The sequence below is a fragment of the Kitasatospora sp. NPDC059160 genome, assembly GCF_042755465.1.
In the GTDB taxonomy this organism is placed as follows: Bacteria; Actinomycetota; Actinomycetes; order Streptomycetales; family Streptomycetaceae; genus Kitasatospora.
On sequence record NZ_JBHZCN010000075.1, the window covers coordinates 1 to 48,371 of the forward strand.

40 protein-coding genes and 4 tRNA genes are annotated in these 48,371 nt (G+C 72.1%); 24 read left to right on the forward strand and 20 right to left on the reverse strand.

The window, feature by feature from the left end:
• Nucleotides 1-42 precede the first annotated feature (42 nt).
• The 9 genes from ACFXOZ_RS28350 to rpmH all read right to left on the reverse strand — a co-directional run bounded on the left by ACFXOZ_RS28350 (nucleotide 43) and on the right by rpmH (nucleotide 6,717).
• Complete coding sequence (locus ACFXOZ_RS28350; RefSeq protein WP_380525519.1) at nucleotides 43-660, reverse strand: GNAT family N-acetyltransferase; 618 nt, start codon at nucleotides 658-660, stop codon at nucleotides 43-45.
• A 133-nt stretch (nucleotides 661-793) separates the two neighbouring features.
• Entirely contained in the window at nucleotides 794-1,870 is a 1,077-nt protein-coding gene (locus ACFXOZ_RS28355; RefSeq protein ID WP_380593197.1) for a ParB/RepB/Spo0J family partition protein, read from the reverse strand.
• Nucleotides 1,867-2,844, reverse strand: coding sequence for a ParA family protein (locus tag ACFXOZ_RS28360; protein WP_360242813.1), 978 nt, complete (start codon nucleotides 2,842-2,844; stop codon nucleotides 1,867-1,869). The genes ACFXOZ_RS28355 and ACFXOZ_RS28360 overlap by 4 nt, the downstream gene beginning before the upstream one ends.
• 237 nt (nucleotides 2,845-3,081) lie before the next feature.
• Nucleotides 3,082-3,909, reverse strand: a complete 828-nt coding sequence (gene rsmG / locus ACFXOZ_RS28365; protein WP_380593198.1) for a 16S rRNA (guanine(527)-N(7))-methyltransferase RsmG — start codon at nucleotides 3,907-3,909, stop codon at nucleotides 3,082-3,084.
• Nucleotides 3,910-4,069: 160 nt separating this feature from the next.
• Nucleotides 4,070-4,600, reverse strand: coding sequence for a protein jag (locus ACFXOZ_RS28370; protein ID WP_375891838.1), 531 nt, complete (start codon nucleotides 4,598-4,600; stop codon nucleotides 4,070-4,072).
• A gap of 65 nt (nucleotides 4,601-4,665) precedes the next feature.
• Nucleotides 4,666-5,817: a membrane protein insertase YidC gene (gene yidC / locus ACFXOZ_RS28375; protein WP_375891839.1), complete on the reverse strand. Its 1,152-nt coding sequence runs from the start codon at nucleotides 5,815-5,817 to the stop codon at nucleotides 4,666-4,668.
• 3 nt (nucleotides 5,818-5,820) lie between these two features.
• Nucleotides 5,821-6,135: a membrane protein insertion efficiency factor YidD gene (gene yidD, locus ACFXOZ_RS28380; protein ID WP_375891840.1), complete on the reverse strand. Its 315-nt coding sequence runs from the start codon at nucleotides 6,133-6,135 to the stop codon at nucleotides 5,821-5,823.
• On the reverse strand, nucleotides 6,132-6,560 hold the full coding sequence (gene rnpA, locus ACFXOZ_RS28385) for a ribonuclease P protein component (RefSeq protein ID WP_375891842.1): 429 nt from the start codon (nucleotides 6,558-6,560) through the stop codon (nucleotides 6,132-6,134). The genes yidD and rnpA overlap by 4 nt, the downstream gene beginning before the upstream one ends.
• Nucleotides 6,561-6,579: 19 nt before the next feature.
• Nucleotides 6,580-6,717, reverse strand: coding sequence for a 50S ribosomal protein L34 (gene rpmH / locus ACFXOZ_RS28390; protein ID WP_030059672.1), 138 nt, complete (start codon nucleotides 6,715-6,717; stop codon nucleotides 6,580-6,582).
• A 354-nt stretch (nucleotides 6,718-7,071) separates the two neighbouring features.
• On the opposite strand from rpmH, the gene dnaA reads away from it, so the two are divergent.
• The 13 genes from dnaA (at nucleotide 7,072) to ACFXOZ_RS28455 (ending at nucleotide 22,361) form a co-directional block, all read left to right on the forward strand.
• A complete protein-coding gene (gene dnaA, locus ACFXOZ_RS28395) occupies nucleotides 7,072-8,871 on the forward strand; it encodes a chromosomal replication initiator protein DnaA (RefSeq protein ID WP_375891844.1) in 1,800 nt (599 codons plus the stop codon).
• Nucleotides 8,872-9,824: 953 nt separating this feature from the next.
• Nucleotides 9,825-10,955 (forward strand): DNA polymerase III subunit beta, encoded by a 1,131-nt coding sequence (gene dnaN / locus ACFXOZ_RS28400; RefSeq protein ID WP_360242831.1) that lies wholly within the window; start codon nucleotides 9,825-9,827, stop codon nucleotides 10,953-10,955.
• A 212-nt stretch (nucleotides 10,956-11,167) separates the two neighbouring features.
• Nucleotides 11,168-12,043 (forward strand): phosphogluconate dehydrogenase (NAD(+)-dependent, decarboxylating), encoded by an 876-nt coding sequence (gene gnd, locus ACFXOZ_RS28405; protein WP_375891846.1) that lies wholly within the window; start codon nucleotides 11,168-11,170, stop codon nucleotides 12,041-12,043.
• A gap of 75 nt (nucleotides 12,044-12,118) precedes the next feature.
• Nucleotides 12,119-13,252 (forward strand): DNA replication/repair protein RecF, encoded by a 1,134-nt coding sequence (recF, locus tag ACFXOZ_RS28410; protein WP_380593199.1) that lies wholly within the window; start codon nucleotides 12,119-12,121, stop codon nucleotides 13,250-13,252.
• 190 nt (nucleotides 13,253-13,442) lie between these two features.
• Nucleotides 13,443-13,982, forward strand: a complete 540-nt coding sequence (locus ACFXOZ_RS28415; RefSeq protein WP_380593200.1) for a DUF721 domain-containing protein — start codon at nucleotides 13,443-13,445, stop codon at nucleotides 13,980-13,982.
• A 259-nt stretch (nucleotides 13,983-14,241) separates the two neighbouring features.
• Nucleotides 14,242-16,266 carry a DNA topoisomerase (ATP-hydrolyzing) subunit B gene (gene gyrB / locus ACFXOZ_RS28420; protein ID WP_375891851.1) on the forward strand — a complete coding sequence of 675 codons (2,025 nt, stop codon included), beginning with the start codon at nucleotides 14,242-14,244 and terminating at the stop codon, nucleotides 16,264-16,266.
• Between the two features lie 137 nt (nucleotides 16,267-16,403).
• Nucleotides 16,404-18,941 carry a DNA gyrase subunit A gene (gene gyrA, locus ACFXOZ_RS28425; protein ID WP_375891972.1) on the forward strand — a complete coding sequence of 846 codons (2,538 nt, stop codon included), beginning with the start codon at nucleotides 16,404-16,406 and terminating at the stop codon, nucleotides 18,939-18,941.
• A gap of 145 nt (nucleotides 18,942-19,086) precedes the next feature.
• On the forward strand, nucleotides 19,087-19,782 hold the full coding sequence (locus ACFXOZ_RS28430; protein WP_375891852.1) for a DUF3566 domain-containing protein: 696 nt from the start codon (nucleotides 19,087-19,089) through the stop codon (nucleotides 19,780-19,782).
• A gap of 257 nt (nucleotides 19,783-20,039) precedes the next feature.
• Entirely contained in the window at nucleotides 20,040-21,413 is a 1,374-nt protein-coding gene (locus ACFXOZ_RS28435; RefSeq protein WP_380525509.1) for a class I SAM-dependent methyltransferase, read from the forward strand.
• Between the two features lie 16 nt (nucleotides 21,414-21,429).
• Nucleotides 21,430-21,506, forward strand: a tRNA-Ile gene (locus ACFXOZ_RS28440).
• Nucleotides 21,507-21,591: 85 nt separating this feature from the next.
• Nucleotides 21,592-21,665 (forward strand) — tRNA-Ile (locus tag ACFXOZ_RS28445).
• A 325-nt stretch (nucleotides 21,666-21,990) separates the two neighbouring features.
• Nucleotides 21,991-22,119 carry a DLW-39 family protein gene (locus ACFXOZ_RS28450; protein WP_014137031.1) on the forward strand — a complete coding sequence of 43 codons (129 nt, stop codon included), beginning with the start codon at nucleotides 21,991-21,993 and terminating at the stop codon, nucleotides 22,117-22,119.
• A 169-nt stretch (nucleotides 22,120-22,288) separates the two neighbouring features.
• A tRNA-Ala gene (locus ACFXOZ_RS28455) sits at nucleotides 22,289-22,361 on the forward strand.
• A gap of 59 nt (nucleotides 22,362-22,420) precedes the next feature.
• Here ACFXOZ_RS28455 and ACFXOZ_RS28460 read toward each other — a convergent pair.
• A complete protein-coding gene (locus ACFXOZ_RS28460) occupies nucleotides 22,421-23,128 on the reverse strand; it encodes a DUF5324 family protein (protein ID WP_375891855.1) in 708 nt (235 codons plus the stop codon).
• A gap of 191 nt (nucleotides 23,129-23,319) precedes the next feature.
• Here ACFXOZ_RS28460 and ACFXOZ_RS28465 point away from each other — a divergent pair, with 191 nt between their 5' ends.
• On the forward strand, nucleotides 23,320-24,213 hold the full coding sequence (locus ACFXOZ_RS28465; protein WP_380525510.1) for a rhomboid family intramembrane serine protease: 894 nt from the start codon (nucleotides 23,320-23,322) through the stop codon (nucleotides 24,211-24,213).
• A gap of 349 nt (nucleotides 24,214-24,562) precedes the next feature.
• On the opposite strand, the gene crgA is transcribed toward ACFXOZ_RS28465, so the two are convergent.
• Nucleotides 24,563-24,811 carry a cell division protein CrgA gene (crgA, locus tag ACFXOZ_RS28470; protein WP_360242861.1) on the reverse strand — a complete coding sequence of 83 codons (249 nt, stop codon included), beginning with the start codon at nucleotides 24,809-24,811 and terminating at the stop codon, nucleotides 24,563-24,565.
• Nucleotides 24,812-24,978: 167 nt separating this feature from the next.
• On the opposite strand from crgA, the gene ACFXOZ_RS28475 reads away from it, so the two are divergent.
• From ACFXOZ_RS28475 to ACFXOZ_RS28495, 5 genes are all read left to right on the forward strand, one after another.
• Complete coding sequence (locus tag ACFXOZ_RS28475) at nucleotides 24,979-25,743, forward strand: DUF881 domain-containing protein (protein WP_375891859.1); 765 nt, start codon at nucleotides 24,979-24,981, stop codon at nucleotides 25,741-25,743.
• Between the two features lie 86 nt (nucleotides 25,744-25,829).
• Nucleotides 25,830-26,009 carry a hypothetical protein gene (locus tag ACFXOZ_RS28480; RefSeq protein WP_375891861.1) on the forward strand — a complete coding sequence of 60 codons (180 nt, stop codon included), beginning with the start codon at nucleotides 25,830-25,832 and terminating at the stop codon, nucleotides 26,007-26,009.
• Between the two features lie 55 nt (nucleotides 26,010-26,064).
• Nucleotides 26,065-26,727 (forward strand): aminodeoxychorismate/anthranilate synthase component II, encoded by a 663-nt coding sequence (locus tag ACFXOZ_RS28485; protein WP_380525511.1) that lies wholly within the window; start codon nucleotides 26,065-26,067, stop codon nucleotides 26,725-26,727.
• Between the two features lie 5 nt (nucleotides 26,728-26,732).
• Nucleotides 26,733-27,860 (forward strand): class E sortase, encoded by a 1,128-nt coding sequence (locus ACFXOZ_RS28490; RefSeq protein ID WP_380593201.1) that lies wholly within the window; start codon nucleotides 26,733-26,735, stop codon nucleotides 27,858-27,860.
• A gap of 36 nt (nucleotides 27,861-27,896) precedes the next feature.
• Nucleotides 27,897-28,688: a class E sortase gene (locus ACFXOZ_RS28495; RefSeq protein ID WP_380400921.1), complete on the forward strand. Its 792-nt coding sequence runs from the start codon at nucleotides 27,897-27,899 to the stop codon at nucleotides 28,686-28,688.
• A 91-nt stretch (nucleotides 28,689-28,779) separates the two neighbouring features.
• Here the strand turns inward: ACFXOZ_RS28495 and pknB are convergent, their stop codons facing one another.
• The 6 genes from pknB to ACFXOZ_RS28525 form a co-directional block, all read right to left on the reverse strand.
• Nucleotides 28,780-30,876 carry a Stk1 family PASTA domain-containing Ser/Thr kinase gene (gene pknB / locus ACFXOZ_RS28500; RefSeq protein WP_380593202.1) on the reverse strand — a complete coding sequence of 699 codons (2,097 nt, stop codon included), beginning with the start codon at nucleotides 30,874-30,876 and terminating at the stop codon, nucleotides 28,780-28,782.
• 252 nt (nucleotides 30,877-31,128) lie between these two features.
• On the reverse strand, nucleotides 31,129-32,586 hold the full coding sequence (locus ACFXOZ_RS28505) for a peptidoglycan D,D-transpeptidase FtsI family protein (RefSeq protein ID WP_375891870.1): 1,458 nt from the start codon (nucleotides 32,584-32,586) through the stop codon (nucleotides 31,129-31,131).
• Nucleotides 32,583-33,986 carry an FtsW/RodA/SpoVE family cell cycle protein gene (locus ACFXOZ_RS28510; RefSeq protein WP_375891974.1) on the reverse strand — a complete coding sequence of 468 codons (1,404 nt, stop codon included), beginning with the start codon at nucleotides 33,984-33,986 and terminating at the stop codon, nucleotides 32,583-32,585. Before ACFXOZ_RS28510 ends, ACFXOZ_RS28505 begins: the two co-directional genes overlap by 4 nt.
• 136 nt (nucleotides 33,987-34,122) lie before the next feature.
• Entirely contained in the window at nucleotides 34,123-35,754 is a 1,632-nt protein-coding gene (locus ACFXOZ_RS28515; RefSeq protein ID WP_380525514.1) for a PP2C family protein-serine/threonine phosphatase, read from the reverse strand.
• A 53-nt stretch (nucleotides 35,755-35,807) separates the two neighbouring features.
• Nucleotides 35,808-36,365 carry an FHA domain-containing protein gene (locus ACFXOZ_RS28520; RefSeq protein ID WP_380525515.1) on the reverse strand — a complete coding sequence of 186 codons (558 nt, stop codon included), beginning with the start codon at nucleotides 36,363-36,365 and terminating at the stop codon, nucleotides 35,808-35,810.
• A gap of 46 nt (nucleotides 36,366-36,411) precedes the next feature.
• Nucleotides 36,412-37,266, reverse strand: a complete 855-nt coding sequence (locus ACFXOZ_RS28525) for an FhaA domain-containing protein (RefSeq protein ID WP_375891876.1) — start codon at nucleotides 37,264-37,266, stop codon at nucleotides 36,412-36,414.
• 433 nt (nucleotides 37,267-37,699) lie between these two features.
• Here ACFXOZ_RS28525 and ACFXOZ_RS28530 point away from each other — a divergent pair.
• Nucleotides 37,700-37,783: transfer RNA gene (locus ACFXOZ_RS28530), tRNA-Leu, on the forward strand.
• 93 nt (nucleotides 37,784-37,876) lie between these two features.
• Here ACFXOZ_RS28530 and ACFXOZ_RS28535 read toward each other — a convergent pair.
• Nucleotides 37,877-39,025, reverse strand: a complete 1,149-nt coding sequence (locus tag ACFXOZ_RS28535; protein WP_380593203.1) for a sensor histidine kinase — start codon at nucleotides 39,023-39,025, stop codon at nucleotides 37,877-37,879.
• A complete protein-coding gene (locus ACFXOZ_RS28540; RefSeq protein WP_229928260.1) occupies nucleotides 39,022-39,672 on the reverse strand; it encodes a response regulator transcription factor in 651 nt (216 codons plus the stop codon). Before ACFXOZ_RS28540 ends, ACFXOZ_RS28535 begins: the two co-directional genes overlap by 4 nt.
• A 341-nt stretch (nucleotides 39,673-40,013) precedes the next feature.
• On the opposite strand from ACFXOZ_RS28540, the gene ACFXOZ_RS28545 reads away from it, so the two are divergent.
• Nucleotides 40,014-41,843, forward strand: coding sequence for a phosphatidylglycerol lysyltransferase domain-containing protein (locus ACFXOZ_RS28545; protein ID WP_380525516.1), 1,830 nt, complete (start codon nucleotides 40,014-40,016; stop codon nucleotides 41,841-41,843).
• A gap of 277 nt (nucleotides 41,844-42,120) precedes the next feature.
• A complete protein-coding gene (locus ACFXOZ_RS28550) occupies nucleotides 42,121-42,837 on the forward strand; it encodes a hypothetical protein (RefSeq protein ID WP_380525517.1) in 717 nt (238 codons plus the stop codon).
• Nucleotides 42,838-42,892: 55 nt separating this feature from the next.
• Here the strand turns inward: ACFXOZ_RS28550 and ACFXOZ_RS28555 are convergent, their stop codons facing one another.
• Nucleotides 42,893-45,739: a SpoIIE family protein phosphatase gene (locus ACFXOZ_RS28555; RefSeq protein ID WP_380593204.1), complete on the reverse strand. Its 2,847-nt coding sequence runs from the start codon at nucleotides 45,737-45,739 to the stop codon at nucleotides 42,893-42,895.
• A 216-nt stretch (nucleotides 45,740-45,955) separates the two neighbouring features.
• On the opposite strand from ACFXOZ_RS28555, the gene ACFXOZ_RS28560 reads away from it, so the two are divergent.
• On the forward strand, nucleotides 45,956-47,176 hold the full coding sequence (locus ACFXOZ_RS28560) for a rhodanese-like domain-containing protein (RefSeq protein ID WP_375891884.1): 1,221 nt from the start codon (nucleotides 45,956-45,958) through the stop codon (nucleotides 47,174-47,176).
• A 277-nt stretch (nucleotides 47,177-47,453) separates the two neighbouring features.
• Nucleotides 47,454-48,113: a DUF5819 family protein gene (locus ACFXOZ_RS28565; RefSeq protein ID WP_380593205.1), complete on the forward strand. Its 660-nt coding sequence runs from the start codon at nucleotides 47,454-47,456 to the stop codon at nucleotides 48,111-48,113.
• The last annotated feature ends 258 nt before the right edge of the window (nucleotides 48,114-48,371 follow it).

The following is a 48,371-nucleotide window of genomic DNA, read 5'->3' on the forward strand; positions in this document are numbered from 1 at the left end:
GGGCTCCCCCTCGGAGGGGAGCCCCGCCGCCGTCGTACCCGCTCAGAACGGCCGCAGGGCCGGCTCCTTCCGCGCGCCGCCGAGCAGCCGCTCCAACGCCCCCTCCACGTCACCGCGCCAGGAGAGCGTGGTGCGCGCCTCCAGCCGCAGCCTCGGGTAGCGCGGGTGCGGCCGTACGGTCTTGAAGCCGACCGCGAGCAGGTGGTCGGCCGGCAGCACGCAGCTGGTGGGCACCCGGCCCGCCGCTCCGAAGGCCTCGATCGCCCGCACCCCGCGCCCCAGCAGGTCCTTGGCGACGGTCTGCACCAGCACCCGGCCCAGCCCCTGGTGCTGGTAGCCCGGCAGCACCCGGCTGACCATCAGCTGAACGGCGTCCGGCGCGACCGGGCTGGTCGGGAAGGACTGCGAGCGGGGGACGTAGGCGGGCGGCGCGTAGAGCACGAAGCCGGCCGGCTGGTCGTCCACGTAGACGATCCGACCGCAGGACCCCCACTCCAGCAGCACCGCGGAGATCCACCCCTCCTTCTCCAGCTCCGGCTTCCCGGACTCCACCGCCTCCTTCGCGCTGACCGGGTCCAGCTCCCAGAACACGCAGGAACGGCAGCCCGTCGGCAGGTCCGCGAGGTTGTCCAGCGTCAGCGGAACGATCCGGCGTCCCATGGCCCGCACCTCCTCCTCCCTCTCACGGTCGAGCATGCCCCCACGAATGCCGATGGGTGCATGTTTCACGTGAAACAGCGCTCACGTGGCACATGCACCCATCGGGTCGTCGCCCCCGGGCCGGCCGACCGGCTCAGCCCTGCGACAGCCGCAGACCGTCCTCGCCCGGGGCCATGCTGTCCAGGATCCGGTTCAGGTCCTCGACCGATCCGAACTCCAGCACCACCTTGCCCTTGCCCAGCTTCCCGCCGCGCTGCGACACCTCGACCTTGACCCGGGTGTCGAAGCGGTCCGACAGCCGGCTCGCCAGGTCGTTGAACGCCGGGGAGATGATCCTGCCCGCCTTCGGGGCCTGGCGCTTCTCCCCCTTCGGCTCCTCCGAGCGCATCAGGACGACGAGTTCCTCGACGTTGCGCACCGTGAGGCCCTCGGCGATGATCCGCGCGGCCAGCTTCTCCTGCGCCTCGGGATCCGTCAGCGGCAGCAGCGCCCGGGCGTGCCCGGCCGTCAGCGTGCCGGCCGCCAGCCGGCGCTGGACGGCCGCCGGGAGCCGCAGCAGCCGCAGGGTGTTGGAGACGTGCGGACGCGAGCGGCCGATCCGGTCGGCCAGCTCCTCGTGGGTGCAGGAGAAGTCCCGCATCAGCTGGTCGTAGGCGGCCGCCTCCTCCAGCGGGTTCAGCTCGGCCCGGTGCAGGTTCTCCAGGAGGGCGTCCAGCAGCAGCTTGTCGTCCTCGGTGGCCCGGACGATCGCCGGGATCCGCTCCAGCCCCGCCTCCCGGGAGGCCCGCCAGCGGCGCTCGCCCATGATCAGCTCGTAGCGCTCGGCGGCGACCTGGCGCACCACGATCGGCTGCAGCAGGCCGACCTCCTTGATGGAGGTCACCAGCTCGACCAGCTTGTCCTCGTCGAACACCTCGCGCGGCTGGCGCGGGTTGGGGGTGATCGCGTCCAGCGGCAGCTCGGCGAAGGAGGCACCGGGCACCGGCGCCGGCGTCGACTGCTCCGCCTGGCGCCCGACGGCCGCGCGGGCCGCCACCGTGGCGCGGCCGCCCGGCAGCACCGGCACCGAGGCCGGTGACGTCGTGCCGGTCGCCACCACCGAGGTCGGCGCGGACGTGGCGGCAGCGGGCTGCGCCGCCCCGCCGTCGGTCGGCACTGCGGGGCCGATCAGCGCCCCGAGCCCTCGTCCCAGACCCCTGCGACCACTCACTGATGACCCTCCGTCGTACCGTGCTGTGCCATCGGGGCGCCGTGCCCCGTACCGCTGCCGTCCCGCTGCTGACCGACCGACGAACCGCCGCCCTGGCCCACCGCGCGCAGCGCGAGCTCGCGGGCGGCCTCCAGGTACGAGAGCGCCCCGGTGGAACCCGGGTCGTAGGTCAGCACCGTCTGCCCGTAGCTGGGCGCCTCCGAGATGCGGACCGAACGCGGGATCGCCGTGCTCAGCACCTCGGCCTGGAAGTGGGTCCGGACCTCCTCGGCCACCTGGGCGGCCAGCCTGGTCCGGGCGTCGTACATGGTGAGCAGGATGGTCGAGACGTGCAGCGTGGGGTTGAGGTGCGCGCGCACCAGCTCGACGTTGCGCAGCAGCTGGCCGAGGCCCTCCAGCGCGTAGTACTCGCACTGGATCGGGATCAGCACCTCCTGACCGGCCACCAGGGCGTTGACCGTCAGCAGGCCCAGCGAGGGCGGACAGTCGATCAGGATGTAGTCCAGCGGCTGCTCGTAGGCGGCGATGGCGCGCTGCAGCCGGCTCTCCCGGGCCACCAGCGAGACCAGCTCGATCTCGGCGCCGGCCAGGTCGATGGTGGCGGGGACGCAGAAGAGCCCCTCGACGTCCACCACCGGCTGGACCACGTCGGCCAGCGGCTTGCCCTCGACCAGGACGTCGTAGATGGACGGCACCTCGGCGTGGTGGTCGATGCCGAGGGCGGTGGAGGCGTTGCCCTGGGGGTCCAGGTCGACCACCAGGACGCGCAGTCCGTGCATGGCCAGCGAGGCGGCCATGTTCACGGTGGTGGTGGTCTTGCCCACCCCGCCCTTCTGGTTGGCGACCACGATCACCCGGGTGGCGGCGGGCCGCGGTAGCCCCTCCCCCGCCCGGCCGATCGCCTGAACCGCAGCCTGGGCAGCCCGTGCGATGGGCGTGTCATCGATCTGGTCGATGGTCTCCGAGTCCTGCATGGGGCTCAGTGTTTCACGTGAAACCGGAGCGGCAACAGTCGCAGCCCGGCCGCGGCTGAGGATTCCGGAGAGCAGAGAGCGACGTTTCACGTGAAACACCATGCCCGCTATGCCGGAAATCTGACGTTGCGACACTCCGGTGTCCCGCCGGAGGCCCACCCGTCACCTGAACGACGACGGGCGGACGGTTCCCCCTCGCAAGGGGAGCCGTCCGCCCGTCGTGGCGAACCGAGGACCTCAGCGGGTGCCGCGACGGCGCCCGCCCCGGGCGCGGTCACCGGTCTTGGCGCCGGCGTTACGACCGGCCCGGGCCGCCTTGGCCCGCTTGGTCGCGGCCTTCACGCCACCGGGGCTCTCCCCCGCCTTGACCTGGACCACCCGGGTGGAGGTCTCCAGGGTGCCCTCGCCGACCGAGATGACGGTCCACTCGACGGCGCCCAGCTTGGCCAGCCCGGCGCGCGAGTCGGCCAGCTCCTGCTCGGCGCTGTCCCCCTTGAGCGCCAGCATCTGCCCGTGCGGACGCAGCAGCGGCATGCCCCAGCCGGCCAGCCGGTCCAGCGGCGCCACGGCCCGGGCGGTCACCACGTCCACCGCGAGCTTGCCGATCATCTCCTCGGCGCGGCCGCGCAGGACCGTGACGTTCTCCAGCCCCAGCTCCCGGACGACCTCCTCCAGGAAGGTGGTCCGGCGCAGCAGCGGCTCCAGCAGGGTCACCGAGACGTCCGCCCGGGCCAGCGCCACCGGGATGCCCGGCAGACCGGCGCCGGAGCCGACGTCGCACAGGGTGGAGCCGGCGGGCAGCAGCTCGGCCAGCACCGCGCAGTTGAGGACGTGCCGGTCCCACAACCGGGGCACCTCGCGGGGCCCGATCAGCCCGCGCCGGACGCCGGCCGTGGCCAGCAGCTCGGTGTAGCGGACGGCGGCGTCGAAGCGGTCGCCGAAGACCTCCCGGGCGGCGGCCGGCGCCTCGGCCAACACGTCCAGCTCGGGCAGCTCGGCCCGCTCCTCCGCGTCAGGGTTCACGTCCGCCCCCGGACGGCCGGTGGCCGCGTTCTCCGTGTCCATCTCGACCTCTCCGATCTCCGGATCCACCGACCCGCTCAACGCACTGTTTCACGTGAAACATCCCAGAAGGAAACAACGACCCCGCCCGCACGAGGCGGACGGGGTCGCGTTCGGCAAGACTCACCGGTCACCGCGGTGACCGGTCATCGTTCCGACGGCCTCAGGCCGGCAGCACGACCACGCACCGCTGGGGCTCCTCGCCCTCCGACTCGCTGCGCAGACCGGCGGCCGCGACCGCGTCGTGGACGACCTTGCGCTCGAACGGCGTCATCGGCCGCAGCTTGACCTGCTCGCCGCTGCTCTTCGCCTGCTCCGCGGCCTCGGCACCGAGGGCGGCCAGCTCCTCGCGCTTGCGGGCGCGGAAGCCGGCGATGTCCAGCATGAGACGGCTGCGCTCGCCGGTCTCCCGGTGGACGGCCAACCGGGTCAGCTCCTGCAGGGCCTCCAGCACCTCGCCGTCCTGGCCGACCAGGCGCTGCAGCGCGCGGTCGTTGCCGTCGCTGACGATGGACACCAGGGCACGGTCACCCTCGACGTCCATGTCGATGTCACCGTCGAGGTCCGCGATGTCGAGCAGACCCTCCAGGTAGTCCGCCGCGATGTCGCCCTCCTGCTCCAGGCGGGTGATGACGCTCTCGTCGGTGCTGGCGACGTCCTCGGCCTCGACGGCGGAGGTGGTGCCTTCCGTCACTGATGGACTCCTTCGGAGATGGGCCCGGCTGGCGGGCGGGGAACGAAGCTCTTCGCAGAAGTCGGTCAGGACTTCTTCTTCGGCCGCTGGCCGCCGCGCTTGGGCTGCTGCCGGGTGCCCTGCTTGGTGCCGCCGGGCTTGGCCGCGGTCTGCTTGGCAGCCGTCGTCTTGGCGGCGGAGTCCGCCGGGACGGCGTCCTCGGCGGGCTGCTCGACCTGGGTGTCCTCGCTCGACTCGACCGCCTGGCCGGCGCCCTGCTGGCGCTGGGCCTTGCTCTGGCGCCGGGGCTGCTGGCGGCTCGCCCGGACCGACTCCTCGACCACGGCGGCGGCGGAGGCCGCCTCGGCGATGGCCGCCTTGGAGGGGGGCAGCATGCCCCAGAGCGCGCCCTTGATCTCCGTACCGTCCGAGCGCAGTCGGCCGGCCTTCTTCAGCCGCGCCTGGCGCTCCGAGAAGGCCTGGCTGCCCGGGGTCGGGTTGTTGTGGATGACGACCAGCTGCTGGCCCATCGACCAGACGTTGGTGGTCAGCCAGTAGACCAGGACACCGACCGGGAAGTTGATGCCCATCACGGCGAACATGACCGGGAAGACGTACATCAGCATCTTCTGCTGCTGCATGAACGGCGTCTTGACCGTGAGGTCGACGTTCTTGGTCATCAGCTGGCGCTGGGTGACGAACTGCGACAGCGACATCATCACGATCATCACTGCGGTGACGATCTTGACGCTGGTCTCCGGGCTGCCGAGGAAGGTCGCGGACAGCGGGGCACCGAAGATGTGCGCCTTGCCGGCGCTCACCAGCAGGGAGCCGTGGATGACGCCGATGTCGTGGCCCTTGGCGACGTTGGACAGCACGCCGTAGAGGGCGGTGAAGAACGGGGCCTGAACGATGATGGGAAGGCAGCTGGAGAACGGGTTGGTACCCGCATCCTTGTACAGCTTCATCATCTCTTCGGACTGGCGCTGCCGGTCGTTCTTGTAGCGCTCCTGGATGGCCTTCATCTTCGGCTGGATCGCCTGCATGGCCCGGGTCGCCTTGATCTGCTTCACGAAGAGCGGGATCAGGCAGATCCGGATGACGACCACCATCGAGGCGATGGCCAGACCCCAGGCCCAGCCACCGTCCGGGTCGAAGACGTTGCTGTACAGCGAGTGGAACTGGACGATGATCCAGGACACCGCTGTGTAGAGGGGACTCAGAAAACCGAAGGTCACCGGTCAGACTCCTTGGGCATCGGGCTTCGCCACCGGCTCCGGCTCGGCGGTCCCGCTCTTGGGGCTCAGCAGATCACGCAGCCGGCGGTGCCACACCGGGTGCTTGCGGGGCGGTACGTGGTCCACCCCGCCAGGTGACCAGGGATTGCAACGGAGGATGCGCCACACGGTCAGTCCGCCGCCCTTGACCGCCCCGTGCACCTTCACGGCTTCGAAGCCGTAGTGCGAGCACGAGGGGTAGTAGCGGCAGACCGGACCGAGCAGTGGGCTGATCGTCCACTGGTAGACCCTGATCAGTCCCATCAGCAGGTACTTCATCGCCCTGCTCCCGTCGGCGCCGTGGCGGCGGGCTCGACCCTCAGCAACCGCTTGAGCGCCGCGTCCAGGTCGCGTTCCAGCTCCTGGTACGAGGCGGTCGCGGCCTGGGGCAGCGCACGCACCACTATCAGGCTACCGGCGGGCAGCCTGGACAGACGATCACGAACGAGATGGCGCAACCGGCGCTTCACCAGGTTGCGGACGACCGCCGGGCCAACGGCCTTGCTCACGACGAAACCCGCACGCGCCGAAGGAGTCCCCTCGGCGACGTGCGGGCGGATGTCGCTGGTCCGGTCGGTCTGCCCCTGCGGGTCGCCTTCTCTGCTGAGATGGACGACCAGAAGGGGCCGACCGGCCCGGCGACCGCGTTTCACCGCGGTCGCGAAGTCCTGGCGCCGCCGCAGCCGATTCTCGGAGGGCAGCACAAGAGACTCTGGGTGCGGATCAGGCGGACAGGCTGGCGCGGCCCTTGCCACGGCGGGCAGCCAGGATGGCGCGGCCGGCGCGGGTACGCATACGCAGCCGGAAGCCGTGGGTCTTCGCGCGACGACGGTTGTTCGGCTGGAAGGTGCGCTTGCTCACTCGGGGGCTCCTGAGGTGAATCGTAGGATGACGGGGAGTCGCTTGGCCGTCACCGTGCGTCCGCGTGATCTCCCTGGAATTCGGAAATCCGGCCCATCGCCCCAGTTCGGCTGGGGTCTGAGGCAATCCACGGCGCCCGTGCTGCGCGCCTTATGGAGCGGGTGGACCCGCGGACATGCGGCAGCGGCCATCGACAACTCGACCTGGTTACGGTACGCGGGACGGGGCACGAGGGTCAAACCAGCCGTCCGGAGGCCGTTTACCCACAGGCTGTGGACAACGACTTGATCCGTCCCTGTTCGCTGACTACCGTTGCAGGACTTGTCTGGTTTTGTTCTTGGAAAGCGTGCACCAGTGGCTGATGTCAACAGCGACCTCGTCCCGGTCTGGGCGAGGGTCGTCGAGCGGCTGGTCAGCGACCCCGATGTCGGGGAGATGGACAAACAGTGGGTGCAGCGCACCCAGCCCATGTGGATGATGCACGACACCGCCCTGCTGGCGACCCCGAACGAGCGGGCCAAGCAGGTGCTGGAGGGCCGGCTGCTGCCCCAGCTGACCGACGCGCTCAGCCGCGAGCTCAGCCGACCCGTCCGGATCGCCGTGATGGTCGACGCCAACGCGGTGCCCACCACCCCCGCACCGGCCGCCCAGGCCCCCGTCGAGCCCTACCCGGGCCCGGCCGAGGAGGACTCCGGCTACGGCGACCAGAACTACCAGCAGCCGTACGAGCAGGACTACGAGCGCCCCCGCTACGACACCGGCGGCTACGAGCAGCGCCCCGCGCCCTACGGCGGCGGCCAGCCCGCCCAGCCGTGGCCCGGCTACCAGGAGCCGCAGGCGCCGTACCACGAGCCCGAGGAGCCCTCGGCCCGCCCCGCGCCGCGGCACCTCCCCGGTCCGCCCTCCACGACCCAGGGCGACCTCTTCGGCGGCGCGTACGGCCCCGGCCCCGGCGAGCAGCCCCGCACCGGCGCCGGGCGCCGCGGACACGGCTCCCGGCCCTCCGGCGGACGCCCGGCCGAGAAGTCGGGCGCGGAGCCGCCGACCGAGCGCCCCGCCGTCCCCGGGGTGCCCGCCCCGCCCGGCGCTCCCCCGGCCGGCGGCTCCCGCAAGGACGAGCCGGCCGCCCGGCTGAACCCCAAGTACCTGTTCGACACCTTCGTCATCGGCGCCAGCAACCGCTTCGCGCACGCCGCGGCGGTGGCCGTCGCCGAGGCCCCGGCCAAGGCGTACAACCCGCTCTTCATCTACGGCGAGTCCGGGCTGGGCAAGACCCACCTGCTGCACGCCATCGGGCACTACTCGCGCAGCCTCTTCCCGGGCACCCGGGTGCGCTACGTGTCCTCGGAGGAGTTCACCAACGAGTTCATCAACTCGATCCGGGACGGCAAGGCGGACACCTTCCGCCGCCGCTACCGGGACATGGACATCCTGCTGGTGGACGACATCCAGTTCCTGGCGAGCAAGGAGTCCACCCAGGAGGAGTTCTTCCACACCTTCAACACCCTCCACAACGCGAACAAGCAGATCGTGCTGTCCTCGGACCGGCCGCCCAAACTGCTGACCACGCTGGAGGACCGGCTGCGCAACCGCTTCGAGTGGGGCCTGATCACCGACGTCACCCCGCCGGAGCTGGAGACCAGGATCGCGATCCTGCGCAAGAAGGCGATCCAGGAACAACTCAACGCCCCTGCCGACGTGTTGGAGTTCATCGCGTCCCGGATCACCCGCAACATCCGGGAGTTGGAGGGCGCGCTGATCCGGGTGACCGCCTTCGCCAACCTCAACCGGGCACCGGTGGACCTGGAGTTGGCGGGGATCGTCCTCAAGGACCTGATCCCCGGCGGGGACGAGGACGCCGGCCCGGAGATCACCGCGCAGGTCATCATGCAGCAGACCGCCGCCTACTTCGGCCTCGGTGTGGACGACCTCTGCGGCTCCTCGCGCAGCCGGGTGCTGGTGACGGCCCGGCAGATCGCCATGTACCTCTGCCGGGAGCTCACCGATCTCTCGCTGCCGAAGATCGGCGCCCAGTTCGGCGGCCGCGACCACACCACGGTGATGCACGCGGACCGGAAGATCCGCTCGCTGATGGCCGAGCGGCGCTCCATCTACAACCAGGTCACCGAACTGACCAACCGCATCAAGAGCTAGCCGTCCCCCGCGAGTTGGGGGCGGACACCGGAGTACCCCGGAAGGGCGTCAGGAGCGATCCTGGCGCCCTTCCGCCGTTTCCACAGGTGTGTACCGGGCCGCCGCCGGGCAGGTATCCGCACGACGGACGTCCCGCCGGTCCGCAGCCCGCGCCGAACAACTGACCGGTGATTCGAAAACCGGGGGCGCGCAGGGCAGTTGTCCACAGGCCGGACCCCTTCCGCGCGGTCCACAGGCCCGGGAGCCCGGAGTTATCCAGAATTCGTCCACAGGCCCGGCGCCGCTACGCTCTTCCGCGCAGGTCAGGTGCCTGTGGACTTGTGCACAACCGTTGTCCACAGGGTGTGGACAATTGACGGGCCACCAGTGGGCCGTCCGGGTTATCCACCGGTTGTCCCCAGGGAGCGGGCGGTTATCCCCAGGTTGTCCACAACGGGGTCCACAGTTCGACAACCTTGGGCAGCTGTTCATACCCTGGTGTGAAAGGCGTCACGTAAAGTTGACCGGGGCCCGTGGATAACCGGGCCCGGATCTGGGGACAGTCCTGGGGATAACCTGTGGATACCCTGCGTGCCCTGTGGGTAACGCTCGGCTGTCCACAGCGCGGCCTGCCCGTCCACAGCCGCCGTCCACACCCGCTGTGGACAAAATCCGGGCGCTGACCTGCGGAAACAGGGTTATCCACGGTTTCCACAGGCCCTACTACTACCGCTACACAGTTAGACCGTGAACCTGCTTTCAAAGTGGGTGGTCCCGAAATCTGTGGACAACCGCGCCCCGACATCTGTTCGGCCTCGCTTCCGCCCGTCTGCCCCGTCTGTCGGCGGAGTACGTCAGACTGTCCTCTGCGACTGGAAGCGGAGTGGTAGAGCTCGGCGGACAGGCGGACCGACGATCAAGATCAGACGAACCAGAGTGCGAGCGGGAGCGCTCGATCCAGGAGGCGGTTACCGGTGAAGTTCCGGGTGGAGCGTGACGTCCTCGCGGAGGCGGTGGCCTGGGCTGCCCGCAGCCTCCCGGCACGGCCGCCGGTGCCGGTGCTGGCCGGCCTGCTGCTGACCGCGCAGGAGGGCAGCCTGGCGCTGTCCGGCTTCGACTACGAGGTCTCGGCCCGGGTCGAGCTCGAGGCGGACGTCGAGGAGGCCGGCACCGTCCTGGTCTCCGGTCGCCTGCTCAACGACATCTCGCGCAACCTTCCCAACAGGCCTGTGGAGATCTCCACCGACGGCCAGCGGGTCAGCGTGGTCTGCGGCAGCTCCCGCTTCACCCTCCCCACCCTCCCGGTGGACGAGTACCCGGCGCTGCCCCAGATGCCGACCGCCACCGGCACCGTCTCCGGGGACGTCTTCGCCTCCGCGGTCAGCCAGGCCGCCGTCGCGGCCGGCCGGGACGACACCCTGCCCGTGCTCACCGGCGTCCGGGTCGAGATCGAGGGCGACCGGATCACCCTGGCCGCCACCGACCGCTACCGCTTCGCCGTCCGCGACCTGCTGTGGAAGCCCGAGCAGTCGGACATCTCCGCGGTCGCCCTGGTCCCCGCCAAGACCCTCCAGGACATCGCCAAGTCCCTGGGCAGCGGCGACACGGTCTCCATCGCGCTCTCCTCGGGCGGCGCGGGCGAGGGCCTGATCGGCTTCGAGGGCGCCGGCCGCCGCACCACCACCCGGCTGCTGGAGGGCGAGTTCCCCAAGTTCCGCAGCCTCTTCCCGACCGAGTTCAGCGCGGTCGCCGCGATCCAGACCCAGCCCTTCCTGGAGGCGCTCAAGCGCGTCTCCCTGGTCGCCGAGCGCAACACCCCGGTCCGGCTCAACTTCGAGCAGGGCGTGCTGACCCTGGAGGCCGGCTCGGGCGACGACGCCCAGGCCACCGAGCGGATCGAGGCCGACCTGGAGGGCGACGACATCTCGATCGCCTTCAACCCGGGCTACCTGGAGGAGGGCCTCAAGGCCATCGACTCCCCGTTCGCCCAGCTGAGCTTCACCACCCCGACCAAGCCGGCCCTGCTCAGCGGCAAGGTCTCGGTGGACGCCGAGGAGGACAAGGCCTACCAGTACCTGATCATGCCGGTCCGCCTCTCCGGCTGACGACCGCTTCCGGCTGACGACGGCTCCGGCCGACCCCGGCCGGTCCGGTCACCCACAGGCTGTGCACACCCGTTGTGCACAGCCTGTGGACGTCCCGACCCCGTCGACCCGGTCGGCCCGACCGCGCGGAGTCCGGATGCCCCGGAAGCGTAGGCTCGGGGATGCGGCAACGGCGCCGCCGCCAGGCACGTCCCCACAGTAAGGATTTGGTCATGGAGCTCGGCCTCATCGGTCTCGGCAAGATGGGCGGCAACATGCGCGAGCGGATCCGCCGCGCCGGCCACACCGTCATCGGATACGACCGCAACCCGGAGATCTCCGACGTCGAGACCCTGCAGGAGCTCGTCTCCAAGCTCCAGGGCCCGCGCGTGGTCTGGGTGATGGTTCCGGCCGGTGCCGCGACCCAGGCGACCGTCGACGAGCTCGCCGAGCTGCTCTCCCCCGGCGACGTCGTGGTGGACGGCGGCAACTCCCGCTGGACCGACGACATCAAGCACGCCGAGGCGCTGGCGGCCAAGGGCATCGGCTTCGTCGACTGCGGCGTCTCCGGTGGCGTCTGGGGCCTGGAGAACGGCTACGCGCTGATGTACGGCGGCGACGCCGAGCACGTCGCCCTGGTCCAGCCGGTCTTCGACGCGCTCAAGCCCGAGGGCGACTTCGGCTCGGTGCACGCGGGCGCGGTCGGCGCCGGCCACTTCGCCAAGATGGTCCACAACGGCATCGAGTACGCGATGATGCAGGCCTTCGCCGAGGGCTGGGAGCTGCTGGAGGCCGCCCCCGAGGTCACCGACGTGCGCGAGGTCTTCCGCAGCTGGCAGGAGGGCACGGTCATCCGCTCCTGGCTGCTGGACCTGGCCGTCCGCGCCCTGGACAGCGACGAGCACCTGGACAAGCTGCGCGGCTGGGCCGCCGACTCCGGCGAGGGCCGCTGGACCGTCGAGGCCGCGATCGACCACGCCGTTCCGCTGCCGGCGATCACCGCCTCGCTGTTCGCCCGCTTCGCCTCGCGCCAGGACGACTCGCCGCAGATGAAGATGATCGCCGCGCTGCGCAACCAGTTCGGCGGCCACGCGGTCGAGTCCAAGTAACCGAGAACCGGTCGGGGCCCCGGGGGCCGTTCCCCGGGTAGCCCCACACACAGAAGGCGGGCGCAGTCCACAGCCATGCACGTCGCGCACCTGTCGCTCGCCGACTTCCGGTCGTACGCCCGGGTCGAGGTTCCCCTCGACCCGGGCGTGACGGCCTTCGTCGGGCCCAACGGCCAGGGCAAGACCAACCTGGTCGAGGCGATCGGCTACGTCGCCACCCTGGGCAGCCACCGGGTGGCCACGGACGCCCCGCTGATCCGGCTGGGCGCCGAGCGGGCGGTCGTCCGCACCTCGGTGGTGGACCGCGGCCGCTCCACCCTGATCGAGCTGGAGCTCACGCCGGGCAAGGCCAACCGGGCCCGGATCAACCGCTCCGACAACGTCCGCCCGCGCGACGTGCTGGGCCTGTTGCGCACCGTGCTGTTCGCCCCCGAGGACCTCAGCCTGGTCAAGGGCGATCCGGGTGAGCGCCGGCGCTTCCTGGACGAGCTGCTGACCGCCCGGGCGCCCCGGCTGGCCGGGGTCCGGCAGGACTACGAGCGGGTGCTCAAGCAGCGCAACGCCCTGTTGAAGACCGCCGCGATGGCCCGCCGGGCCGGCGGCGGCAAGGGCGCCGACCTGTCCACCCTGGAGGTCTGGGACGGCCACCTGGCCCGCGCCGGGGCCGAGCTGACGGCCTTCCGGATCCAGCTGGTGGCCGCCCTGCAACCACTGGTGACGGGGGCGTACGGCCGGGTGGCCCCGGGTGGCGGGGAGACCGTCCTGGAGTACCGCAGCTCCTTCGAGGGCGAGCTGCCGAGCAGTCGGGAGCAGGCCGAGGAGCAGCTGCTGGCGGCGTTGCAGGCGGTCCGCAAGCAGGAGGTCGAGCGGGGGATCACCCTGGTCGGCCCGCACCGGGACGAGCTGGTGCTCAAGCTGGGCCCGCTGCCGGCCAAGGGCTACGCCAGCCACGGCGAGTCCTGGTCGTTCGCGCTGGCGCTCCGGCTGGCCTCGTACGAGTTGCTGCGCGCCGACGGCGGCGAGCCGGTGCTGGTCCTGGACGACGTGTTCGCCGAGCTGGACGCCGCCCGCCGGGACCGGCTGGCCGAGCTGGTGGCCGACGGCGAGCAGGTGCTGGTGACCGCGGCGGTGGCCGAGGACGTGCCGAAGGCGCTGGCCGGCGCCCGTTTCGCGGTCTCCGACGGCGCCGTGCGCCGGGTCGACGCCTGAGCCCCCGAGCCGTAACGACCCGAGCCGTAACGACCCGGTCCGACCGGATCCGTCGCGACCTGACCTGCCCCGTACCGAAGCTTTGCCGTCGGCACCCGCACCGCGGTGGGTGCCGACGTCCGGCGTGCGTGCGCTCCCGTAGGCTGGACGGCTCATCGGGTTGTCCACAGGCTGGGGAAAGGAGATCGCCGTGAGCGATTCGGCGGAGACCTCCCTCGGCCCCGGCGCCGCCGGGCCCACCGGTGCCGACCTCGCCCGCTCCGCGCTGAGGGCGGCCCGGGCCCAGGCCCGCCAGCGCGGTGAGCAGGTCCAGCAGAAGCGCGAGGCGAAGCGGCACGGGCTGCGCAGCGGCGCCCGCTCGGACGGCCGCGACCCGGTGCCGCTGGGGGCGGCACTGAACCGGCTGCTGACCGAGCGCGGCTGGGAGTCCTCCGCCGCGGTCGGCGGGGTGATGGGCCGTTGGCCGCAGATCGTCGGCCCGGACATCGCCGCGCACTGCCACCCCTCTTCCTACGACGAGGCCGCCGCGGTGCTCACCGTGCAGTGCGACTCCACCGCGTGGGCGACCCAACTGCGCTGGCTGGCACGCCAGTTGGTGGCCCGTCTGAACCACGAACTGGGCCACGGCACGGTCCGCACCATCAAGGTGCTCGGCCCGGCCGCGCCGGCCCGCGGCTACGGCCGGCTGCGCGCGCCGGGGAGCAAGGGCCCGGGCGACACCTGGGGCTGAGCCCGGCCGGCGGGGATCGCCCCCGGCCGGGATCGGACCACGATCTTCCGGAACCCCTGACGGCCCTTCCAGGCGCCTCCGGCCCCCCGGTCGAGTATCGGGACACGTCCAGAGGGGATTCAGGGCGGCATATCTGCCTTCAAGGGCTGCCAAACGCCCATCTATGTCAGTCGTACCGGTAGACTGAGAGCCAAACACTGTTGCTAGTGGCAACCGAGTCGAAACGCCGTGGTCGCACGCCCGCCCGCACGGGGCTGGAATGCGGCCCGCGCTGTGCCAGAGAGGGCGCTTCGTGGCCGATTCCGGCAACCCCAGCCAGACCCCAGACCAGAACGACCAGGCTTCCTACACCGGTAGCAACATCCAGGTGCTGGAAGGCCTCGACGCCGTCCGCAAGCGCCCCGGCATGTACATCGGTTCCACCGGTGAGCGTGGCCTGCACCACCTGGTGCAGGAGGTCGTGGACAACTCCGTCGACGAGGCGATGGCGGGGTACGCCGACACCATCGACGTCACGATCATGCCCGACGGCGCCATCCGCTGCGTCGACAACGGCCGAGGCATCCCGGTGGACATCGTCCCCGGCCAGGACAAGCCGGCCGTCGAGGTCGTGCTCACCGTCCTGCACGCGGGCGGCAAGTTCGGCGGCGGCGGCTACGCCGTCTCCGGCGGTCTGCACGGTGTCGGCGTCTCGGTGGTGAACGCGCTGTCCACCCGGCTCTCGGTGGAGATCCACAAGGACGGCCACATCTGGACCCAGGACTACAAGATGGGCGCGCCGACCGCCCCCCTGGTCAAGGGTGCCGAGACCGACCGCACCGGCACCACGGTGACCTTCTGGGCCGACCCGGACATCTTCGAGACCACCGTCTACTCCTTCGAGACGCTGTCGCGGCGCTTCCAGGAGATGGCCTTCCTCAACAAGGGCCTGTCGATCTCGCTGACCGACGAGCGCCCCGAGCACGTGGACGAGGAGGGCAAGCCGCTCTCCGTCACGTACAAGTACGACGGCGGCATCGCCGACTTCGTCGCCCACCTCAACTCCCGCAAGGGCGAGGTCATCCACCCCTCGGTGATCGACTTCGAGGCGGAGGACAAGGACAAGGCGATCTCGGTGGAGATCGCGATGCAGTGGAACTCCTCCTACACCGAGGGGGTCTACAGCTTCGCCAACACCATCCACACCCACGGCGGCGGCACCCACGAGGAGGGCTTCCGCGCCGCGCTGACCGGCCTGGTCAACCGCTACGCGCGGGACAAGAAGCTGCTCCGCGAGAAGGACGACAACCTCTCCGGCGAGGACATCCGCGAGGGCCTGACCGCGATCATCTCGGTCAAGCTCGGCGAGCCGCAGTTCGAGGGCCAGACCAAGGACAAGCTCGGCAACACCGAGGCGAAGACCTTCGTCCAGAAGGTCGTCCACGAGCAGCTCAACGACTGGCTGGACCGCAACCCCACCGAGGCTTCGGACATCATCCGCAAGTCCATCCAGGCCGCCACCGCGCGCGTCGCCGCCCGCAAGGCCCGCGACCTGACCCGCCGCAAGGGCCTGCTGGAGTCCGCCTCGCTGCCGGGCAAGCTCTCGGACTGCCAGTCCAAGGACCCCTCCGAGTGCGAGATCTTCATCGTCGAGGGTGACTCCGCCGGCGGCTCGGCCAAGCAGGGCCGTGACCCGCGCACCCAGGCCATCCTGCCGATCCGCGGCAAGATCCTGAACGTGGAGAAGGCCCGGATCGACAAGGTGCTGCAGAACACCGAGGTCCAGGCACTGATCTCGGCCTTCGGCTGCGGCATCCAGGAGGACTACGACGAGTCCAAGCTGCGGTACCACAAGATCGTCCTGATGGCCGACGCCGACGTCGACGGACAGCACATCCGCACCCTGCTGCTCACCCTGCTGTTCCGCTTCATGCGGCCGCTGGTCGAGTCCGGGTACGTCTACCTCGCCATGCCCCCGCTGTACAAGATCAAGTGGGGCAAGGACGACTTCGAGTACGCCTACTCCGACCGCGAGCGCGACGCCGTGATCGCGGCGGGCGTCGAGGCCGGCCGCCGACTGCCCAAGGACGACGCGATCCAGCGCTTCAAGGGTCTCGGCGAGATGAACGCCGAGGAGCTCCGGGTCACCACCATGGACGCCGAGCACCGCCTGCTGCTGCAGGTCACCCTGGAGGACGCCGCCCGTGCCGACGAGCTGTTCTCCGTGCTGATGGGCGAGGACGTCGAGGCGCGCCGCTCCTTCATCCAGCGCAACGCCAAGGACGTCCGCTTCCTGGACGTGTGACGCCTGCGAACCAGGCCCCGCACGTACCAGTCCGCGTGAAAGGAAACTGACCACCAGTGGTCGACGACAACCGTCCCGAAGGCGACCAGCCCGAGACTCCCGAGACCCCCGCAGCCGAGGCCGCCACCCAGGTGACCATGCGGATCGAGCCGGTCGAGCTCGAGACCGAGATGCAGCGCTCGTACCTCGACTACGCGATGAGCGTGATCGTCAGCCGGGCGCTCCCCGAGGTCCGCGACGGCCTCAAGCCGGTGCACCGCCGCGTGCTCTACGCGATGTACGACGGCGGGTACCGGCCCGAGAAGGGCTACTACAAGTGCGCCCGCGTCGTCGGCGACGTGATGGGCAACTACCACCCGCACGGTGACACCTCGATCTACGACACCGTGGTCCGCCTGGCCCAGCCGTGGTCGATGCGGATGCCGCTGGTGGACGGCAACGGCAACTTCGGCTCCCCGGGCAACGACCCGGCCGCGGCCATGCGCTACACCGAGTGCAAGATGATGCCGCTGGCCATGGAGATGATGCGCGACATCGACGAGGAGACCGTCGACTTCGCGGCCAACTACGACGGCCGCTCCCAGGAGCCGACCGTCCTGCCCGCGCGCATCCCCAACCTGCTGGTCAACGGCTCCACCGGCATCGCGGTCGGCATGGCCACCAACATCCCGCCGCACAACCTCCGCGAGGTCGCCTCCGGCGCGCTCTGGTACCTGGAGAACCCCGAGGCCTCCTCCGAGGAGCTGCTGGAGGCCCTGATCGAGCGGATCAAGGGCCCCGACTTCCCGACCGGCGCGCTGATCGTCGGCCGCCGCGGGATCGACGACTACTACCGCACCGGCCGCGGCTCGGTCACCATGCGCGCCGTGGTCGAGGTCGAGGAGATCCAGGGCCGCCAGTGCCTGGTGATCACCGAGCTGCCGTTCCAGGTCAACCCGGACAACCTCGCCCTCAAGATCGCCGACCTGGTCAAGGACGGCAAGATCGCCGGCATCGCCGACGTCCGGGACGAGTCCTCGTCCCGCACCGGCCAGCGCCTGGTGGTCGTGCTCAAGCGCGACGCGGTCGCCAAGGTCGTGCTCAACAACCTGTACAAGCACACCGAGCTGCAGACCAACTTCGGCGCCAACATGCTGGCCCTGGTCGACGGCGTGCCGCGCACGCTGTCGCTCGACGCCTTCATCCGGCACTGGGTCAACCACCAGGTCGAGGTCATCGTCCGGCGCACCAGGTTCCGCCTGCGCAAGGCCGAGGAGCGCGCCCACATCCTGCGCGCGCTGCTCAAGGCCCTGGACCTGATCGACGAGGTCATCGCGCTGATCCGGGCCTCGGCCAGCGCCGACGCCGCCCGCACCGGCCTGATGGGCCTGCTGGACATCGACGAGCTCCAGGCCAACGCGATCCTGGAGATGCAGCTGCGCCGGTTGGCCGCCCTGGAGCGCCAGCGGATCATGGACGAGCACGACGAGCTGCAGCGCAAGATCGACGAGTACAACGCCATCCTGGCCTCGCCGACCCGCCAGCGCGAGATCATCTCCGAGGAGCTCGGCGCGATCGTCGAGAAGTACGGCGACGAGCGCCGCTCGACCCTGATCCCCTCGGACGGCGACCTCTCCATCGAGGACCTCATCGCCGAGGAGGACATCGTCGTCACGATCACCCGTGGCGGCTACGTCAAGCGGACCCGCTCCGACCTCTACCGCTCGCAGAAGCGCGGCGGCAAGGGCGTGCGCGGTGCCCAGCTCAAGCAGGACGACATCGTCGACCACTTCTTCGTGACGACGACCCACAACTGGATCCTGTTCTTCACCAACAAGGGCCGGGTCTACCGCGCCAAGGGCTACGAGCTGCCGGACGCCGGCCGCGACGCCCGCGGCCAGCACGTGGCCAACCTGCTGGCCTTCCAGCCGGGGGAGCACATCGCCCAGGTGATGGCCGTCCGCACCTACGAGGACAAGCCGTACCTGGTCCTGGCCACCCGGGCCGGCCTGGTGAAGAAGTCCCCGCTCAAGGACTACGACTCCCCGCGCTCCGGCGGCCTGATCGCGATCAACCTGCGCCAGGACGACGAGGGCCGGGACGACGAGCTGATCGGCGCCGAGCTGGTCTCCTCCGAGGACGACCTGCTGCTGGTCTCCAAGAAGGCCCAGTCGATCCGCTTCACCGCCACCGACGACGCCCTGCGGCCCACCGGCCGCGCCACCTCCGGCGTCAAGGGCATGGCCTTCCGCGAGGACGACGAGCTGCTCTCGATGAACGTCGTCCGCCCGGGGACGTACGTCTTCACCGCCACGGACGGCGGCTACGCCAAGCGGACCGGTGTGGACGAGTACCGTGTCCAGGGACGCGGCGGCTACGGCACCAAGGCGGCGAAGATCGTCGAGGGCCGGGGCTCGCTGGTCGGCGCACTGGTGGTCGACGACACCGACGAGATCATGGCGATCACCCTCTCGGGCGGCGTGATCCGCACGAGGGTTTCCGAGGTTCGTGAAACCGGACGTGACACCATGGGCGTCCAACTGATCAACCTCGGAAAGCGCGACGCGGTGGTGGGCATGGCCCGCAACGCGGAGGCCGAGGACGAGGAGACGGCGGAGGACGAGGTCGCCGGCACCGAGTCCACCGAGACGACCGAAGGTGCGGGGACGGCGGTCGGCGGCGACGCCGAGGTCTGAACCGAACCGCAGACCGGTGCCGCCGCGTCCAGAAGAGTGGACGCGGCGTCACCGGACGCCGACCAGTTCCGGGCAATCCCGCCGGGCGCTGGATGACGAGTGACGGATCAGGGCGCCGCCCTGGTGGGAAGTGCGGGAGGACCAGGTGAGTGGAGCCACGGGTGCTGCGGGAGGACCCGCCGGCGGCCGTCCGGGCGCGCAGGGCGGGGGGTCGTACGGCGTTCCGGGGCAGCCGCCGACCGAGCACTCGGCCGCGTCCACCTCGCTGATGCCGCCGGTCGGCGGAGCGGGCCAGGCCGGACAGAGCGGCTTCTCGCAGCCGACGACGTACACCAAGGGGCAGCCGACCCCGGCCAGGGGCACCCGGACCGGCGGCAACACCCCGCCCGGAGGCACCCCGGTGCCCGGTGCGGCGCGTCGCCCCGCCGCCGCCCCGGCGACCGTCGGGGGCGGCCTCGGCCGGACCCGCAAGGCCCGGCTGCGGGTGACCAAGGTCGACCCGTGGTCGGTGATGAAGGTCAGCTTCCTGCTGTCGCTGGCCGTCGGCATCATCATCATCGTGGCCTCGGCCGTGCTGTGGATGACCCTGGACTCGCTCGGCGTCTTCGACTCGCTGACCAAGACCCTCAAGGACGTCACCGGCGGCGGCGCGGACAACGCCAGCAGCCAGCTGAACCTGATGGACTACATCGGCTTCGGCAAGGTCATGATGTTCACCACGCTGATCGCGGTGGTCGACGTGGTGCTGCTGACCGCGCTCTCCACGCTGTCGGCCTTCATCTACAACGCGGCGGCCGGATTCACCGGCGGCGTCGAGCTCACCCTGGCCGAAGAGGACTGATCCGGCCGGATCCTGACCCCTGGTCAATTCACCGTCCGCGGACGGAATGTACGGGCCCCGCAGGCTGTTGCAGCCTGCGGGGCCCGTCGGCATTTCGGGTGACAGCCGGCTCCCGCGGCGTGCCGCCCGGAAACGGGCCGGCCGCGGTGGGATTAGCTGGACGCCGCCCGTTCCCACCCGTGGGAGTGCCGCAGGCCGCCCCGGTCGGTCGACCGGGTCAGGAGGGTTTCCGCAGGAAGGCTGGACGGAGGCGCGCGGTGGCGAAGCTCGCAGATCAACTGGTCGAGGCCCTGGACGGGCTGTTGGGCATCCCGATCCCCTTGCGGGTGCAGGCCTGGGACGGCAGTGTCGCCGGGCCGCCCGGAGCACCCACCCTGGTGCTGCGCAACCGCAGGGCGCTACGCCGGCTGATGTGGCAGCCGGGCGAGCTGGGCCTGGCCCGGGCCTACGTCTCGGGGGACCTCGACCTCGCCCCCGGCACCGACCTCTACGAGACGCTCTCCGAGGTCGCCCGCTTCGCCGAACTCCCCGAGATCCGCACCATGGCCCTCGGGCCGCGCGACGTCCTCGGCGCCGCGGGCCGCCGGGCGGTCGCCGCGGCCCTCCGGGCCGGGGCGGTCGGCCCGGAGCCCACCCCGCCCCCGGAGGAGGTCCGCCGGGCCCAGGGGCGGCTGCACAGCCGCGGCCGGGACCGCGCCGCCATCAGCCACCACTACGACGTCGGGAACGACTTCTACGGCCTCGTGCTGGGCTCCTCGATGGTCTACTCGTGCGCCTACTGGACGCCCGAGGCGAAGAGCCTGGAGGCCGCCCAGGAGGCCAAGCTCGACCTGATCTGCCGCAAGCTCGGCCTGCGGCCCGGGATGCGGCTGCTGGACGTCGGCTGCGGCTGGGGCTCGCTGCTGCTGCACGCGGCCGAGCACTACGGGGTCACCGCGGTCGGCGTCTCGATCTCCACCGAGCAGGTCGCGCTGGCCCGCGCCCGGGTCGAGGAGGCCGGCCTGGCCGACCGGGTGGAGGTCCGGCTCCAGGACTACCGGGAGATCACCGACGGCCCCTTCGACGCGATCTCCAGCGTCGGGATGGCCGAGCACGTCGGCGCGGAGCAGTACCGGGTGTACGCCGACGGCCTGTTCCGGCTGCTGGCGCCCGGCGGCCGGCTGCTCAACCACCAGATCGCCCGGCGCCCCGACCACCCCGGCGAACCGCACCGCACCAGCCCCTTCATCGACCGCTACGTCTTTCCGGACGGCGAGCTCTCCCCGGTCGGTTCCACCGTGGCCCGGCTGGAGGAGGCCGGCTTCGAGGTCCGGGACGTCGAGGCGCTGCGCGAGCACTACGCGCTGACCCTGCGCGAGTGGGTGGCCAACCTGGAGGCGCACTGGACGGAGGCGGTCCGGCTGGTCGGCCTCGGCCGCGCCCGGGTCTGGCGGCTGTACATGGCGGCCTCCGCGCTGGCCTTCGAGCAGAACCGGATCGGGGTGAACCAGATCCTCGCCGTCCGCAGCACCGAGGAGGGCGGCTCGGGCCTGCCGCCGACCCGTGAGGAATGGCTGGTGCGCCCGGCCGCCGAGGTCACTGCCGCGACCCCGGTCGGAACGGATTTGGGGGATCGGCGGTCGGTCCGCTAATCTTTCAGTGCGGCAAGGGCCTATAGCTCAGACGGTTAGAGCGCTTCCCTGATAAGGAAGAGGCCACAGGTTCAAGTCCTGTTAGGCCCACCACCGCGAAGGGCCCGGAGTGATCCACTCCGGGCCCTTCGACGTTTTCGCAGATCGGGCGGCTTCCGGTACGCTCTGTGTGCAGCGAGGGCCTATAGCTCAGACGGTTAGAGCGCTTCCCTGATAAGGAAGAGGCCACAGGTTCAAGTCCTGTTAGGCCCACCGCCCCGAAGGGCCCGGAGTGATCCACTCCGGGCCCTTCGACGTTCCCCGGCGGACCGCCCCTGACGAGGGCTTCCCGGGCGGACCGGGTGCGGACGATCCGTACGACATGAGGTGCGGCGTCAATCCTCGGACCGGACCGCCGGGTTGACGGTGCCGGTGGCTGGTCACGATTGGGACACCGGTGTGTATCATCGGCCGCAAGGGCAGTCCGGCACCCGACAGCCCGTTCGCGCTCGAAACACATCTGGACTCGTCGGCCCGGTCGGTCCGGCCGGAGCACCGGCTCCTGAGTCCGCCAACGCTAGAAGGACGAGGTCCCGCGGTGAAGAAGCTCCTCCTGGTCGCCCTGGTCGCCCTCGGCGGCTTCTTTGTCTACCGTCAGGTCCAGGCGGACCGCGCCGAGCAGGACCTGTGGACCGAGGCCACCGACCCGGTTCCGGCCGGTCGCTGAGCCCCGGACGATCTGACGATCGACGGTCTTCGGAGGCGCTGACCGGCGCCTCCCGAACCGGTCGGCCCGCTCACTCGATCGGACCGGCCGGTTCCCCCAGGGGGACGGCTCTCGGAAACACGCCGGAACCCGGTACGCTAGTGCCCGTCGGCACGCGCCGTGCCGTCGAGGGGCATTAGCTCAGTTGGTAGAGCGCTGCCTTTGCAAGGCAGATGTCAGGAGTTCGAGTCTCCTATGCTCCACAGCGCCTGAACGGCGGTCGACCCTTCCGGGTCGGCCGCCGTTCGGCGTTCCCGGGGTCCTAGGGCGTGTCGTCCTCGGTGGGCTCGGCGGCTCCGGCCGCCTCCTCGGGGGTGAGGCCGTTCACCGGGGAGGTGGCGGCGGTCGCGCCGGCCGGCCGGTGGGACTGCGGGGCCGGGGGCTCGACCAGCCACTCCGGGTTGCTGTGCCGACGCCACCACTGCCAGGCGACCAGCCCGCCGCCGACCGCCAGCACCCCGGCCAGCAGCAGCCCGGCCGTCGTCCGGCCGCCGCACCGCTGCTGCCGCTTCGCGTTCCGGGCGGCCAGCTCGTTGATCTCGGCCGAGCTGACGTGGCCCTGGAGGGCGGTCAGCGCGGCGGCGCCGCGGGACTGGGCCTCGTGGGCGACCGGGGAGACCGCGGCCCGGGCCTCCTCGACGGCCTGGGCGACCCTGGGGCCGACCGTGCCGCGCGCCTGGTCGGCGGCGCGGGCGGCGGACAGGCGGGCCGCCAGAGCGGCCTCCTGGGCCCGGTGGAGGGCCCGCAGGGTGTTCTGCTGGGCCTCGGGCGGCAGGTTGGCGAAGGCCTGGCCGAACTGCGGGGCGAGGTGCCGGTCGTACTGGACACGGAGGGTGTGGGCGGCCTGGGCGGCCTTGGGGCCGAGGGCGTCCAGGGCGGGCCCGAGGCGCTGCTTGGCGCCGTCCGCGAACTGTGCGGCGGAGTCCCGGGTCCTGGTGGCGGTGTCACGGGCCGAGTCCGAAAAGCTCACGAGTCTCTCCTCCTGGTGGCGTCCTTTATGCACATATCCACCTGAATGCTGATCATGCATCCGGATTTGTTCACCGGCACGCCGGGGTGGGCCGTACGCGGGCCCCTGCGGGGCCGTTCGGGGGCCCTGCGGGGCACCGCCGCAGTAGGCTGGCGGCTTCGGTGGTCGGCCAGGGGAAGGGGTAGCCGCTGATGCTCCCGGACGAGCCGCGAGGGTCCACGGACCGGTCCCCCGGGGCCGGGCAGCCCGACTGCCACCGGCACCCGGGGACGCCCACCGGGATCTCCTGCACCCGCTGCGAGCGGCCGATCTGCCCGCAGTGCATGGTGGCCGCCGCGGTGGGCTTCCAGTGCCCCGAGTGCGTCGGCGACGGGCACGCCGGGGCGCGGCGGGCCACCACCCGCTTCGGCGGGGCGCCGACCCTGGACGGCGGACTGGTGACCCGGACGCTGGTCGGGATCAACGTGGTGGTCTGGGTGCTGGCCGCGTACGTCCTCAACCCGCGCCTGGGCGAGGTCTGGTCGCTGGCCAGCGCCGGCCGGGCGCACGACGGGGGGCCGTACGGCGTCGCCGACGGCCCGGGCCAGTGGTACCGGCTGCTGACCGCCACCTTCCTGCACCTGGAGTGGTGGCACATCGGGCTGAACATGCTGGTGCTGCTGTGGCTCGGCCCCCCGCTGGAGGAGGCGCTCGGGCGGCTGCGCTTCCTGGCCCTCTACCTGCTCGCCGGGCTGGGCGGCAGCACCTTCGCCTTCCTGGTGGCGGGGGGCTGGATGAACTCGGTGGGGGCCTCCGGGGCCGTCTTCGGCCTGATCTCCGCCACGATCCTGATGCAGCTGCGGGACCGGGGCCCGGTCGCCCCGGCGGTGGCCTTCCTGGTCTTCAGCCTGGTGGTGACCTTCGCCCGCCCGACCATCGACTGGCGGGCGCACATCGGCGGCCTGGTGGTCGGCGGCCTGGTCGCCTTCGGCCTGATGTACGCCCCGCGCGAGCGGCGCGCCCTGGTCCAGTGGCTGACGCTGGCCGGCGCGGTGGCCCTGGAAGCGGTGCTGCTGCTGACCGGGATGGCCCTGTACGGCGCGTGACGCCCCGGACATTTGTCCACAGCGGGTGCGGAGTTGTGCACAGGCCGTGCGGTGATCGGGCTGTGGACTGTTGTTCTACGCGTGTCCTGCTGTGCGGTTCGTCCGCGTCCCGGGAGTTGTGCACAGCTGTGGACGGTGGTGCGGCGCGAAGTTATCCACAGGCCGTGGGGACTTTTCCCCAGTGTGGATAACCATGTGGATAAGCCCGACCGTCCGATGGTGGGACGGTCCGATGATGGGCGTGCCGATGACACCGCGACCGGTCGCGGGCACGCCTGAGCGCCACTCCGGGACCGGGGTCCGGAGCGGCGCTCAGGACTCGGGATCGAGCCTCAGGACGCGCGGAGCGTCACTTCCACTGGGTGGAGACGCCGAACCCGGCCGCGATGAAGCCGAAGCCGACCAGGATGTTCCAGTTCCGCCAGCTCTCCACCGGGTAGCTGCCGCTGGTCACGTAGTAGGTGACGATCCACACCAGGCCGATCAGGAACAGTGCCAGCATCAGCGGTGCGACCCAACTACGGCCCGAGCTGATCTTCACCGCGGTCGTAGCCGGCGGGGTGTAGTCGGACTTCTTGCGGAGTCGAGACTTCGGCACGAGGAGCTCTCCTGTCGATGCGCTGTGAGACCGCGCAGGGGTGCAGCGGGCGAGACGCCGACGGACGGTCGAGGAGAGTGCTCTGGGACCACTCCCACGCCTGCCACCGGCGTCCGTTAGCGTAGTGGCTCGGCGGGTCTCAAGGAGATAAGGGTACGGTGACTAATTTGTCGATTCCCCCCGGGAAGGCCGTCACCCCCCGTTCCGGCACCCGAATTGTCGGACGTGCCCTGACCTGCACCGTGTTCGCGCTCGCCGGTCTGCTCTTCTACATCAGCGCGCAGACCGCCCGCGGCACCGACCTGCGGACCGACAACTCGCTGCTGAGCCTCGGCGACGTCATCCGCCAGCGCAGCGGGCAGAACCAGCAGGCGCAGTCCCAGCTGGCCGACCTCCAGTCCCGGGCGCAGGAGCTCACCGAGCAGCAGGGCCACGACCCCGCCGACACGGCCCGGCTGGACGGCCTGCGGCTCGGCGCGGCCCTGGAGCCGCTCCAGGGCGGCGGGTTGACCGTCACCCTCAACGACGCCCCGCCGAACGCCACCGCGCGCATCCCCGGGGTCCCGGAGCCCGGCGTCAACGACCTGGTCATCCACCAGCAGGACATCCAGGCCGTGGTCAACGCGCTGTGGCGGGGCGGCGCGGCCGGCGTCCAGGTGATGGACCAGCGGCTGATCTCCACCAGCGCCGTCCGCTGCGTCGGCAACACCCTGCTGCTCCAGGGCCGGGTCTACTCCCCGCCGTACGTGGTCAAGGCGGTGGGCCGGACCGACGCCCTGCGGTCGGCCGTCGAGGGGGACCCGACGATCCGCAACTACCTGCAGTACGTCCAGGCGTACGGCCTGGGCTGGAAGGTCCAGGAGAGCGGGGACCTCACGCTGCCCGGGTACTCCGGCACGACCGAGCTCCGGTCCGCGGGCGGCCAGCCGTAACGCGGCGGCAGTAGGGGTGGACCGGCCTCACGGCCGTGGATACCGGGTCTACTCTTGAGCCCAGTCCGCTACCTAGAGGGAGCACCATGTACGGCTTCATCTGGCGTCACCTCCCGGGGAACGCCCTGGTCAAGGCCGTCATCTCGGTGCTCCTGATCCTGGGGATCGTCTACCTCCTCTTCACCTACGTCTTCCCGTGGGCGGAACCGCTGCTCCCCTTCGGCGACGTCACAGTGGACGGCGGCGACGGCGCCCCGGCCGGCTGACCCGGCCGGCCCGGAACTTCCCCCCAGTACCGCATCCCACGGAGAGCACGCGCGCATGACCACCCAGTCGACCCCGCCCCGCATCCTGGTCGTGGACAACTACGACAGCTTCGTGTTCAACCTGGTCCAGTACCTGTACCAGCTCGGCGCCACCTGCGAGGTGGTGCGCAACGACGAGGTGACCGTCGAGCACGCCGTCCGCCGGGCGGGGGAGGAGGGCTTCGACGGGGTGCTGCTCTCCCCCGGGCCCGGATCGCCCGAGGAGGCCGGGGTCTGCATCGCGATGGTGCACCACTGCGCGGCGATCGGGCTGCCGGTGTTCGGCGTCTGCCTGGGCCTCCAGTCGATCGCGGTGGCGTACGGCGCGGTGGTCGGCCGGGCGCCCGAACTGCTGCACGGCAAGACCTCGCCGGTCGAGCACCAGGACGGCGGGGTGTTCGAGGGCCTGCCCTCGCCGCTGACCGCGACCCGCTACCACTCGCTGGCCGTCGACCCGGCCACCGTGCCGGACGAGCTGGTGGTCACCGCCCGGACCGGCAGCGGCGTGGTCATGGGCCTGCGGCACCGTGAACTGCCGGTCGAGGGCGTGCAGTTCCACCCCGAGTCGGTGCTGACCGAGGGCGGGCACCGGATGCTCGCCAACTGGCTGGCGGAGTGCGGCTTCCCGCAGGCCGTGGACCGGTCGGCCGGGCTCGCCCCGGTGATCGGCCGGGGCTGAGCCGCGTGACCGCGGTACGTCCGGAGGGGCGTTACCAGTCGGAGCAGGGCCCGTACGGCGGCCCGCCGCAGTACGCCGGCGGCCCGTACCAGGGCGCGGAGCCCGGTGCCCCGCAGTACGGCGCCCCGCAGTACGGCGGGGCCGTGCAGGCCCGGCCGTACCCGGGGGAGCCGGCCGCTGCGGGCGCGCCCGAGGACGGCTGGGGCGTCTACGAGCAGGCCGAGCGGCCCGTCGAGGGCGGGCCCGAGTACCCGTGGCTGCCCGACCAGACCCTCCAACTGCGGCTGCCCGTCGAGGGCGGCGACCCGGCGGCCGAGCCCGTCTCGCCCACCGGCGGCCGGGCCGAGCGCCGGCGGGCCGCCCAGGGCCGGACCGCCGTCCGCACCGGCGGCGGCCGGCGCCGCGCCAAGGGCCGGGGAGCCGCGGGGCCCCGCCCCAAGGAGTCCGCGGTCGTGGTGGCGGCCCGCCTCGTCGGCGAGCTGTGCATCACCCTCGGCGCGGTGATGCTGCTGTTCGTCGCCTACCAGCTCTGGTGGACCAACGTGCAGGCCGACGCGGCCGCCAACAGTGCCCGGGACCAGCTGGAGCAGCAGTTCGACGCCCAGCCGCCCGGTGCGGGGCAGCCCGCCGCCGACCCGAACAAGCCCGAGGCGTTCGCGCCCGGCAAGGGCTTCGCCATCGTCTACCTGCCCAAGCTGGGGTTGAAGTTCCCGATCGCCGAGGGCACCGACAAGGCGGCGGTGCTCGACAAGGGCCTGGTCGGCCACTACCCCGGCACCGGGATGCCGGGCGACCCGGCGGGCAACTTCGCGCTGGCCGCGCACCGCAACACCCACGGCGAGCCGTTCCGGTACATCAACGAGCTGGGCAAGGGCGACAAGGTCGTGGTGGAGACCGCGACCGGGTACTACACGTACGAGATCACCGGGGGGATCCCGCAGACCTCCCCCAGCAACGTGAGCGTGATCAAGCCGGTGCCGAACGGCTCCGGGTACGCCGGGCCGGGCCGCTACATCACGCTGACCACCTGCACCCCGGAGTTCACCTCCAAGTTCCGCCTCATTGTCTTTGGCAAGATGATCGAGGAGCGGCCGCGCAGTCAGGGCAAACCGGCCGCGATCACGGGCGGATAGCCGCCCGGTACCGGTTTCGGAGGGGGAGCACCGCAGATGCAGGACGACGGGACCACGCGGCCGGCCGGTACGGCGGAGGAGGCCTTCCCCCCACCGGGACGGGAGGGCCGCAAGGGCCGTGGCCGGGCGCTGGCCGCGCTCGGGGTGTTCGGCGAGCTGCTGATCACCCTGGGCCTGGTGCTCGGCCTGTTCGTGGCCTACTCGCTCTGGTGGACCAACGTGCAGGCGGACGCCTCCGCCGCGCACGCCGCGGACCGGCTGCGCGGCTCCTGGGCGGCCGGTCCGACCGCCGGCCCGCCGGGCGGGAGCGGCACGGCGCCCGCGCCCGCCGCGGTGCCCGCGATCGGGGACGACGTGGGCTTCCTGCACGTCCCGGCGATGGGCCGGGACTTCCAGGTGCTGATCCGGATGGGTACCTCCACCGCCGTCCTGGACGAGGGCGTGGCGGGCGTCTACGAGCAGCCCTACAAGTCCGCGATGCCCTGGGACGAGACGGGCAACTTCGCGCTGGCCGCCCACCGGGACGGCCACGGTGCCAAGTTCCACGACCTGGACGCCGTCCAGCGGGGCGCCGCGATCGTGGTGGAGACCAAGGACAAGTGGTACGTCTACAAGGTCGACAACACCCTGCCGGAGACCTCCAAGTACGACACCGGCATCGTCGCGCCCGTCCCGGTGAGTTCCGGGTACGCCGGCCCCGGCCGGTACATCACCCTGACCACCTGCACGCCGGTGTACACCTCGCGCTACCGGATGGCCGTCTGGGGGAGCCTGGTCCGGGTGGACCCCATGGACGCCAAGCGCACCCCGCCGCCGGAGCTGCGCTGATCCGAGGGCCCGTCGCGATCTCCGCGACGGGCCCTCGGGCGTTCTCACCGCTCCAGCTCCCCGGTGTCAGAACCAGGGGAAGAGGGGCGGCTTAGTTGTTGCCCCCTTTGCCGGGGGGTGTGGTGTTGGGGTCCCCCCCTTTGGCCGGATCGGCCGGCCGGGTGATCAGCTGCACCTGGGTGTTCGGGTCCACCTGGCTGCCGGCGCCCGGGTTGCTTTGCACCACGACCGCGTTCGGGTCCTGCGGACCGGCGATCACGGTGTAGGTCAGGCCGAGCTTCGCCAGCTTGTCGCCGGCGTCCGAGAGCTTGACGTTCTGCAGCGGCGGGATCTGCGGCTTGTCCGGCGCCTTGAAGATCGTCAGGATGATCTTGGTGTTGGCCGGGACCTTGGTGTTGGCCTGGACCGACTGCTGGGCCACGGTGTTGGCCTTGGTCGGGTCGTTGGTGGTCGTGGTCTTCGAGGCGTCCACCTGGAAGCCGGCGGCCTGCAGCGTGTTCGTCGCGTCGTCCTTCTGCGCGCCGACCACGTTCGGGACGGTCTGCTTGGTCTTGCCCTGGGAGACCGTGAGCTTGACCGGGGCGCTCGGGTCAGCGGAGGTGCCGGCCGGGGGGTCCTGGGAGAGCACGGTGTCCTGCGGCGCGGTGTCGTCGTCCTTGTAGTCCGGCGTGGCGATGTTGGTGAAGCCGGCCGCCGTCAGGGCCTGCATCGCCTGGTCCTTGGTCTTGCCGGTCACGGTCGGCATCTGGGTCTTGGCCGGACCGGAGGAGACCTGCACGGTGAGGTGGGCGTCCTCGGCGACCGAGGTGCCCGCCGTCGGGGTCTGGGTGCAGACCTGGTCCTTCTTGACGTTGGTGTCCGGGCAGGCGATCTTGTCGCCCTCGGTGACCACCAGCTTGGAGCCGGCCGCGGCCGCGGCGGTCCTGGCGTCCGCCAGGCTCTTGCCGACCAGGTTCGGCGCCGTGACCTTCGGGGCGTCCTTGGTGCCCTTGTCGCTGAACATCGCCTGGGCCACGAAGAAGGTGCCGACCAGGACCAGCACGGCGGCCACCGCCAGGACGATCCAGGAGGTGTTGCTCTTCTTCTGCCGGTCGTCGCCGCGCCGGCCGCCCCGGCCGTAGCCGTCGTCGTAGCCGTCGTGGCCGCCCGCGCCGCCGGCGGAGGTCTGGCCGTAGCCGTCGTCCTGGTAGCCGGAGGCCTGCGGCAGCATGGTGGTCGGGCCGCCGGGCTGCTGCGGCAGCACGTTGGTCTGGCCGTACGGGTCGTGCTGCTGCGGGTAGCCGTTCTGGTCGTAGCCGTACCCGGCGGCGCCCATGCCGTAGGCGGCCTGCTGGGCGGCGGCGACCGGGAGGCCGTCGAGGAAGCGCTCGATGTCGTCGCGCATCTCGTCGGCGCTCTGGTACCGGTAGTCGCGCTCCTTGGCGAGCGCCTTGAGCACGATCGCGTCGATCTCCGGCCGCACCTCGGGGTCGAAGACCGACGGCGGCTGCGGCTCCTCCCGGACGTGCTGGTAGGCCACCGCGACCGGGGAGTCGCCGACGAACGGCGGCCGGACGGTCAGCAGCTCGTAGAGCAGGCAGCCGGTGGAGTAGAGGTCGGAGCGGGCGTCGACCTGCTCGCCCTTGGCCTGCTCGGGGGAGAGGTACTGGGCGGTGCCGATCACGGCCGAGGTCTGGGTCATGGTCATCCCGGCGTCGCCCATCGCGCGGGCGATGCCGAAGTCCATGACCTTGACGTTGCCCTGCCGGGTCAGCATCACGTTGGCCGGCTTGATGTCGCGGTGCACGATCCCGGCCCGGTGCGAGTACTCCAGGGCCTGGAGGATGCCGATGGTCATCTCCAGCGCCCGCTCGGGCAGCAGCCGGCGGCCGGAGTGCAGCAGCTCGCGCAGCGTGGACCCCTCGACGTACTCCATCACGATGTACGGGATGGAGATCCCGTCGATGTAGTCCTCGCCGGTGTCGTACACGGCGACGATCGCGGGGTGGTTCAGGGACGCCGCCGACTGTGCCTCGCGGCGGAAACGGGCCTGGAACGACGGATCCCGCGCCATGTCGGCCCGGAGCGTCTTCACTGCGACGGAACGGCCGAGCCGGGTGTCATGGCCGAGGTACACCTCGGCCATGCCGCCGCGTCCGAGGACGCCGCCGAGCTCGTACCTGCCGCCGAGGCGACGAGGCTCTTCCATAGTTCCGACCCTCTCCTTCACCCGCCGGTGAGGTTGTGACGTAGATGTCCCCGCACGCTCTGGGTGACGCCGCGCGGGCCGAGACCGGTTCTCCGGCCGGGCCGTGCACCGCCTCGCGGGCGGCAACGGGCACACCCGCTGCTGGCGGATACGCTACCGGTCGCACCGCACCGGACCGGAGTCAGCCGTCGGCCGATATCAGACCGGTATCCGGACGGGGGTGCCGATCGTGACTTTCGCCTCACCGTCGCCCTACTTGCCGAGCGCGGCCTGCATCACCGCCTTGGCGATCGGGGCCGCGAGGCGGCCGCCGCTGATGCCGTCGCGGTTCTGGGAGCCGTCCTCGACCACCACCGCGACCGCGACCGACTGGCCGTCCGAGGTCTTGGCCCAGGAGGTGAACCAGGCGAACGGCAGGCCGGCGTTGTCCTCGCCGTGCTGGGCGGTGCCGGTCTTGCCGCCGACCTGGAGACCGGGGATCTTGGCGTTGGTGCCGGTGCCGTTCTCGACCACCGAGACCATCAGGTCCTGCATCTTCTGCGCGGTGGCCGGGCTCATCGCCTGGGAGAACTGCTTCTCGGTGTGCTTGGAGATGGTGGTCAGCGAGGCCGAGCGCTCCTGGTCGACCAGGTACGGCTGCATCAGGCTGCCGTTGTTGGCGATCGCCGCGGAGACCATGGCCATCTGCAGCGGGGTGGCGCGGGTGTCGTGCTGGCCGATCGAGTCCTGGGCGGTGCCGTCCAGGCTGGGGCTGTCCGGGAAGATGCTCTTCTCCGAGCGGACCGGGGTGTCCACCGTGCTGTTGAAGCCGAACTTCTCGGCCTGCGCCCGCATCTTGTCCTTGCCGAGGTCGGCGCCCATCTTGGCGAAGACCGTGTTGCAGGACTGGTCCATCCCGGACTCGATGGTGGCGTTCTCGCAGCGCTCGTTGGGGCTCTCGTTCTTGAGCACCGTCTGGGTGTTGGGCAGGGTGTACGGGTCCGGCGTCTTCGTGGCGTCGTTGACGCCCTGGTAGAGGCCGTTCTCGAACGCGGCGGTGGCGGTGACCAGCTTGAAGGTCGAGCCGGGCGGGTAGGTCTCGCGCAGCGCCCGGTTGAGCATCGGCTTGTTCGGGTCCGCGTTGAGGTCCTGCCAGGACTTGGTGTCGCCGCTCTCGCCGCCGGCGAAGGTGCCCGGGTCGTAGGACGGGGTGGAGACCAGGGCCAGGATCGCACCGGTCTTCGGGTCGAGCGCGACCACCGCGCCCTTCTTGTCGCCCAGGCCGTCGAAGGCCGCCTTCTGCACCTTGGCGTTGATCGTCGTGACGACGTCGCCGCCGCGCTTCTGCTCGCCGGTCAGCATGTCCAGGGTGTTGCGGAAGAACAGCCGGTCGTCGGTGCCCGAGAGGATGCCGTCCTCCAGGTTCTCCAGCCCGCTGGAGCCGTAGGCCTGCGAGGAGTAGCCGGTGACCGGCGCGTACATCGCGCCGTCCTTCCAGGAGCGCTTGTACTTGTAGCGCAGGCCGTTCACGAAGTCGGAGTTGGTGACCGGCTGGCCGCTGACGATGATGTTGCCGCGCGGGTGGGCGTAGCGGTCGTACAGCTGGCGCTTGTTGTTCTTGTTGGAGGCCAGCGCGTCGGCCTGGACGCCCTGCACCCAGTTGGTGCGCACCATCAGCGCCAGGATCAGCACCAGGCAGAAGATCGAGACCCGTCGGATCGGCTTGTTCATCGGGCGGGTCCTCCCTGGCCCTCGGGGACCGGGGCCGGTTCGACCCCGGGACGTCGGGCGCTGTCGCTGATCTTGAGCAGGATCGCGACCAGCGCCCAGTTGGCGACCACGGACGAACCGCCCTGCGCGAGGAACGGCATGGTCATACCGGTCAGTGGGATCAGCCCGGTGACCCCGCCAGCCACCACGAAGACCTGCAGCGCCATCGCCGAGGCGAGCCCGACGGCGAACAGCTTGCCGAAGGGGTCGCGGGCGGCGAGGGCGGTGCGCAGGCCGCGCTGCACCAGCAGGGCGTACAGCAGGAAGATCGCCATCAGGCCGGTCAGTCCGAGTTCCTCGCCGAAGGAGCCCAGGATGAAGTCGCTCTTGGCGGCGAAGTTGATCAGCCAGGAGCGGCCCTGGCCGAGGCCGGAGCCGGTCACCCCGCCGGAGCCGAGCGCCATCAGCGACTGGCCGATCTGCTCGGTGGCGCCCTTGGGCGGGGTCGGCGCGAAGGCGGCCATCGGGTCGAGCCAGGCGTCGATGCGGACCTTGACGTGGCTGGTGGTCATGGCCACCGCGACCGCGCCGCCGACCGACATCAGCAGGCCGAACAGGATCCAGCTGGTCCGCTCGGTGGCGACGTAGAGCATCACCACGAACAGGCCGAAGAACAGGAAGGACGTGCCGAGGTCGTTCTCGAAGACCAGGATCAGCAGGCTGAGCAGCCAGATCACGACGATCGGGCCGAGGTCGCGGCCGCGCGGCAGGTACAGGCCCATGAAGCGGCGGCTGGCCAGTGCCAGGGCGTCCCGCTTGACCATCAGGTAGCCGGCGAAGAACACGGTCAGGACGATCTTGGCGAACTCGCCGGGCTGGATGGAGAAGCTGCCCATCCGGATCCAGATCTTCGCGCCGAAGTCCTCCGCCCGGGCCGGGAAGAAGGCCGGTGCGGCCAGCAGCACCAGCGCCACCACCATCGAGATGTAGGTGTAACGCTGCAGCACCCGGTGGTCCTTCAGGAAGACCATCACACCGATGAACAGGGTGACCCCGAGGGCCGACCACATCAGCTGGTTGCGGGCCGCCGGGAAGTTGCCGCTGAGCAGGTGGCCCGCCTTGTCCAGGCGCCAGATCATCACCACGCCCAGCCCGTTCAGCAGGGTGGCGATCGGCAGCATCAGCGGGTCCGCGTACGGCGCGAAGCGGCGCACCAGCAGGTGCGCGACCAGGGCCAGCGAGCCCATCCCGAGGCCGTAGCCGAGCATCCCGGTCGGGAGCCGGGAGTCCATCGCCAGGCCCACGTTGGCGTACGCCAGGATCGGCAGCAGCACGGCGAAGACCAGCAGGGCCAGTTCGGTGTTACGGCGGTTCGGTGCGCCCTGGAGCGAGATGGTGGTGTTGCCGCGGCGTCGCGGCACGACACGCCCGCCCGCCGCCCGGCGTCGGGAGCCGGTGCGGGCGGTGTCGCCGCTCAGGTCGTAGCTGCTCACGTGGTGACCGCTCCCTGACGGCCGGCGGGCCCGTTCCGGGCGGACCTATGTCGGATCAAGGACGTCACGGCTTCGGGCAGGCTTCGGCCCGGCTGCGCTCGTCGTCGGACAGTGCGGGTTGCTGGGGCGGCTGGGCCTGCTCGCTCGGGGCGGCCGCCGGGGGGGTGGCGTTCGGCGTCGGGGCGGCGGTGCCGGGGGCGGACGGGGTCGTCGTCGCGGACGGCGCGGCCGCGCCCGGGGAGCGGGGCTTCTCCCGCTCGCCGGGGGTGGTCGGGGTGGCGGCTACGAACGCGGTCCTGGTGGCCGTGGTGCCCTGGGTGCCCTGCGGGGCCGCGGTGTTCACGGTGGCGGCCTTCTGGCACAGCTTGGCCCAGTCCACCAGGGTGCCCATGGTCTTCTGGGCGTCCGACAGGCTGCCGACCGAGATGGTCCGGTTCACCTGGGCGCGCTGGTCCTGCGGCAGCCACTTCAACGGCGCGTCGCTGTGCGACTCGTGCACCGAGGACAGGCTCAGCCCGGCCAGGTTCTGGTTGACGCCCTGGTAGATGGCGACGTGGTCGCCGTCCTCGCCGATGTAGTACTGGTCCTGGGTCCACCGGTAGCCGAAGTACCCGGCGCCGCCGAGCAGGCCGAGCGTGACCAGGACGGCCAGCGGGACGGTCAGGCCCCGGCGCTTGCGCCGGGAGGGCTGCTCCCCGTCGAACTCCTCGGTGCCGTACACCGAGGGCTCGGCCGGGTAGCCGTAGCCGCCGTCGCCCTCGTAGCCCTCGGCGGGGCCGAAGGCGTTCCCGGCCGCGTCGTAGCCCTCGGCCGGGCCGAAGGCGCCCTGCGGGCCGCGGCCCAGGCCGGCGGCGCGGCCGGCCGGGGTGTCCGCGATCGAGCGGTCGGCGGCGGTCGAGGACGGCGGGGTCTCGGCGACCGCGCCGACGACCACCGGGACGTCGTTGAACTGGCCGCTCATGGTGTCCGTGGCGCCGACGTCGATGACGTCCGCCACGATGCAGGTGATGTTGTCCGGACCGCCGCCGCGCAGCGCGAGCTGGATCAGCTCCTGCACGGTCTGCTCGGGCGAGTAGTAGCTGCCCAGGGTGTCCTGGAGGGTCTGGTGGCTGACCGGGCCGGAGAGGCCGTCCGAGCAGATCAGGTAGCGGTCGCCGGCCCGGACCTCGCGGATCGAGAGGTCCGGCTCGACCTGGCCGCGGCCGTCCAGGGCCCGCATCAGCAGCGAGCGCTGCGGGTGGGTCTCGGCCTCCTCGGGTGTGATCCGGCCCTCGTCGACCAGGCGCTGCACCCAGGTGTGGTCCTGGGTGATCTGCACCAGCGAGCCGTCGCGCAGCAGGTAGGCGCGGGAGTCGCCGACGTGCACCAGGCCCATCCGCTGGCCGGTCCAGAGCATGGCCGTCAGGGTGCAGCCCATGCCCTCCAGCTGCGGGTCCTCCTCGACCATCTGCCGGAGCCGGTCGTTGGCGCCCTGGACGGCGTCGCCCAGCAGGGTCAGCAGGTCCGCGCCCGGCACGTCCTCGTCCAGCCGGACGATCGAGCCGAGCACCTCGGAGGAAGCGACCTCGCCGGCCGCGGCGCCGCCCATGCCGTCGGCCACGGCCAGCAGCCGCGGCCCGGCGTAGCCGGAGTCCTCGTTCCCCTCCCGGATCAGTCCCTTGTGGGAGCCGGCGGCGAAGCGCAGCACCAGGGTCATGCGACCTGTGCCCCCCTCTGGGTCTTGGACGGGATGCTGTCCCTCATGCGCTACTACTTCCGCAGTTCGATGACGGTCCTGCCGATACGGATCGGCGTGCCCGGCTGGAGCGGAGTGGGCGCGGTCAGGCGCTGCCGGTCCAGATAGGTGCCGTTGGTGGAGCCTAGATCCTCGACCGTCCACTGCCCAGTCTGATCCGGATAGATCCTGGCATGCCGGGAGGACGCGTAGTCGTCGTCCAGCACGATGGTCGAGTCGTGCGCCCGGCCCAGCGTGATGGTCTGGCCCTGGAGGGCGACCGTCGTTCCGGCCAGCGAGCCCTGGACGACCACCAGCTGGGTCGGGGCGCCGCGGCGGCGGCCGCCGCCGCCCTGGGTCTGGGCCGCCGGGGCGCTGTTGCCGGGGGCGGGGGCCGCGGGACGTCCGGGTGCCGAGGAGGGCGCCGCAGCGGCTCCGGACGCGGTGGCGGCACCGCCGCCGCGACGGGAGCTGCGGGGGTTCACCTTGGTGCCGAACAGGTCGCTGCGGATCACCTGGATCGCGACGATGACGAACAGCCACAGCACGGCCAGGAAGCCCAGCCGCATGACCGTGAGGGTCAGTTCTGACATGGCCGTCCCGCCAGTCGGTGAGCGAGGCGCGCGAACAACTCGGACACTACCCTTCGACCTGCCGGTAGACGATGGTGGTGGAGCCCACGACGATTCGGGAGCCGTCGCGGAGCGTAGCGCGCTGGGTGTGCTGCCCGTCCACCACGATGCCGTTGGTGGAGCCCAGGTCGAGGACCATCGAAGGGGTGCCCGGGCGGATCTCGGCGTGCTTGCGGGAGACCCCGGGGTCGTCGATCCGGACGTCCGCCTCGGTCGAGCGGCCGAGGACGCAGGCCGCGCCGGTGATCTGGTGGCGGGCGCCGTTCACCTCGATCCAGCGGCGGACCGAGGTGCCGTGGCCGGCTCCGGGGAAGGCGCGGACGTTGCCGCCGGCCGGAGGGCCCGGGGGCATCGCGGGGGGCGCGGCCGGCGGCGGGGGCGCGCTGTACTGCCCGGCGCCGCCCTGCTGCCACGGTGCGCCGGGGGCCGGTGCGGCCGGCTGGCGGTCGTAGCCGGGCTGCTGCTGCGGGGCGAACTGCTGGGGTTCCTCGGAGGCCAGGGTGCGGCTGCGCACCCGGTAGAGGCCGGTGTCCAGGTCGTCGGCCTTCTCCAGGTTCACCTGGAGCGGGCCCATGAAGGAGTACCGCTGGGCCTCGGCGTACTCGCGGACCATGCCGGCCAGCTCGGCGCCGAGCTGCCCCGAGTAGGGGCTGAGCCGCTCGTGGTCGTGCGGGCTGAGCTCGACGATGAAGTCGTTCGGCACGACGGTGCGGTCGCGGTTCCAGATGCTCGCGTTGTTGTCGCACTCGCGCTGCAGAGCGCCGGCGATCTCCACGGGCTGGACCTCGGACTTGAACACCTTGGCGAAGGTGCCGTTGACGAGACCCTCCAGCCGCTGCTCGAACTTCTTCATCATCCCCATGGGGCACCCCCTTCCAGGGTTCGTTCGCCTGCCTGCCGACCGGGGTCCGCCGCGGAGGTGTCCTCGGGGGAGTCGGTCGTGCCTACTTGCGGTACTTCCGTACTGATCGTATCCACGCCGGGCCCTTCCGTACGGTTCCCGGACCGCGTGGTGCCGGGGGGTGGGCTCGGACACACAGGGTGACGCATTCCGGGTGCGGCACGCCAGGTCTGCCCGTCGGAGCGGTGCACCGCGCTCCGCCCGTCCGTTCGTCGCGCGGCCGTTCGGACGTGGTCGGTCTCCCCGGGAAACGGATTCGGAGCAGCCCCCCAGGTCGTGCTACTGTTTTCCACGTCGGAAGGGCCGCCCGAAAGGGAGCCGGACCGGGGAAACGCGAAGACCACATGGTACCGAGCGGCTCCGCGGAACGGACGGCAGTGAAGACGACACCCATGCGCGGGTGGCGGAATAGGCAGACGCGCTGGATTCAGGTTCCAGTGCCCGAAAGGGCGTGGGGGTTCAACTCCCCCCTCGCGCACAGCGAAGCCCCGCAGATCTTCGGATCTGCGGGGCTTTCTCGTTGTCCCGCGCCGCCGGCCCCGCCCCGGAGGGCCGGGCCGGAGCGGGCGGGTCAGGACTGGCTGGCCGGGAGGTCGGCGCGGACCTCGAAGCCGCCGTCCTGGGTCGGACCGGCGGTGAGGGTGCCGCCCAGCAGCTGGGCGCGCTCGCGCAGCCCGACCAGGCCGTGGCCGCCGCCCGGCAGGGTCTCGGCCGGGCGGACCGGCGGCGCCTCGTTGCGGACCTCGACCCGCAGCCGGCGGCCCTTCGCCCGGACCCGCACGTGCACCACCGCCTCCGGGGCGTACTTGGTGATGTTGGTGAGCGCCTCCTGGACGGTGCGGTAGGCGGCCCGTTCGACCGCCTCCGGCCACGGGCGGTCACCGGGGTTCAGCTCGGAGTCGGCGGCCAGCCCGCTCTCCGCGATCAGCCGGGGCAGGTCGGCCAGCCGGGGCTGCGGGGCGAGCGGGGCGTCCGGGCGGGGGCCGCCGGTGCTGCGCAGCACCCCGACCATCTGGCGCAGCTCCTCCAGGGTCCGGACGGACAGCTCGCGGATGGTGCGGGCGGTGGTCGCGGCGGCCGGGTCGGTGGTGCTCACCTGGAGCGCGCCGGCCTGGATGCTGATCAGGCTGACCTGGTGCGAGACCACGTCGTGCATCTCCCGGGCCAGCCGGCCGCGCTCGCTGATCAGCACCCGTTCGGCGAGCAGCCGGCTCTCCCGCTCCTGGCCGCGGGTCAGTTCGTCCAGCCGGGCGGCCAGCTCCCGCCGGGTGCGGGAGAGCAGTCCGGTGGCGGCCGGGCCGGCGGAGAGCATCACGGCCTGGATGGCGTCCAGGGCGGTGTTCCGGCTGAGCTCGACCAGCGGGTTCGGCAGCGGCCAGTGGAAGAAGTCGACCAGGGTGAACAGGGCCGCGCAGGGGAACAGCACCGCGGCCCTGGGGCGCTCGGTGGCGACCGTGTAGACGGCGGTGATCGGGGCCAGCCAGATCGCCTCCACCCAGGTGCCGGGCATGGTGAGCAGCAGCACCGTCACCGGGAAGCGGCGCCGCCAGAACAGCGCCACGGCGGCCAGCACGGAGAGCGTCACCTGCCACCAGGTGGAGTCCCGGGACACCAGGGCGGCGTCCATCAGGGAGTACAGGACGGGCAGCAGCACCATCGGCCAGGGGGCGGTGCACCAGGCCGGCAGCCGTCGGGACGGCAGCTGGTCGGCGGCCGTCATGCCCCGTCGCCGGGCTTGGGCCGCACCAGGCCGGCCCGGTGGGCGAGCACGGCGGCCTGCACCCGGTTGGCGGCGCCGAGCTTGCCGAGGATCGCGCTGATGTGGTCCTTGACCGTGCCGGTGCCGAGGAAGAGCCGGTCGGCGATCTCGGCGTTGGACAGGCCCTCGCCGAGCAGGGCCAGCACGTCCAGCTCGCGGCCGGTCAGGGTGCGGGCCAGCGCGGTGGCCTCGGCGTCCGGGCCGCCGCCGTCCACGTAGCCGCCGATCACGGTGCGGGTGACGGTCGGGGAGAGGATGTTGCCGCCCGCGGCGAGCACCCGGACGGCGTGCACCAGCTGCTCGGGGGCGGTGTCCTTGAGCAGGAACCCGGTCGCGCCGGCCCGCAGCGCGGTGCCGATGTACTCGTCGGTGTCGAAGGTGGTGAGCATCGCGACGGCCGGCGGGTCGGGCAGGGCGCGCAGGCGGCGCAGCACCGAGATGCCGTCGAGGTCGGGCATCCGGATGTCGAGCAGCACCACGTGCGGGCGCAGGCGCTGGACGTGCTCCTCGGCCTGTCCGCCGGAGCAGTCGCCGACCACCTCCAGGTCGGGGGCGGAACCGACGATCAGGCCGAGGCCGGAGCGGACCAGGATCTCGTCGTCGACGATCAGCACGCGGGTGGTGGTGATGGGGGGCCTCCTCGGTTCGGGCGGCCGGGTTCGGTCGGTCCGCGGGGGTCGCTTTGAGAGTAGGGGTAGCCGGGGCGGGGTGCCGAACCCATGGGGGGTAAGAACCCCCGCCGTTCGGCGGGGGTGGGAATCCGCTACCCGGTTCACGCAATTTTCAGGAATGGTGCGGAACCATGGAGTTGGCTGCCTTTTCCGGCCGGTCGCTCGACGCGGGCGGTCGGTGGGCGGGGGTGGCCGGTCAGCCCGTCGGGCCCGTGCCGGCGCCCGGCGCCGGGCCGCGTGCGGATGCGCCCCACCATCTGATCGTTTGGAATTGAGCTGTGTCGTCCACTGTGAAGTCGGAGCCGTCCGCCACCTCCGCCGAGCCCCGGCCCGCCGGACCGCTCGACCGCTGGCGCCCGCGGGCCGCGGCCGCCTCGGTCTGGTACCTCCGGCTGCTGGCGCTGTTGAACGTGGCGACCGTGCTGCTGGTGCCCTGGGGGAACCAGGTCAACGAGCACAACGAGGGCGAGTACTTCACCCCGTACCTGATGACCTCCGGTCTGGCGGCCGCGGTGCTGTCGGTCTTCCTGGCGGTCGCGATGCGGCGGCGCAAGCGGGCCGCGTGGATCTTCAACGCGGCGCTCAGCAGCGTCTTCGCCCTGCTGTACCTGGCGGTCATGGTGCTGCCCGGCGAGCGCTTCAACAAGCACCCGCTCAACTACATCTCCACGGTGCTGACCTGCCTGTTCGTGCTGGCGCTGCTGATCGGGCGCAAGGAGTTCACCTCCAAGGGCGACCGCTCCAACCCGAAGACCGCGGCGGCCACCTTCGTCGGCGGGCTGTTCTTCGGCGGCGCCGTCGGCGCGCTGCTGGTCTGGATCACCAACGAGCTGAACGGGGCCGGCTGGTGGGACCTCTTCCGCTACTCGGTCGGCCGGATGATCACCATCACCCCGTCCGAGCACCTGCGCTCCGTGATCGCGGCCCCGACCTGGGTGAACGCGGCGATCAACGCGATGGGCGCGGTGCTGTTCCTGCTGGTGCTGTACGTGGCGTTCCGCAGCCCGCGCGGCAAGGAGCTGCTCAACCCCGAGGACGAGGCGAAGCTGCGCGGCCTGCTGGACAAGCAGGGCGAGCGCGACTCGCTCGGCTACTTCGCGCTGCGCCGGGACAAGGCGGTGGTCTTCTCCCCCAGCGGCAAGGCGGCGGTGACGTACCGGGTGATCGGCGGGGTCTCGCTGGCCTCGGGCGACCCGATCGGCGACCCGGAGGCCTGGCCGGGCGCGATCGAGGCCTGGCTGTCCGAGGCGCGCGAGCACGCCTGGGCGCCGGCCGTGATGGGCGCCTCCGAGGAGGCCGGGGTGATCTACGCCCGGCACGGGCTGGACGCGCTGGAGCTGGGTGACGAGGCGATCGTCGAGCTGGACGAGTTCTCGCTGGACGGCCGGGCGATGCGGGTGGTCCGGCAGGCGTACAACCGGGTCAAGCGGGCCGGGTACACGGTGCGGATCCGCCGGCACGAGGACATCTCCGAGGAGGAGATGGCGCGGCTGGTGTCCAAGGCCGACGAGTGGCGCGACGGGGCGACCGAGCGCGGCTTCTCGATGGCGCTGGGGCGGCTCGGCGACCCGGGCGACGGCCGCTGCGTGATGCTGGAGTGCAGTGACGGGGACGGCGAGCTCAAGGCGCTGCTGAGCTTCGTGCCGTGGGGCCCGGACGGGCTCTCGCTGGACCTGATGCGCCGGGCCCGGGACACCGAGAACGGCCTGATGGAGTTCATGGTCATCGAGCTGCTGCAGCGTGCGGAGGAGGTCGGGCTCAAGCGGGTGTCGCTGAACTTCGCGATGTTCCGCTCGGTCTTCGAGCGCGGTTCCAAGCTCGGTGCCGGTCCGGTGCTGCGGCTGTGGCGCTCCGTCCTCGGCTTCTTCTCGCGCTGGTGGCAGATCGAGTCGCTGTACCGCGCGAACGCCAAGTACCGGCCGATCTGGGAGCCGCGCTACCTGCTGTTCGAGAAGAGCAGCGAGATTCCCCGGATCGGCATCGCCAGCGCCCGCGCCGAGGGCTTCATCGTCGCGCCGAGCCTGCCCGCCCTGTTCCGGCGCCGGCACGCCGGGCCCGCCGTGGTGGCGCCCCGGGTGCCGGTGGCGGCCCGGGACGGGAAGGGGTAGCCCTCCGTCGGGGGGCGGAGGGGGGCCGGGCGGCCGGGGGCGGAGAAGGCCATCGGTCGTACGGGGGGTCCGGAGGGGGGATTCGTCTCCCTCCTGAGGATGACCTCGATCCCCATCCATGCCGATGTGGATTTGTTAACAGGCTTCTAATGTGGGAGTAGCTGACAAGTTCGGGGATTCGGGAGAAACGGTTGTGATTCACAGGACCCACGCGGGGGGCGTGCGAAAGGGGCTGCTGGCGCGAGCCAGAAAGGCCGCTGTCGCAGAGTGGGGGACGTTGTACCTGACGGTCCGCGACGCGGTGGTGCGCAAGAAGTTCGCCGCCTTTCCGCTGGCCACGACGGCGACGTTTCTGATCCTGCTGTTCAGCATCGTCCAGCACCTGCCGGGCGGTGAGCGGTTCGTCAACCACATCGGGGTGGTGCGGGCCTCGCTGCCGCTGGAGGTCTCGCTGCTGCGGACCCCGCTGTCGTTGTACGTGCCGGCCCTGGACCTGCCGGTGTGGGGAGCACTGGCCCAGGTCTTCGTGGTCTTCGCGATCGCCGAGGTCGTGCTCGGCCGGCGGATGACGCTGGTGGTCGCCTACGCGTGCACCCTGGCGGGCACGCTGTTCGCCCGGGTCGGCGTGGCGATGGGGCCGCACCACCTGTTCGGCTTCCCGAAGTGGGTCGCCTTCGTGCGGGACACCGGGCCCTCGGCCGCGGTGGTGGCGCTGGCCATCTGCATCGCGTTCCGCACCCGGGCCTGGTTCACCGCCGCCACGGTGGTGGTGCTGATGGTCGGCGAGGCGGTCGTGCTGCCGAACCTGGCGGGCCTGGAGCACGTGGTCGCGGTGGTCACCGCGCTGCTGATCGCCGTCTCGGTCGAGGTCTTCGGGGACTTCTGGCCGCGGGTGCTGGCCGGGGTCGGCGCCGCCACCTCGGTGGCCACCGCGGCCTCCCGGGAGGTCGCGGCGGAGGCCCGGCGCCGTTCGGCGGGGGCCGTCATCCCCTGAGTGACCCTTCACCTTCCTTGTCGGCCGCGTACGGGGCGTTGCCCGTACGCGGCCGTCATGCGTGCGGGAGGGGCAGCTCGAACCAGACGACCTTGCCCACCGCCTTGCGGGCGGTGCCCCAGTGTTCGGCGAGCTTGGTGACCAGGGTGAGGCCGCGGCCGGTCTCGCCGAGCTGCTCGGCCGGTTCCAGCGAGGGCAGGTTGTGGTTGTCGTCGCTGACCTCGACCAGCAGCTTGTCCACCCGGATCAGCTGGAGCTGCACCCGGTCCCGGGCGACCCGGACGGCGTTCGTGACCAGTTCGCTGACCAGCAGCTCGGTGGTGTCGCTGAGCGCCTCCAGGTGCCAGGCGGCCAGCTGCTCGCGGACCAGGGAACGGGCCCGGCGCACCTCGCGCTGGTCCACGGTGAGGTTCCAGGTGGCCACCTCGGACGGGGCGACCCCGTCGAAACGGGCCACCAGCAGGGCGACGTCGTCCTTGCGGTCGTCCGAGTGCAGCCGGCGCAGCACCTCGTCGCAGGCCTGCTCGGGGCTCTGCTGCGGGTCGATCAGGTTGCCGCACAGCGCGGCCAGGCCCGCCCCTATGTCCCCGCCCCGGACCTCGACCAGTCCGTCGGTGCACAGCACCAGCATCGAGCCGTCCGAGACGTCGATGGTCTTGGCGACGAACGGCACCCCGCCGACGCCGATCGGCGCGCCGGCCGGGATCTCCAGCAGCTCCCCGCTGCCGTCCGGGTGCACCAGGACGGGCGGGACGTGGCCGGCGCTGGCCAGCTCGCAGGTCCGGTTGATCGGGTCGTAGACCGCGTACAGGCAGGTGGCGAGGTGGTCGTCGCCGAGCTTCTGGGCCAGGTTGTCCAGGTGCCGCAGCAGCTGGCCGGGCGGCAGGTCCAGGGCGGCGAGGGTCTGCATCGCGGTGCGGAAGCGGCCCATCGCGGCGGCCGAGTGGATGCCGTGGCCCATCACGTCGCCGACCACCAGGGCGACCCGGCTGCCGGGCAGCTGGATCGCGTCGAACCAGTCGCCGCCGACCTCGGCCTTCGGATCGCCGGGCAGGTAGCGGTGGGCGATCTGCACCCCGGGGATCTGCGGCGGGCGGGTCGGGATCATCGAGCGCTGGAGGGTGGTGGCGACCCTGGCCTCGGCGCGGTGCAGCCGGGCGTTGTCCAGCGACAGCGCGGCCCGTACCGCCAGCTCCTTGAGGGTGGCGGCGTCGCTCTCGTCGAAGGGGGCGCGGTCCGGCAGCCGGAGCAGCTTGAGGATGCCCAGCACGGTGCCCCGGGCGGACAGCGGGACCACCAGCATCGAGCGGCCGGAGACCACCGGGGCCAGCCGGGCGCCGCCGAGCGCGATCGCGTAGTCCACCGCGACGTCCGCGCTGACCACCGGGACCAGCACCGGCTGGTTCAGTTGCAGGGCCAGCCCGGGCGGGGTCCGGCGCGGCATGCTGACCAGCGAGCCCTCGGAGAGCACGTGGTCCCAGGCGCCGCCGGTCTGGTTGAAGACCAGGGCGACCCGGCGCAGCATGGTGTCGTCGTCGGGGCGGGAGACCGGTAGCTCGGAGTCCGAGATCAGGCCGTCCACGAGGTCCACGCAGGCGAAGTCGGCGACCCGGGGGACCAGCACCTGGCACAGCTCGTGGGCGGTGAAGCCGAGGTCCAGGGTGGTGCCGACCTTGCCGCCGACCTCGTTCAGCAGGGCCAGCTGTTCGCCGGCCTGGCCGTTGGTGAGGAACGGGCCCAGTCGGCCGCTCGGCGGTCCCTCGGCGCCGGTGGGGGCGGGGACGGCGCCGGGCGGGGCCTGGGCGGGGCGGCGCGGCGGGAGGCCGTGGGCGGACGACTCGACGGCGGCCTGCGGCTCGATGGTGGCTCCTCCTCCGGTGCGTGGGGGTGTCTCGCGGCCGGGGGCCGGGAGCGGGGCGGGCGGGGCACCGACGACCGCGGTGGGCCGCTCGCCGGGGGCGTGCGGGGCGGGGTCGCGCCGGGCCGGGCCGTGCGGCGCCGGTTCGTGCGGGGCCGGGTCACGTTGGGCGGGCAGCGGGCCCTGGGGACGGCGGCCCGGCGCGGACTGGTCGGCCTGCGGCGGCGGACCGAGCCGGGCCGCGCGCTGCTGGGGCGTCGGGTAGCGGCGGCCCAGGCCGGCGGCCACGTGGGCGGTGCCGGCCTGCGGATCGGAGGGCAGCACCGCCAGCACGGTGGTCGCGTCCAGCCGCAGTGCGGGCAGCCCGCCCAGGGCGGCGGCCGCGCGCAGCGGGGCCCGGAGGGCGGCGGGCAGCAGCCGGGCCAGCGGCTCGGGCAGCTCGGCGGCCGGCGGGGTGAGGGCGGCGGTCAGCCCGTGGAAGCCGCCCCGGGCGCCGGGCGTCGCGGCGAAGGGCAGCAGGCGCTCGCCGAGGGCGAGCCGCGGTCCGGAGCTGCGCAGCGGGCGGGCGTCGGCGGCGAGCGCGAGCAGTCCGCCGGCCGGGCCGGGCAGCGGGTAGGCCCACCAGAGCACGTCGCGCTGGTGCTCCTCCCGGTCGGTCACGGTGAGCCGCCCGGCCCAGGGGCGCCCGGCGGCGGTCAGCCCGGCCAGGGTGTCGAGGGCGTCGCAGCGGCGGCGCACCGCGCAGCGGCCGAGCACCCGTGCCTCCAGGGCGGGCAGCAGGCCCGAGGCCGGGCGGTCGGTGGCGGCCTCGGCGCGGTGCCCGAACAGCTCCTCGGCGGCCCGGCTCCACTGGGCGATCCGGCCGGCCCGGTCGACCACGACGAGGGCGAGCCGGACCAGGGCGGCCACTCCGGTCGGGTGGTCGCCCGGCGCGGTCTCGGCGCCCGCCGGAAGCGGTGTGGAGTTGGACTCGGCCACCATGGATTCGGTCTGCTCCCGCCTGGCCACCGCGCCCGGGGCGGCCGTTTCTCCGGAGGAAGGCACGCTGTGCGGATACCAGCGAAGCACGGACCGGGCCGGGCCCGACACCGAAACGGGGAGATTCATCAGGATCGGTTGCGTGTCACGTGCCGCGCGCCGGTCCGCACGCCCGCTTCACCCGGACGGCGGCCCGGAACGCGGCGGTAGGGTGGCAGGCCGGGCCGCCCGCGCGGCGGCTCCGCAGGAAGCCGGCCGGACGGACGAGACAGAGGCGAGATCGTGACCGCGCAGAGCCCCGCCCGCTGGACGGACCCGGAGCAGCAGGAGCTGGAGGAGCGGGTCGCCGCCGCCGAGCTGGCCTGGCTCAGCATGGACGTGGACGTCCAGACGCTGCGGGTCGAGATCGACAACTTCGCCCTGATCCACCACCAGCTGCTCGGCCCGCTCTACGCCCGGCTGGACGAGCTCGACGCGCTGGTCGCCGAGGCCGTCGCGGCCCGCACCGGGGACCCGGAGGACCGGCGGCGGGCCACCGAGGCCCGGCAGCGGGTCGAGGAGCTGCCGGACCTGGACGCGCTGTTCGACTCCGTACGGGAGAAGTCCGCGGAGGGCGCGGAGGAGGCCGTCCCGCCGCCGCCCGCCGCGCCCGCCCGGGTGCGGCCCGGGAAGGAGGCCCAGCGGATCTACCGCGAGCTGGTCCGCCGCGCCCACCCCGACCTCACCACCGACCCCGGCGAGCAGCAGCGCCGGGCGGACTTCCTGGTCCGGGTGAACGAGGCCTACGCCTACGGGGACGCCGCCGTGCTGGAGGGCCTCGCCGCCGAGTGGTCCACCGCGCCGGAGGCCGCGCCCGCCGTCGACTCCCCCGACCGGCTGGGCTGGCTGCGCCGCCGGCTGGACTGGCTGACCGCCAAGATCACCGAGACCGCCACCGAGCAGGTCCGGCTGGAGCAGACCCCGATGGGCCAGCTGCTCGCCCTCGCCCCGCAGGACCCGGACCGGCTGCTGGAGCAGCTCGCCGAGGAGCTGCTCGCCAAGGCCGCCGCACAGCAGGCCGAGCTGGAGCGGCTGCTCGGCACCCCGGATCCGGCCCACCGGCCGACGGCGGTGGGCGACAATGGCACCGGCCCCACCGACTCCACCGACCCGCACCGAGCCCAGGAGAGCCCCACGATGTTCGCGCAGATCCCCTCCACCGACGCCGCCTCCGTGCCGGCCGATGCCGCCCTGCTGGACGTGCGCGAGCAGGACGAGTGGGACGCCGGCCACGTGGACGGCGCGCTGCACATCCCGATCGGCGAGGTGATCGCCCGGATCGGCGAGCTGCCGGAGGAGAAGCTGTACGTGCTCTGCCGGGTCGGCGGCCGCTCCGCGCAGGTCGTCCAGTACCTGGTGCAGCAGGGCCGGGAAGCGGTGAACGTGGACGGCGGGATGTACGCCTGGGAGGGGGCCGGCCGTCCGATGGTCAGCAGCACCGGCCAGGCCGCCTTCGTCCTGTAGGGCCCGTCTTCGGACTCCCGTCTGCGGGGCGACGCCGGGGCACGCACCTCGCCGCGTTGTCGTCGGTCGCCAATGCGCTGCATTGGGCTCCCTCCTCCGCCTTGCGATGCACGCACCCCAACGCCGCCCCGCCCGCCCTCCGGGCGAACGACGCGAGTCCGAAGACGGACCCTAGGACCTCCGGAACCTCGCGGTGCCCGCCCGGGGACGGGTAGGGCAGGATGGGCGCGCGACGCGCCGGTACCGGCCGGCGGCGCGCCGACCGGGCGGGGAGGCCATGACGGGCAGCACGGACCGGGCCGCCCCGGGGAGGGTCTGGTCGACGCCCGCGCAGCTCGTCCTCGGCCTGGCCGCCGCGGTGCTGGTCAGCGCCACCGGGCTGTTCCTCGCCGCGGTGTTCCTGCACGTCGCCCCCGCCAACACGCTGTCCCGGCAGTACCGGGACGAGGTCGACGGGATCGTCTACCCGGAGTTCGAGCAGAACTGGAAGCTGTTCGCCCCCAACCCCTTGCAGCAGAACGTCGACGTGGACGCCCGGGTGCGCACCGTCGCGGACGGCGGCGCCACCCGCACCCATGACTGGACCGGGCTGACCGCGCAGGACATCGCGGCGATCCGGGGCAACCCGGCGCCCAGCCACGTCGACCAGAACCTGCTGCGCCGGGCCTGGGACTTCTACGACGGTTCCCACGACGCCCAGGACGGGAAGCCGACCAACTCGCGCGGCCGGCTCGCCGAGCAGTACCTCAAGCGGATCGCGTTGCAGCGGATCGGCCGGGAGGTGGACGGCGAGCGGGTGCTGGAGATCCAGTTCCGGGCGACCACGGCGACCGTGCCGCCGCCGTCCTGGAGCGGCGAGGCCGCGCCGCCCGCGCCCAGGGTGCGGGAGCTGCCGTGGTGGCCGGTCGGGGACGAGGACTACCGGGGGCTGGGGTGAACGAGGGGGCGGTGGAGCCCGTGGCGTCGGGCGTGGACCCTGCGGCGCCGACCGTGGCGGGCGGGCCGGTGGTGCCGCGGCCGCTGGACGGCGTGCCGCTGCTGGACGGCGTGCCGCGGCAGGGCGGACCGTCCGTCGCCCCGGCGGGCCCCGGGCCCGGGGCGGGGCCCCGCCCCCCCGGGCCCGCCCCCCCGCGCCCGCGGGGCGCCGGCCCCCGACCGCGACGCCGTCTCATAGAAAAAAAAAACGCACGCCCCC

Coding starts and splice junctions, on each gene's coding strand:
- ACFXOZ_RS28485 (WP_380525511.1), top strand. CDS start 26,065: ATGACCACCCAGTCGACCCCGCCCCGCATCCTGGTCGTGGACAACTAC.
- gnd (WP_375891846.1), top strand. CDS start 11,168: ATGGAGCTCGGCCTCATCGGTCTCGGCAAGATGGGCGGCAACATGCGC.
- ACFXOZ_RS28520 (WP_380525515.1), bottom strand. CDS start 36,365: ATGTCAGAACTGACCCTCACGGTCATGCGGCTGGGCTTCCTGGCCGTG.
- ACFXOZ_RS28505 (WP_375891870.1), bottom strand. CDS start 32,586: ATGAACAAGCCGATCCGACGGGTCTCGATCTTCTGCCTGGTGCTGATC.
- ACFXOZ_RS28360 (WP_360242813.1), bottom strand. CDS start 2,844: ATGCAGGACTCGGAGACCATCGACCAGATCGATGACACGCCCATCGCA.
- ACFXOZ_RS28480 (WP_375891861.1), top strand. CDS start 25,830: ATGTACGGCTTCATCTGGCGTCACCTCCCGGGGAACGCCCTGGTCAAG.
- pknB (WP_380593202.1), bottom strand. CDS start 30,876: ATGGAAGAGCCTCGTCGCCTCGGCGGCAGGTACGAGCTCGGCGGCGTC.
- ACFXOZ_RS28515 (WP_380525514.1), bottom strand. CDS start 35,754: ATGACCCTGGTGCTGCGCTTCGCCGCCGGCTCCCACAAGGGACTGATC.
- yidD (WP_375891840.1), bottom strand. CDS start 6,135: ATGAAGTACCTGCTGATGGGACTGATCAGGGTCTACCAGTGGACGATC.
- ACFXOZ_RS28350 (WP_380525519.1), bottom strand. CDS start 660: ATGGGACGCCGGATCGTTCCGCTGACGCTGGACAACCTCGCGGACCTG.
- ACFXOZ_RS28465 (WP_380525510.1), top strand. CDS start 23,320: ATGCTCCCGGACGAGCCGCGAGGGTCCACGGACCGGTCCCCCGGGGCC.
- rsmG (WP_380593198.1), bottom strand. CDS start 3,909: ATGGACACGGAGAACGCGGCCACCGGCCGTCCGGGGGCGGACGTGAAC.
- gyrB (WP_375891851.1), top strand. CDS start 14,242: ATGCGGCCCGCGCTGTGCCAGAGAGGGCGCTTCGTGGCCGATTCCGGC.
- ACFXOZ_RS28535 (WP_380593203.1), bottom strand. CDS start 39,025: ATGACGGCCGCCGACCAGCTGCCGTCCCGACGGCTGCCGGCCTGGTGC.
- gyrA (WP_375891972.1), top strand. CDS start 16,404: ATGCGGATCGAGCCGGTCGAGCTCGAGACCGAGATGCAGCGCTCGTAC.
- ACFXOZ_RS28525 (WP_375891876.1), bottom strand. CDS start 37,266: ATGGGGATGATGAAGAAGTTCGAGCAGCGGCTGGAGGGTCTCGTCAAC.
- ACFXOZ_RS28565 (WP_380593205.1), top strand. CDS start 47,454: ATGACGGGCAGCACGGACCGGGCCGCCCCGGGGAGGGTCTGGTCGACG.
- recF (WP_380593199.1), top strand. CDS start 12,119: ATGCACGTCGCGCACCTGTCGCTCGCCGACTTCCGGTCGTACGCCCGG.
- ACFXOZ_RS28495 (WP_380400921.1), top strand. CDS start 27,897: ATGCAGGACGACGGGACCACGCGGCCGGCCGGTACGGCGGAGGAGGCC.